This is a genomic window from Bradyrhizobium sp. CCBAU 21365, assembly GCF_015291305.1.
Taxonomy (GTDB): Bacteria; Pseudomonadota; Alphaproteobacteria; order Rhizobiales; family Xanthobacteraceae; genus Bradyrhizobium; species Bradyrhizobium elkanii.
The window spans coordinates 965,251-1,020,183 of record NZ_CP030036.1 but is presented as its reverse complement, the minus strand read 5'-3'; the positions used below and the strand labels follow the sequence as shown (position 1 = coordinate 1,020,183).

Here is a 54,933-nt window from a genome sequence, read left to right as displayed (position 1 = left end):
CGTCCACGTGACGTCGTCCGGCGGCTTCACCTTGCGCAAGGTGTTCTACACGGTGCCGTCGCGCTTGATCGGCCATCGGCTGCGGGTGCGCCTGTATGACGATCACCTCGACGTGTTTGTCGGCGGCACGCATCTCCTCACCTTGCCGCGCGGGCGGCCGCATCCCAATGGCAAGCACGATCAGGTCGTCGATTATCGGCACGTGATCCATTCCTTGCGGCGCAAGCCGATGGCGCTCCTCAACCTGGTCTACCGCGACCAGCTGTTCCCCCGGGAAGCTTACCGCCGAGCCTTCGACGTCTTGCGCAAACGCTTACCGGACAAGAAGGCCTGCCGGATCATGGTCGATCTCCTCGCACTCGCCCATGAGCGCGGTTGCGAGGCCGAACTCGCCAATCAGCTCACGGCTGACCTGAACGACGGCCGGCTGCCCGACCTCAACCGGCTACGTACTCACTTCGCCCCGGATCCCGCCCAGGTGCCGAACGTCGTGGTACGCCTCGCACCGCTCGCCACCTATGAATGCCTCATCGGTACCGCCGAGATCGGAGGCGCCGCATGAGCACAACCAACGTAGTCGACACCGCGCGCCTCAATCTGTTGCTCAACGAGCTGCGGCTGCCCGCCATCAAGGCGCTGTGGCCGCAATTTGCCGAGCAATCCGATAAAGAAGGCTGGCCGGCGGCGCGCTTCCTCGCCACCATTGCCGAGCACGAGATCGCTGAGCGCGGCCGCCGCCGCATCGAGCGCCATCTCGTCGAGGCGCGGCTGCCTACCGGAAAGACCTTTGACAGCTTCGACTTCGAGGCCGTGCCGATGATCTCCAAGGCGCAAATGACCGCACTCGCCGCCGGCGACGGCTGGCTCGGCAAGGGCGCCAATCTGCTGCTGTTTGGTCCGCCCGGTGGAGGCAAGAGCCACTTGGCGGCAGCAATCGGCTTGGCCCTCATCGAGAACGGATGGCGCGTCCTGTTCACCCGCACCACCGATCTCGTGCAGAAGCTCCAGGTGGCTCGCCGCGAGCTCAACCTCGAGGGCGCCATCAACCGCCTCGATCGCTTCGATCTCGTCATCTTGGACGATCTTGCCTATGTCACCAAGGACCAGGCCGAGACCAGTGTGCTGTTCGAGCTCATCAGCGCACGCTACGAGCGACGCTCTTTGCTGATCACCGCCAATCAGCCCTTTGGAGAATGGAACAAGGTCTTTCCGGACCCAGCTATGACCCTCGCGGCGATCGATCGCCTTGTTCACCACGCCACCATCGTCGAGATGAACGTCGAGAGCTATCGCAGGCGGACTGCCCTCGAGCGAAAGCGTGGTCCAGGGCGGCCACCGGAGCACGCGACACAAAAAACGCTCGCTTGATTGACGCTCCGCGACAATCAAAGCAAACAAAACTCTTGCGCGCGACAATCATCGCGGCGATCATCATCGCGCCGCGACACTGACTCGCCATCCTGATCGCCGCGCTCTTCCGACCCAGATCGTCGCGCTATAACGTAGCCAGCCTACCGGCTTGGCTGCTGTCTGATGAAAATGATTGGCACCAATCGTTTCTGAGGACGCTGGCGGACGCGGTGGATGAGATCGGTGTGAGGTAGCGCCACCTCTGGAATTGAACCGGCCGGTGCGCGGGAAGCGCAAGAGAGCTATCGCTGAAAGTTGGTGACGGCGGAATCGCAAAGGCGGCACCCCGTGGGGGGGCTTGACGCCTCCACTTCTCCACCGAAGGAGCGATATGCCGTGTCCAACGATAACGTCATCCAGCCGATTCAGCCAGGAATCGTTGACGATCAACTCACAGAAGTCTTGCGCAACGGGGCACGTGCCTTCTCGCCAAGGCGGTCGAGGCCAAAGTCGCAGACTTTCTCGGCCAGCATGCCGATTTGAAGACCGCGGACGGCCACCAGCGCATCGCGCGCCACGGTCACCTGCCGGAGCGCGAGGTGATGGCCGGCATCGGTCCGGTCGCCGTCCGCCGGCCGCGTGTACGCGCTCGCGAGGCGGCCGCTACCTGGGCGCCGGTTCTCTCCGTCGATGCTGCGGCCAACATGCGCCACTCCAAGTCGATCGAGACACTGCTGCCGATCCTTTACCTGAAAGGGATCTCGACCGGCGACTTCTCCGAGGCGCTGCCGGCGCTGCTCGGCAACGATGCTGGCGGGTTGTCGGCATCCGCGATCGGCCGGCTGCAGGACGTCGGATTGACGAGCACGCCGCGTGGCAGAAGCGCGATCTGTCGGCGAAGCGCTACATCTACATCTGGGCCGACGGCATCCATTCCAAGCACCGCCCGCACAGCGCTTCGTCAGACAGATTGTGCATATGTTTGAGGATGAACAGCCCGGCCACGAGCCTCGTTGGCAGCGGCGGCTGGCCCGGCCCGGTGCGACACACCGAGCTGAAGCGCTTCGCCAGAAAATCCCAATCAATCTCCGCCGCAAGCCGCACCAGCGGATGACGAAGGTTGATGATCGCATCCAGAGAAGCCCGAAATAGGTCGTCCTGGCGATCGTCGCGCGGCTGACTCACGGCCCGTTCTCCAACAGCGAATCTTGCCGTCAAAGGAATCACGATCCACCAAAATCCGGTATCCCAAAACGCAAGAAACCGACCCTCCCCCCGGCTTTCTTGCAAAATCGAATACTTGCTCAGGTTAAATCATCGCGACGTATCAATCGCTTCCGAATTCTTCACGGGCGGCTAGCGAAGAATTTGAGGAGCTGATCTCGTCGCAGCGTCTTGCGAAAGATGACGACTCCTGAAACATCCGAGCCATGCACCTTGCCAGTCTCCCGGCGCACCAACTGTAAAGCTAAGATAACGAGGCAGTCGGTACCGGTCGTTATCGCGGTCTGCATATGTCGCCGCATTTCCCGCCAGGTCCTTTCGCGCACGCAAGCCGTTTCCGCCCATCCCTCCGGAAGTGCCGGCACCAACAACCCGAGCGCACAGCTTCAGCGATCGTCTGCATCATCAGTTTCGAGTCCGGCAGGAAAACCGCCCTCCATTTGCCTGTGCAAACATCGCTATTGTTGCTCCGCCGAACCATACGATCGACAAAAAGTGACAGCTCTCAACACACTACCCAGCGGCATAATAAATCCGCTCGCGATTTGACGGTTGTTCGGCCTGGGAAATGCCAGTTCCGAAATACCGCGCGTGGGCGACGTCGAGGATACCGTTGACCAAACTCGAGAAGGTGTACCCGGCGGCTTTCGCGGCCAGGACATAAGACGCGCCGATACCGAGTGCGGCCATCGAGTTGATCTCCAGGACAAAGGGGTGCCCGGAGCGGTCGATCCGGATGTCGACGCGGGCGTAATCCCGGCAGCGGCAGGCGCGGAAGGTCGCAACCGAAATATCCCGCAGTATTGTCGCGAGATTGCTCCCGACCTGCGCCGGGCAAATCTTCTGGGGCTCCACGACCGCCATGTGCATCTTGTCTTCCCAAGTGATAAGACGCGTCTCGCGCTCGCCGAAGTCCTGCTCCACCAGAGGCAACGCCTCAAGCTCTCCGTTTCCCAGCAGGGCAACGCAGATCTCCCGCCCTTCGATGTATTCTTCTACGAGTGCATCCTGCGCATATTGCGTGACGATCACTTCTACGGCCTGTCTCAACTGGGCGGGCTCATATACGAGCTGCAATCCGAAGCTCGTGGATTCATGACGCGGCTTTACTACCAACGGGAAGCACAGATCGCCGGTACTCTCGGTGCCCCTACGCATCACACGAAAGTTCGGCGTCGGCACGCCGCAATCGCGGATGAGCTGTTTGGTAATGGCCTTGTCGAGCGCCAGTGCGTGCCCGAGCGGGCTGGAGCCGGTGTACGGAACGCCAGCCATCTCGAGCATGGCCGGAACGTGCGTGTAGCGGCACTCGCCCTGAATTCCGTACGCCATGTTGAAAACGATCCCTGAAGGGCGGGCTTGCGAATCGGGTGGCATGAACCGCTCAAGCGTCGCGAGCAGTCCTTTATCACCTTCGCACAGCAGCGTGTCGTGGTTACCCTCTTGCAGTGCCGCCACCACGCTTTCGACCGTCTTGCGGCCGTATTTCTCCGGGCAAGGTTGACCGAAGTGGTTGATCACGCCCCTATGATCATCGTTCCACACGACGGCTACCCGCATGAGCTGCTCCCTGTATGTTGCCGGCTTTCACGTTCATTCGCCTGGATTTGGCAGATCGAGAGGGACGGCTCGCCTGGAGTGCCCGCGCCCCAAGGCCAGGCGACGAGCGGGTTCACTCCTTCCAACAAGCGGAAATCGAGATACTTGTTGATTAGCAAAATGCACCCGGCCTGCACCAACAGCAGTTCCGGGAATCGCAGGAAGAGTTCCAACGTGCCTGGCAAACTCGATAGAGCCACGATGATGAGGGCGGCCAACACCGTCGTGAAGGCGCGCCAGATCGCTTCACGGACTCCATTTTGGTCGAGCACTTTTGCGAAGCTTTCGCAGGTCAAACACAAGGCGATAACCGGAAAGAACGCAATCTCACGAAGCCAGGCGATATGCCACCATTCCCCCGCGGTCAAAGGCGCAAACAGCAGCGCTGCCGCCAAGCTCAACAGCACAGCCACTCGCGCGTAACTGTGGTCTGTCTTGAGCAGCGGCCGCAAGGCGACAACGACGAGGAGTACGAACAGCAGGAAGGCAAGGCTGATCGGGATGCTGACGGTATCGAAAGCCATCGCCAACAAGATCGGCCGAAGAAGCCCCAGCACCCTGACGCCAAGAGTGAGGCGAAAGAGTACGACGAAGACAGCTCCCAAGGAGACGAACACCACGCTCTCGGCTGACTTGTGGAACTGGGCCGGTAACTCTGTGAGCGAAACAAAACTCGCACTGATGGACGAAGTCGATAGCATCGGCAGTTTGGCGAGCGCTACGCCGAGCGGCAGGACAAAGAGGCCCACGAGCAACCAATCGGTCTTTGGCGCGGCGTCCGCCGAGGCATTCTTATTTCTGCACGTTTCACTCAAGAGAGCACCTCCACCAGGCCATCACGCCGGGGATCGGCAGCGCCTTTCGCGCTTCCGTCAGTCATGAGTTGGAGCGCGTTGACCGAACCCATCGCAAAATTGAGTCGTGATTTGACGATTGGGATGCGGTTACGGGCGCGCAATCTTGCCAACAGGGCATTGCTGGCTGCCGGCCGCTCGATCCAGACTTTGCGACCGACCAGTCCATGTACGCGAGGCGCCGCCACAGCGTCCGTGATATCCAAGCCCAAGTCGATGACTCCACTTAGGACATGGAGAATTGCCGAAATGATCCGTCGACTGCCGGCGGCGCCCAGTGCCAGGAGCGGGCGGCCGGTGGCGCCCTGTAACACCAGCGTTGGGGCCATGTTCGAGCGCGGTCGACAACCTGGTCCGAGCTCATAGGGGTGAGAAAGGCGGGGACACGTGCACAGATAATTGTTGTAGAGGAAACCCAGATCCCGGTGTGCCACCTTGGCGCCGAACACCGATTGGATAGACTGTGTCAGCACTACAATGATGCCATCTCGATCGCAGACCGAAAGATGGGTCGTATCGCCCGGTTCTTCGGCACTGTCGGTCGCGAGCTCTTTGGTACTTTGCGGCGCCAGGATGCTATCTGCGACTTGCCGCGCGTAATCTTCGCTCAACCGCCCTTGACGCGATTGCGGAATGAGATCATCGGGCAGCAACGGGCGGAGCTCCCGCTCGCGAAAGACGGCGGATGACGCGAGCGCGATCGCTTCGTGCCAGCTATCGTCGGATGACTCCGAGTTTGTCGCTGATATCTGCGCGATGATGTTAAGTGCAAACAAGAGTTGCAGTCCGCCGCTAGGCGGCGGGATGCTGAGAATCCGATGGCCGCGATAGGACGTCGAAACCGGCTCCACCTGTGCGGGCGGACCGCAGCTTGCTAGATCTTCTTCGGTGATGAGACCGCCGGCCGCTCGCATATCGGCTGCGATCTGCCGGGCAATTCCGCCGTGATAGAAGTCCTCGGTGCCGAAATCGGCCAACCGGCGAAGCGTGCCCGCGAGCTCCGGTTGTCGAAACATGTGGCCGATTTCCGGTGGCAGACCGTCTTGGAGAAACAGCTCACCGGCCGGCGATGCTCGCAGATCATCGGCCACCCATCGGGCTTGTCGGTGCTGCAATGGCGTGATCGGATAGCCTTCTTCCGCAATGCGGATCGCTGGCGCCATCACAGTTTCGCGGCTGAGCACGCCGTATTTCCTGTGCGCCCAGTCCAGCGTCGCGGGAGTCGATGGAATCGTGCAGGAGCGATACCCGCGCCGCTGCTGGCCCGCTTTGATCGTGTCGAGCGAAGCGGCTGCGGGCGCACGGGAATGTCCGTCGATGATCCGAATTCGATCATCCGCAAAACGGACGAGCAACACGGTCTGCCCGCCCAGACCCGATGCACTGGGTTCGCACACGCAAAGCGCCCAGGCGGCGGCCACAGCGGCGTCGATCGCGTTTCCGCCGGCGCGCAGGATTTCCACCCCGGCTTCGGTAGCGTTCGGGAAAGCCGTCACCACAGCCTCGTGGCGCTGCCCTACGGAAGCGGCAGGGCCGTCGAGCTCCACGCGCTCCAAGTTGGGCATCAGCATCGCGCGCATTTCGATCTCAGCCTTCGGGCAAATCGTCCAACCAGCAGGCGCCCTCGACGTGCCGCCGGGAAAAGACCTTTCCGAGTTCTTCGGGAATCTTGTTTTGATGATATCGCATATACACGCGGCCATCGGCACCAAGGTCGAGAACCTCGATCTTCCCCGTGTAATGGGACATGATGTATTTGAACGTCTTCTGGATACCGCTGAGACGTCGGTTGATGCCGCGCGCGATCTCTATACCGCGCCGCAGCGAGACCTGAAAGTGCGATGCGCCTTTCACCGGCCTGCCTTGAAAAAGATAATAAGGGCGGACGCCCATTTGGTGACACTTTGCAAAGGTCGCCGCCAAGATTTCGGGATCGTCGTTGACTTTCGCCAGAAGCACGGACTGATTCAGAAACTGCACGCCCTGTGCGCGTAGCGCGCGAATGTTGCGCTCCGCATCGACCGAGATCTCGCCGATGTGGTCGAAATGCGCGACGATCACTGCGGTCTTTCCCGCTTCACTGATCCGCCGGAACAACGCCGGGAGTGCGGGATCCTCAAACCGCCTGGGTGCGAAGGCGACTATTTTTGTGCCGAATCGAATTGACTCCAAGTGCGGGATCGGTAGCAGATGATCAAGAATCTTGCCGAGCTTAGCGGTGCTGAGCACGAACGGGTCGCCTCCAGATAGCAGCACGTTCGTCATCTCAGGATGGCCGGCGATATACTGCGCGACCCGGGCGAAATCGGGCGCGATCTCATCGGAGTCCTTGCCGACGATGCGTTTGCGAAAGCAGTAACGGCAATAGGACGCGCAACGGTCCGTTACCAGCAGCAGACCGGTCTGCGCGTATTTGTGCTGAAGCCCGGGCACGACGGTATTGTCATGCTCGCCGCTGGTGTCAAGACTTCCGGGACTCTTGAACTCAGCAATTGTGGGCTCTACAATGTATTTAAGCTGGTCGTAGTAGCCACTGTTGGTGATCTGATCGCGATAAAAATTTGTGGCGTGATACTGCGTGATGTTGTTGGCTTGCAGCTCACTCTCGGTAATGGCGCGCGCGCCCTCGATGAAATTCATGACCGCGGTGTGCGGCCGCAGGCCGTGCGCGATAGGCCGTGATGAGGTGCGCAAACCCGCGCCTCCGGGGTTGTCAGCATGAACAACTCCTTGTTGATCTTGTGATGAGGACGGTATCTCGACCACCGGACGTCTTCCGGTGGCGACGCGAGCTTGCGCAGATCGGCCTAGCATCTTGTTCGTCATAGCTGATTCTCCCCAGCGCGTGGACCGGAACTGATCCCCGGGCAAAGTCTGGACTAGCAATTGATGTGCCACCAGAGACTCTGTGTAGTTAAGCTTCAATGACAATAGGATGATGCGTCTCTTCTGCGCAGCACGAGACGCAGAGTCGGGTTGCCGACATTGTGTCACCAGCCGGACGCGAGTGAATACTAGTACCCACTTTTCTTGGAACGTGAGTCGTGATTCAAGGTCGGGATGATACCCGAAGCAAGAGAAGTCCACCTTTCGAGGAAAGATCGCAAGGTGCTTGAGGCGTGCTGTCGCTCACCGGTGACGTTGCAGCGCGATTTGAAGCGGGCGCGGATAGTTCTGTTGGCGGCGGATGGGCGCAGCACCCGGTCGATCGCCAAGGAAGTTGGGGTCCAGCCGCGGATTGTCAGCCTTTGGCGGCATCGCTATGCCGACCATGGCCTTGAAGGGCTGCAAGACAAGCCGCGGCCTGGCAAGCAGCCGATCTATACGAAGACGACCGACAAGCGGATTCTGAAGCTGCTGGATAAGCCGCCACCGCAAGGGTTTGCGCGCTGGACCGGCCCCCTGCTGGCCGAGGCGCTGGGCGATGTCGATGTCCAATATGTCTGGCGGTTCCTGCGCAGCCACAAGATTGACCTGGTGGCTCGCAAGTCCTGGTGCGAGAGCAACGACCCGAACTTTACGGCCAAAGCCGCCGATGTTGTCGGCCTCTATGTCGCGCCGCCGGCGAAGGCCATTGTGCTGTGCGTGGACGAGAAGCCCTCGATCCAGGCTTTGGAGCGAGCGCAGGGTTATCTGAAGTTGCCCAATGGCCGCGCCTTGACCGGCCAAAGCCACGATTACAAGCGGCATGGCACCACAACATTGTTTGCGGCGCTCGAAGTCGCCACCGGAAAGATCATCGCGACCCATTCAAAACGCCGGCGCCGCGTCGAGTTTCTCGATTTCATGAACAGCGTCACCGCGGCTTTTCCGAACCGCAAGCTTCACGTCATCCTCGACAACCTCAACACCCATAAAAAGAACGAGGACTGGCTCAAGGCCCACCCCAACGTGCAATTTCATTTCACGCCGACAAGTGCGTCATGGCTCAATCAGGTCGAAGTATGGTTTTCCCTTGCAGGGGCAGTCGCTCAGCGGCACCTCCTTCACGAGCCTCAAGCAGCTTCAGGAACACATCGATGCCTACGTCAACGCATACAACGACAGAGCCGAGCCCTTCGTCTGGACCAAGAAAAAGGTCCGTCAACGCCGTTTCAAAGGCCGCCGTATCACTCAGCTCTGATTCCGGGTACTAGAAGGATTGCGCGGCGAGGAGAACATCTCCGAGCTTTGTCGCCGAGAAGGCATTGCCGCCTCGATCTATTACGGCTGGTCCAAGGAGTTTCTCGAGGCCGGCAAGCGCCGCCTGGCCGGCGACACGGCACGAGCTGCGACCTCCGGCGAGGTGAAGGACCTCCGCCGGGAGGCCGGCGCCTTGAAGGAGGCCGTCGCCGATCTGACGCTGGAGAACCGTCTGCTCAAAAAAAGTATGAACGGAGATGGGGAGGACGAGGCATGAGGTATCCCGCCTCAGAGAAGGCCGAGATTCATCCATTTGGTCGAGCAATCGCACCTCCGGCCAAGCGCACGCTGGACAAGCTCGGGATCCCGCGCGCCACATTCTATCGCTAGCATGATCGTTACCGCGAGGGCGGCATCGCCGCTCTGGCCGATCATCGGTCTCGACCAGACCGGGTCTGGAACCGCATCCCGGACGATGTGCGGGGCTAGATCATCGACCTGGCGCTGGAGTTACCTGAGCTGTCGCCACGCGAGCTGGCCGTGCGGTTCACCGACGAACGAAAGTACTTTGTATCCGAGGCGTCGGTCTATCGGCTGCTGAAGGCGCATGACCTCATCACCAGCCCGGTCTATGTGGTGATCAAGGCCGCGAACGAGATCAAGGACAAGACGACGGCGCCGTCGCGCACCGGCCAAGGCTTCTCAGCGACAATGGTTCGAGTTACGTGGCGGATGATCTGGCCGAGTGGCTCGACCAGAAGGGCATGCAGCACGTGCGCGGCGCTCCGTACCATCCTCAGACCCAGGGAAAGATCGAGCGCTGGCATCAGACGCTGAAGAACCGTAAGCGACGTTCGCGTCCCATTCGCAAAGGTTTGGCGTGGGGATTGCAGTCTGTTGATCAACGTGTTTGCAAATCGTTGGCGGGGGGTATGGAGGCGGCAACGACGGAGAATTACGAGGTGCGGCCGAACGACCAGCTCGTCGATCCGGGACTGCGGGTGACCGGTTGCGATCGCTTTGAGCGTCGCTTTCATCCAGACGTAGGGCTCCACGCTGTTGATTTTGCAGGTGGCGATGAGCGAAGCTATGCGCGCCCATGAACGACCACCTTCGTCGTGACCAGCAAATAAACTATTTTTACGCGTCAGAGTCAGCGGCCTGATTTGATTTTCGACGGGATTGGTGTCCAACTCAACGCAACCATCGTCGAGAGAGCTGGCCCCGCAAATTCGGACAGTAGCTTGAGTGGATTTTCTGCCTGACAGCGGCGAGGATTCTTGCTGCGAATCAGGAGCGAAGATGACGAAGAAGAGCCGCCGGACGCATTCTCCGGCATTCAAGGCGAAGGTTGCTTTGGCTGCGGTCAAAGGAGACAAGACACTGGCGGAGCTGGCGCAACTGTTTGATGTTCATCCGAACCAGATCACGATCTGGAAAAACCAGCTCCTGGAAGGCGCCGCCGGCGTGTTTGGGCATGACAAGACATCGGCCGAGACGCCGGTCGATTTGAAGGCGTTACATGCCAAGATCGGCGAGCTGGCGTTGGAAAACGATTTTTTGTCCGGCGCGCTCACCAAGGCGGGCCTGCTGAGCGCAAAGCGATGATCGACCGCGGTCATGATCTTTCTATCGTGCGCCAGGCGAAGGTCCTGAAGCTGGCTCGCAGCACGGTCTACTATGAACCTCGGCCAGTTTCGGCCGAGGACCTTGCCTTGATGCGTCGGCTCGATGAGCTGCATCTCGATTATCCCTTCGCGGGAGCGCGTATGCTGCGATCGTTGCTGCGGCGGGAGGGGGTATACGCCGGTCGCCGCCACATCGCGACGCTGATGAAGCGCATGGGGATCGAGGCGGTCTATCGTCGCCCGAACACGAGCAAGCCGGCTCCGGGTCACAAGATCTACCCGTACCTGTTGCGCGGATTGAAGATCGAGCGGCCCGACCATGCGTGGGCAATGGACATCACCTACATTCCGATGCGGCGTGGCTTCGTCTATCTCGCGGCGGTCGTCGATGTGTTCAGCCGACGGGTCCTGGCCCATCGCGTCTCGATCACAATGGAGGCGGCCTTCTGCGTCCAAGCGGTCCAGGAGGCGTTGGCGAAGCACGGCAGGCCCGAGATTTTCAACACGGATCAGGGCAGCCAGTTCACCAGCCTCGAGTTCACCGATGTGCTGCTGGACGCGAAGATCGCCATCAGCATGGACGGCAAGGGCGCCTGGCGCGACAACGTGTTTGTCGAGCGGCTCTGGCGCACGGTCAAATACGAAGAAGTTTATCTCCGCGCCTACGACAGCGTGTCCGAGGCGCGAGCGTCAATTGCCAAGTATCTGGCCTTCTACAATCAGGGACGCCCTCACTCGAGCCTTGACGGGCGCACGCCCGACGAGGCTTACTTCGGCACGCAAGCTATGGTGATGGCCGCATGACCGTCGCCGACGATTTTGTCGTCGCTCTGGTCGGGCTACGCCCTCCCGACGCAACGACAAAATCGTAAAGCCCCGCGTTCAGCATAACCCGGCAGGAATCCACTTAAATCCAGCGGGGCGCTGTCCAAACAACCGGGGCCAGCTCTCTCGTACTCCTTCACGAGCAGTTCGAGGCGTTCGACGCTCTCTTTGGACGCAGCCAGTTCACTCTCGACATGAAGGCGCGCCGAGCATTCATCGTCTGCGCGACGACGCTCGGCTTCAATCATCGCTTCCTGCGCGCGGAAGAGCGCGCGCAAATCGGCGGGCAGCGCTGCAAGACGGGCGGGATCAATGGGGGACGGCGGCACATCCGCAAGCTATCATCCCAAAGCCCCGCGCGAAACAGGTTGTCGGGTCTGAGTCAGTTCGCCGCAGCTGGCGTCGCGACAATCCGTTCGCCCACTCGCTTCCAGTTCAGCCCTTCAAACAGCGCTTCGAACTGCACGCGCGTCAGATGCATGACGCCGTCGCTGATCTGCGGCCACTCGAAACGACCATCGCGGCCAAGGCGCTTGTAGACCAAAACGAGGCCCGTGCCGTCCCATAGCAAAATCTTCAGCCGGTCGGCGCGCTTCGAACGAAAAACCACGATCAGGCCCGAATGCGGATCGAGCCCAAGCGTGTTTTGCACAAGACCGGCCAGCGCGTCGTGCCCGCACCGGAAGTCAACAGGACGCACAGCAAGCACAATCCGCAGTCCCTGCGCCGGAATGATCATGCGCCGCGCTCGATCGCAGTCACGATCTCCGCGATCCGCACCGCCGACACGTCCGCATCCAGGCGGACCGAAACCTTGCCAATCGTAATCTCGACGGGCCCCTCGCTCTTGCCTGACGCCACTGGATCGCTCAGCTCGATCGACACGAAATCCGCCGCGTCGTCCGTGACCAATGCGAGCCGGCCAGCACGCGCCAATCTGCGCCACGTCGTCAACTGCTGGGCCTTCACACCATAACGCCGTGCGACATCACATACCCGGGCGTCGGGCTTCATGCTCTCGAAAACAGCGCGCCCCTTGATCTCCGCAGACCATAACCGGCATCCAGAACGCGTCCGGCGCGTAAGCTTCCCCACAAAGCCATCAGCTTCGGCTTCCTCCCCCGATTGTTCCATCGCCTTCAGTCTCCTCTCGGCTCTCTGACAAGCCAAGGATCGCAGAGCGAAAGCCGAAGCGAAACCAGTCAATCAAATGGGAGAAAAGCTCCGCTTACAATTTTTGCTCGTTCAGACCGACACAAATTGCTCAAAGATTCGTGGAGAGAAAAGCAGATGAGCGATGAGCCCGACCTCGAGAGCAGAGTCGTTGCAGCGATACGACACTATCGTGCGGCGCTCGACGTGGCGGAAAACCTGGAACGAGAGGACGCGTGCGCGCATCGAGCGCTGACGAGCACCCTGCTCGATTTGGAGCGTGCCCTGCGAGGCGAAGCGGCCCCGCATCTCAACAACAACCTGTTTGAGACCGGCTCCACGGCGGTTGCACGGTCGGATAAAACATGGGCCGACCTGGTCGAGGCGACTGCGAGATTGGATTCGGCCCGTCGAACCTTAGCTGCTCTGGAACGGCAGTTGGGATATCTTCCAAAAGTCTCGAGGGGAGCGGATCACAAGTGAGGTTAGATAAGAGTCTCGCACGATCGGAAGGTTTCCCGACCATTTCAGAGCGGCGGCGGCAACGCTCTGACGGGCTCGTGTCCCAGCCAAAATCCCGCGCCCAAAACAGACCTCTCTGCGTCCTCGTGTTTGGGACCGCCGAGGTACAGCGCGCGAATCGGGACCTTGCTGGATCCCAACCTTCCAACTTTCCCGCCGCCTCGCCGCGTCCTCCTATGCAGGAATAGACCTCGACGCACTGGCTCGATCGTCCTGTCGAGCGTGCACAGTTTCTGATGACGCTGACCAGCGCGAGTCCTGGTTGAGTTTCTTCTGCTTGTGACTCGGCGTGGAAACGGCATTGCAGCCTCTTCGATCTTCGGCGCGGCTGCGATCATGTGATCAAGCTCTAAAAAGTGGTTCGACGACAGGCAGGCGCTTGAGGCCAGCGTCAACGTTGTCGGAAAAGTGGAAGCCGTGCCGGCTCACACCGTAATCAAAACAGACGTCAAGCGCCAATCCAAGGGCCAGAGCTGCGCTTACGATCAACGTCGAACCGATGCGTTCGAACCACCAATCTCATTGGTGGCGCCTGCTCCGGTGCGATCGATGACCCAGGCCACCATGTAGCCCTTGGCCTGCTCGGTCTGCACCTGCCGGAGGGCCTCAGAGTAGGTTAGTAAGGGCTCTTGCGCCGGGTAGACGGCGCGGTCGGTCGGGGTGACAAAGTGATGGCAGCACACGCGATAGTCTTTAGCCTCGAACATCGGAATCCTCCTCTCGCCTCAGGTTGCGCGGCCATACGCGCTTTCAGATACTGCCCTACCACAGAGAATGCGGCCTTTAAGAGGCCGCGCGCTTCTTCAACACCCCATAAGGTTGGTCGGGCTGCCAGACGCAGGTCGGCGATGTCCGACCACATCGCGCGCTTGATTCTCTGCAGCAGCACCGGCAAAGAAGTGCCCGGGTGTCATTCCATAATTCACCCGTGTCCGGACTTCGATTTCCCGTTCGTCCGCAATTGCTCCGTCGATCGCTCAACGGCTGCACCGATGTCACCTAGTCAGCTTTCAAACCTTGCTGAGGCTGCTGGATCGACAATGCTTGGACCTAGCTCCGGCGCGATTCAGTGAGCTTCTCGATCAGTTCAGACTGCGGTCTCGGTTTTGCCGCGAGACGGTGGGGTTCAAATCGGGCCGTGGAGCCTCCACATCATCGCCACAGTCCGAAGACACCCGCCTGGTGCAATTGATGTAGCGAGAGAATGAATCGTTTGGCCCTGATCGATTCATAGAAAGCATTGGACCTCGCTTCCACAGGAAGCGAGAATCCATGCATGCCGAACCTTAAGCTAGGGCCGCTTCACCTTCGCCGCATCGACACCACCCGCAACATGCGGCGGTTTTACTTGCTTTCGATCCAACCGACCTTGTTCGGCGGGGTCTCTATAGCGCGACGATCTGGGTCGGAAGAGCGCGGCGATCAGGATGGCGAGTCAGTGTCGCGGCGCGATGATGATCGCCGCGATGATTGTCGCGCGCAAGAGTTTTGTTTGCTTTGATTGTCGCGGAGCGTCAATCAAGCGAGCGTTTTTTGTGTCGCGTGCTCCGGTGGCCGCCCTGGACCACGCTTTCGCTCGAGGGCAGTCCGCCTGCGATAGCTCTCGACGTTCATCTCGACGATGGTGGCGTGGTGAACAAGGCGATCGATCGCCGCGAGGGTCATAGCTGGGTCCGGAAAGACCTTGTTCCATTCTCCAAAGGGCTGATTGGCGGTGATCAGCAAAGAGCGTCGCTCGTAGCGTGCGCTGATGAGCTCGAACAGCACACTGGTCTCGGCCTGGTCCTTGGTGACATAGGCAAGATCGTCCAAGATGACGAGATCGAAGCGATCGAGGCGGTTGATGGCGCCCTCGAGGTTGAGCTCGCGGCGAGCCACCTGGAGCTTCTGCACGAGATCGGTGGTGCGGGTGAACAGGACGCGCCATCCGTTCTCGATGAGGGCCAAGCCGATTGCTGCCGCCAAGTGGCTCTTGCCTCCACCGGGCGGACCAAACAGCAGCAGATTGGCGCCCTTGCCGAGCCAGCCGTCGCCGGCGGCGAGTGCGGTCATTTGCGCCTTGGAGATCATCGGCACGGCCTCGAAGTCGAAGCTGTCAAAGGTCTTTCCGGTAGGCAGCCGCGCCTCGACGAGATGGCGCTCGATGCGGCGGCGGCCGCGCTCAGCGATCTCGTGCTCGGCAATGGTGGCGAGGAAGCGCGCCGCCGGCCAGCCTTCTTTATCGGATTGCTCGGCAAATTGCGGCCACAGCGCCTTGATGGCGGGCAGCCGCAGCTCGTTGAGCAACAGATTGAGGCGCGCGGTGTCGACTACGTTGGTTGTGCTCATGCGGCGCCTCCGATCTCGGCGGTACCGATGAGGCATTCATAGGTGGCGAGCGGTGCGAGGCGTACCACGACGTTCGGCACCTGGGCGGGATCCGGGGCGAAGTGAGTACGTAGCCGGTTGAGGTCGGGCAGCCGGCCGTCGTTCAGGTCAGCCGTGAGCTGATTGGCGAGTTCGGCCTCGCAACCGCGCTCATGGGCGAGTGCGAGGAGATCGACCATGATCCGGCAGGCCTTCTTGTCCGGTAAGCGTTTGCGCAAGACGTCGAAGGCTCGGCGGTAAGCTTCCCGGGGGAACAGCTGGTCGCGGTAGACCAGGTTGAGGAGCGCCATCGGCTTGCGCCGCAAGGAATGGATCACGTGCCGATAATCGACGACCTGATCGTGCTTGCCATTGGGATGCGGCCGCCCGCGCGGCAAGGTGAGGAGATGCGTGCCGCCGACAAACACGTCGAGGTGATCGTCATACAGGCGCACCCGCAGCCGATGGCCGATCAAGCGCGACGGCACCGTGTAGAACACCTTGCGCAAGGTGAAGCCGCCGGACGACGTCACGTGGACGATCACCTCTTCATAGTCCGACGTGCGGCGGTCCGGCAGATCCTGAAGTGCGCTACGTTCACTGTCGATCCGCTTGGCGTTGCGGGCATTGCGGCGGCTGGCGATCTCATCGATGAAGCCACGATAGGCAGCTAGATCGTCGAAGTCGGCGGTGCCACGCAGCAACAGCGCGTCGCCGATCGCTCGCTTGAGATGACCATGCGAACTCTCGATCGCCCCGTTCTCGTGGGCGATGCCACGATTGTTGCGGGAAGGCCGCATGCCGTAATGGGCACAGAGGTCTTCGTATCGCCGCGTCAGATCGTCTTTGGCGTCGCGGTCGAGATTGCAAAAGGCGGCCGACAGGCTGTCGGTGCGATGCTCCCGTGGCGCCCCACCGAGTGACCACAAGGCATTCTGCAGGCCTTCGGCCAGAGCGACGAAGCTCTCACCGCCGAGCACGACATGGGCGTGCTCAAACCCGGAATAGGCCAGCCGGAAGTGATAGAGACGATGGTCGAGCGGTACGCCCGCGATCGTGACACCCAATTCGCCCATGTCGGTGAAGTCGGACAGGCCGCGCTGACCGGGTTCGTGGGTCTGGCGGAAGATGACCTCCTGCTCCTCGCCGTGGATCGCCCGCCAGGCCCGGATCCGGCGCTCCAGCGTGCGACGGATGCCGGCGCCGAGCTCGGGATGGCGTCGGAGCAACTCCTCGAAGATCGTGACCGGCCGCACACCGGGGGCGGCCTTCAGCATCGGCGCGATCTCTGTCTCAAATACGCGGGCCAAGGGATCTGGCCGGCGACGGCCGCGGGGAGCCTTCTTCTGCGACGGAAGGCGTCGATCCTTCTCGATCCGGTAAGCGGTCGAGGTGCTGAACGAAGCCTTGGCGGCGGCCACGGGTGGGCTATCGGTCTGACGGTACTTCATGTAGAGCCTCATTTGGTGATCGGTAATGTGTCGGCCTGGCACGCGAGTGATTCCTCTTGGCGGAAGAACCACTTGCATAACCAGCCGGCCGCGATCACCAGTCGGCGCGGTCCGCTGTGGATCGCGCCGACGCCGGGCTCGTAACTCCGGTCGGGCTACGCCCTCCCTGCGTCACGAGCCCGGCGTAGCCCTCTCATCATGGTCGACGCTCCACTTCCATCCTGTTCGCCGCGCGGCAGGGTCTCGCTGATCCGCGACTGGGGCCGGATCGGCACGACCGGCCAGACGATGGTGCAGACTTTCGATGCCAGCGCTGAAGCGGGCGAAGCATTCGGACGGCTGGAGCGCGCCAAGCGCAGGCGCGGATACACCTCTGCTGAGGAGAGAGTCTGAGGTTTCGTCAATTTCCCGGGGATTACGGATCCACTTACGATGCCTGGAACGTGAAGTGACAGAAACCGTTGAGCCTGACGGGACGATTTGAAACGCTTCATGATCCGCCGCGTTGCCGCGTCGGCTGATGAGAATTCTCAGCCCGATTGTTGAGAGCTCTGTGCTGGCGATGTTCGACGAAAAAGCCCATCTTCGCCCTCGCAGCGCCGTGCGAACGCTTGTCCGTGATCATCACGCGCGGCGGCGTGCCGGCGGATTTCAAGAGCTTCTTCATGAGCCGCTGGGAAACCGGAAATACAACCAAACGGCATAGCTGATCACTTCCGATGGGAAGCGATGGCGGCGATAAAGAGGGTCCCGGGCGGTCGGCATGCCGGTCGTCTACCCCTCGGCCGCTCCAATTCGTTAACTTGACGGTACCCGCTGCTCGTCGACAGCGATGGCACGATCATCGCGGGCGAAGGCCGATACCTGGCCGCGCGAAAGCTCGGTCTCCTCGAGGCGCCGGTCAGCTGACCGGTCTTTCCGAAGCGCAGCGTCGCGCGCTCGCCCTTGCCGACAACCGCATCGCGCTGTCGGTGGTCCGGCGGCTCGTCGGATACGGGCGCTTCGACGGGGGCGAGACGGCCCGCGTGATGGCACGTCTCTACGCCGCGGCGCGCCTGCTGGTGAACTTCTTCCAGCCGTCATTCAAGCTCAAAGAGAAGCGCCGCGAGGGTCCGCCCACGGCGACATCAACCCCTGAGTCGCGCTTGCAGTGCCTGCCGATTGGCAACGACGTTGCTGAGGTTCAGCTGGTCTGGCTCCCGTCCTTGCGCCAATTGCCTAACCAGCTCCCGCGTGCCGTCCACGACAAAGACGCCGCAATCACAAGTGTTCTGCTGCTGGGCCATGCCGGCGGGCTGCAGGGCGAGGTTCAGCCTTTCTGCGAGTTGTCTTGCATGCGTCTCGTTGTATCTCCCGTAGGAATCGTAGTGATAGGCGACAGGCCGTTGCCGGTTGCTGCGATCAACGAACAGCAGCGACCAATGCCTGCCGCGGTCCGTAGCACTGGCATCGTTCACTGGCAGCAACAGGAAGTCGGCTGTATCGTTATCACGCCGATCATGGACGATGCGATGGAATACGCGTAGCACGTCGCTCTCCGCGCCCAGGCGCAGCCGCAGCGCTTCGAGGGGATCTACGAACCGCGTCCGGGCGGCGAGATCCGAATCGCTCCTCTGCAAATCCAGCTCCTGAAGCTGGTAATCCCTGAGGATATGCTCGTCGCCCAGCCATTCCGTGTCCTCGAGCACCAGCCCGCGGTTATGGGACAAGGCTATCGGATTCAACGCCCCGATCTGAGCATCGGAGGAGGTGATCGGAAACCGCCGCACGATATCGTCGCGCAATGGGGACGGTGCGGGCGCGGTCAGATCAACCAATGGAAGACCGTCGTAGGTGTCTGAACGAGCCCTGGCAGAAGGCGCTGGCGCAAAGTGAGCACTGTCATCCAACTCGGCCGCATCCGGATCAAGCAGTGCCCCAAACCCACGATAGAGATCCTGAGCCCTGGCAGTTGATGGTGATGCCGGTTCTTGCATCTGCCGCGCAAGCTCCTCGCTCAACCACGCCAAAGCGTCATCGTCCGAGTGGGCGGACACCGGAGAAAGCCCCTGCGGCGAGCCGAGCTGTCGAGCGCCCTGGTGATGCCCCGGTACCGGCCCGGCAAACGGCGGCGGAAAGCCAGGCGCCCGGCTCCAAGCATTGTCGCGCAACTCAAATGATGTGGGCGAATTCGGATTAAACGATACCTCAAGACCGCCGTAGGTGTCTGAGCAAGCCCTGGCAGAAGGCGCTGGCGCAAAGTGAGCACTGTCATCCAACTCGGCCACATCCGGATCAAGGAGTGCCTCAAATCCACGATAGAGATCCTGAGCCCTGGCAGTTGATGGTGATGCCGGTTCTTGCATCTGCCGCGCAAGCTCCTCGCTCAACCACGCCAAAGCGTCATCGTCCGAGTGGGCGGACACCGGAGAAAGCCCCTGCGGCGAGCCGAGCTGTTGAGCGCCCTGGTGATGCCCCGGTACCGGCCCGGCAAACGGCGGCGGAAAGCCAGGCGCCGGGCTCCAAGCATTGTCACGCAACTCAAATGATGCGGGCGAATTCGGATTAAACGACACCTCAATACCGCCGTAGGTATTTGAGCGAGCCCTGGCAGAGTGCGTTGGCGCTGCTTCCACGGTCGGCCGGGCAGGTTCCTGCCCAGCTTGGACTATGTCCTGCGCCTGCTCAGGAGGAACCTCGGGCCACGATGGGCCGTCTTCCACCATTAAGCGCAGATCCTGATCGTAACCTTCCGGGAGGACCAATGGCCGACTGACAGCTCGCTGCCGCGCGCTGTGCTGCGCAGCGGCGCCCCCGACGTACATCGCGACCGCATGCGGCGCCGTGACATCTTCGTAGCCGCTCCGCAGCAGCATCGGCTGCGTCTCCCATGACGACGTACCCTGTTGATGGGTAGGCGCCGGTGTCGGCTGGCCGCCTGAATTGGCGATCTCGCTCAGCTGCCGCTCGCCGGCAACGCCTTGCGGATTGTTTAGGGTCCTCTGCCTCTTCGCTGGCCTCAACTCAGCTGTGTCATGCTCATCGTTGATGAGGACCTCCTCGCTTGGCAGGCGGTTGCTCCTGGCAAGCGCAGCCATCGGCTCGTCCGGGGACTGCTGGCGGTCGGGCTCTCCGGGATCCGGTGCCTGGTCATGGCGCGCGGCTGGCTCGAGAGATGACGACGAGCGGGGTTCGTCCATCAGCCCCAAAAGCAAATCCTGATCGCGGCCTTCCGCGGGAAGCTCCTCTGGCCGACGGCCAGTTTCCTGCGACGCGCTGTGCTGCGCAGCGGCGGCGTCGACGCGCCTCGGCTCCATCAGTACCGTGTCTTCGGGATTGATAAAGGCCACGTTCTGGGGGTGAGGATTCAGCTTAGCGCGTCGTGAGATCGGCACTTCGCCCGTCGACCGCAAGGTCCGGAGATAGTCGATTGCCTGAACGAGTCTCTTTGGATTACCCTCTCCGGTGAACTCGAGCACCTCACCGCCATCGGTCAGCGACTTATTGTCGAGCCGATCACGAATGCTCGGTTTTTCTTTTGCGAAAAGCCAACGGCTAAAGCTACGAAGGGAACCTCCGTGCTGCTCGGCAGCGGATTTGCTGAACCCGCCCTTGATGAGGGCCCTCTCAAGCCCCGAAATAAGGGGAGCATCCACGGAATAAAGAGGCTGCTTCCTCTTCCCTATCACAATCCAAGTTGACTGAGCCGACTGCGGCGCCGAGGACGACGGGCCGGGTTCATCCATCAGCCCCAAAAGCAAATCCTGATCATGGCCTTCCGCAGGAAGCAATTCCTCTGGCCAACTGCCACCCTTCTGCGACGCAATGTGCTGCGCAGCGGCGTCGCCGACCCGCCTCGACTCCCTCAGGGCCGCCTCTTCGGGATCAATATGGCGCTCGTGCTCCATCGCCTCAGCGCCGGCCTGCGATTTTCGGAGACGAGCCAGTGCGGCACCAATCCTGGAATCAGCACCGGCGACCTTCCTATAGCTCTCGACATCTCCATCAAACGACGTGCCGAGCCCAGCAGCAATGCCCGGCCTGTTGTTGTCACGCAGGTAGTCGCTGAAATTGCGAAGAGCAGTTGCATCCCTCTTGCCGGCATCTGTCGCTACTTCGTTTTTGTACTCTTTGATGAGTGCCGCGTCCTGGGGATAAGGATGCAACTCAGTGCGGCCTGCGATCGGCACGATTCCGCCCGTCGACCGCGAGGTCCTGAGATGGTCTATTGCCCTATGGAGTGTCGCGGGACGCTTTTCGAACAACTCGCGCGCATCAGCGGTCAGTGACTTTTCGTCGTCGAGCCGAGCAGCAATGGGATCTTTGTTATTTGCGTAGAGCCTCTGGCCAAAGCTGAGAAGAGTACGTACATGGTCCTTGGCGGTGCCTTCGGCGGCCCCGCCCTTGATGAGGGCCTTCTCAAGCCCCGAAATAAGGGCAGCATCCTCGGGATAAAGAGGCCGTCTCCTCCTCCCTCTCAAAATCCCAGTTGACTGAGTCGGCTGCGGCGCCGAGGACGACGCGCCGGGTTCGTCCATCGGCCCCAAAAGCAAATTCTGATCATGGCCTTCCGCAGGAAGCAATTCCTCTGGCCAACTGCCAGCTTTCTGCGACGAACTGTGCTGCGCAGCGGCGTCGCCGACCTGCCTCGACTCCTTCAGGGCCGCGTCTTCGGGATCAATATTGCGCTCGAGATCCATCGCCTTAGCGCCGGCCGACGATTTTCGGAGACGATCCAGCGCGACACCGATTTTCGAACGAAAAGCGGAGACTTTCTTATAGCTCTTAACATCTTCATTTAACAACTCGCCGCGAAGCCGACCAACAATACCCTTCTTGTTGTTGTCACGCAGGTAGTCGCTGAAATTGCGAAGAGCGGTTGCATCCCTCTTGCCCATCTCTGACGCTACTTCGTTTTGGTACTCTTTGATGAGTTCCGCGTCCTGCTGATAAGGATTTACCTCAACGTGGCGTGTGATCGGCACGACTTCGCCGGTCGACTGCGAATTTCGGAGATGACCTATTGCTGTAAGAAGTTTCCAGGGCTCACCCTCTCCGCTGAACTCGCGCGCATCTTGAGACAGCGATTTTTTGTCGTCGAGCCGAGCAGAGATGCCCTTTTTGTTATTTGCGGAGAGCCAATGGCCAAAGCCGCGAAGAACACGTAAATAGTTATTGGTGGTGCCTTTGGCGGCCCCGCCCTTCGTAAGGGCCTTCTCAAGCCCCGAGATAAGGCGAGCATCCTCGGAGTAAAGGATCTGATTGCACTGCCTCCCTATCAAAACCTCCGTTGATTGAGCCGGCTGCAGCGCAGCGGCGGCCGGCATTGCTCCACCACCCACACCTGAACTGCTGATCTCTCTCAATTGCCGCTCAAAGGTCGCCGCGGCTGCAGACGGAGCCGCGGGTGAGCTCTCTTGCGGACCCGTGCTGCCCGATTGTTCATGCACCGACTTGGTCAAGGGGAAATCCATCCGTCCTCTTCAAATATGAACCTGGGCTATCGATCTGACATGCCGGGCAATCAGCAACAAACCGCCCTTTACAGCGCCGGCAGGCACGCACCGTGAGCATCGGCAGCGGATGTTCTTCCAAGGGGATCAGCCCTGTATGTTTGTTAAACTTAAATGGGGAAGCTGTCGAGAACCTGATGACGACAATTGCCGCGCCAAGACAGCATGGCGCATGTGCCTGCGCGCTTCGCCGTCAACAGCCGATAGACCGAAGATTCAGAGACAAAATACTGCTCCTCATCGGTGAGGCGTACGGCCAGCTTTCGCGGCGAGGACTATCTCCAGCCAACATCTTTGTGAATCGACGCTGAACATTGACCCATCAAGCACTTGGGACGCCGATCGGCGTCCGGACCCCATATGGACCCCGCCCGATTGCAACGACCGACTTGATCAGGATCGACGGCCACAACTACTGACGTATATCCGGCTTCTTGATGCGGCTGGACAACGTCTTCGCCGCGAGCCTCGATGGTTTTCGCATGCTTCTGTGAATCGGCGCGGGGGTCCGACGCCGATCGGCGCCGGGGTCACTTTTCCGGCACTTGAAAAATCAAGACGTTAGCCCACGAGATAGACTGATTGAGGGGTCAAATTTCGATCCGCATTCACATACGATCGAGCCACTCCTGCTCGTAGGGCAATTCGTCGAGCAGCAGCAGGGCTTTCTTGCTCAGATCCCGCCAGTCTGCGGCGGGCGCCTCAAGGATCCTCTCCGCAATTCCGCATGCGGTGTGGGTCATCTCCTCAACGATCTCGCTGGGAAGCGGCCCACGGGCCAGGTCGGTCAATCGGCGATGGGTGTAGAGAAACTGCGAAAGGGTGGTGGGTCGTTCAGCGGACGGAAATGAGGCGGCTTGCAGCATTGGGCGGGTTCCTTTATTGTGCATCTATCACCTCTATGGTGACAAATGCACTATACAGGAATTAACCATGGTGACAAGTGCACAAATTAGGGCGGCGCGCGGTTTGTTGAACTGGACCGTTCGAGACCTTGCGGAGAAATCGGGTGTGCACAGAAACACCGTGACGAGGGTTGAGACCGACGCGACGGCACCGGGTCATTCGATAGCCGCCATCCGCGCCGCCCTCGAATCTGCCGGCGCCATCTTCCTGGCAGATGGTCAATCGATCGATGGCGGCCCTGGTGTGAGGCTGGCGAAACCGAAGGCCTAGCTGCCCACACCTATCGGGGCGCTTCGGCGCGTCCATAGGGATGTGGGTGCTGCCCTATTGTAAAGCCACACTCCCATTCCAGCGTGCGGCGGCAGCAACGATTCGGTGGCGCCCGTGTCGACCGTTGATCTCAACGCCCTCGCGACAGATCAGTATCTCAACGCCAAGCAAGTTCGCGAGCGCTACGGCAGCGTATCGAACACTTGGCTATTCCGGCGCATGCGCGATGCGGCCTTTCCGCAACCGTCGACGCGCCTCGGTGGCCGCACCAGGTTCTGGCTTCTATCCGAGTTATTGGAGTGGGAGCGGAGCAAGCTCCCTATTGACGCGGACAGCGTAGGCGAATGATGACCAAACGGTTCGCGATCCGCAGTGACGAACCAATCACGGTCGATACACTGGAGCGTTGCTTGGATTGTCTTGCGATCCTAATGGATCAGTCGCCACAAGGCGGTGAAGTCTATCTCCCGATCTTCGAGCGGCTTGAATCAGAGCTTGCCACTGCGAAAGCGAAGGAAGACATGATGGAGCGAGCGCGCGTTAGGGCCGCGCGGTTTATGCAAGAGCACTCGATTAAGAAGTAGCCGCTACGTCTTGGCTGACTTACGGAATTTTTCCGCATTCTCCGCAGCTACAGCTAAGGCCCGCGACAACTCAAGCGCCTGCTCCACTGTCACTTGGAAGTGAACGCCGACAATGCTTGCAATGACGAGCGTGATTTCGTCGTCCATCTGCTCAACACAGATCGCCGCCGATTCATTTAGTTCGATCTCAGCAATTAGTTCGATCTCAGCAATACGTCCGATGAGATCATCCGGTTCATTCGTCATGGCTACAATCCATCCGGCGATTGGGCTCGCGACTGGCGTAGGGTCCGCTCGACAGCAATTCGAGCCCAGAGAACACGAACTGGTCAACTACAAGAATTTGTAGTCGCACACCTACCGCAGTGACCGGCATGATTGCGGACCGTCGCAGCGGAGGCCGCAGACGCAATTTCGGAGGGGGATGTGCCTGCGGCCTAGGGGGAACTGATGAGCGAAAGCTTTAGGGTTGGTTTCGCGATAGCCATCACGGCAGCCGTAGTCGCAGGGGCGTTTTTTGCTATCCGTTTTTTGATTGGCTTTTACGGATAGGATCTCGCCGCCCTACTTCCACCCGAACCTGTCGCAAATCGATGCGATGATTTTGTCGATCGCTATCGCGATGTTCTCATCAGCATATTTTCTGGCCAGGGCGGCAAGTGCGACTATCTGAATCAGAAAAATGCAGATGACGGCCACAAATCCTAAGTGGGGAAATGTGGCCAAATCAATTAGCGTAATGCGCGCGCATATCCAGTAGAATCGTTCCTCGCGGCGCTCATCGGCCTTTTGAGCCCAACAGTCCTGGGGGGGGCGCGGGGGCGACTCGGCGTCGCGAAACATGCGAAACGACGCTGTCCCTGCCACACCCGCGCCGCGGTGAAGTTAGCGGCCACGTGACTCGGCGCCTCCATACCGAAGAAGCGCTGTCCCTATCGCGCGCGCCACTAACTTCCGTGGTCAGCCTTACCGCCTTGAGCTGCAAAACTGACCGCCCCGCCCCCGAGGGGGGGCATCAACCCGCGGGGGGCCCTCGCGTTGTATCGGCGAAAAGCCTCCCGGGCCCCTACCAGGATTGGTTGGGCTGCCTGGGCCGCCACTGAACGCTAAACTGGTCACCCAGCCTTTGCAGCACGAAGGAGAGAGCCCTGTGGTTAAACTCGCACGCGTTCGCTGCATCAATAAGACCGACAGGATGAATCCCCACGAGAGGATTGAAAGTGTCGGAGGTGAATATTCAAACGGAAGTCAATGGAAGCAGTCTGTCGTTCAGACGATCAGAGACATTGAAAGCGGCGAATGGGAGTTCTATGTCGAAGAAGACGGACTCATGGCTGGCGTGGTCGTGGCCGAACACAACGGGCACAAATACATCAAGACAACGGCGGACGGCGTTCAGCCAGACAATCTTCTTTCACTGGCTGAGTGCCCGTGATCCCCACTAGCGACGGCCTCCACGGCTAAGACCCCCCTTCCGCGAGCTAACGCTTTTTCCTTCCGGCCGCCCTGCGCATCCCGACACGGAGCTTCAGGGCCGCCAGCGCGGCGGCGCTCGTCAAACGATTTGCGCTCGTTCCAATCGGCTACGGCGCGGAGACTCGCCGCACCGGCACCAGTGGAGATGGCCTGCTGCAGATGCGAATTGTTTATTCCCTCGGCCCGTTTCGGCTTCGATAAAGTGCGAGAAATTCTCGCACTTTCTCCAACGGCCATTTCTGCCTGCACCTGCTCCCAAATCTCCTTACGTCGCTTGATGTAAAACCTCTCGCACCTAGCCAACCACCGGACATTTGCGGAGAGCGAAGCCGTCTCTTTCCGGTGGACAGCCTTTGGTTGCGATAGCAACTTGGTCGTTTTTCAGGACGTGAGATTTGCTTATGCGCGATTAGCAACTGCCGTTTTCTCGCGTTTGCTCGGATTGCACCTCAAAGCGCGAACGAAGATCCTACCGCCGATTACTGTCATGCAGTGCGATTTTGACCGGTGCGTGATGCTGCTCTACATTTACACGGTCATAATGATCGAGTCGTGGCTCGATTTCTGGCTCGCGTCAGCCCAACGTCTCGCCCCAGCATGCTGCCCGTGCTGGGGTCTCTCTTTCGGAGACTGACTTGGAGTCCTGGCAGCCTGTCGGTCGTGATTGAAGCAAGACAGTCCGTCACCCTTTCGTCAGCTATCGCGAGCGCACCCAGTGCCTTTTATGACTAACCCGCACACCGCAAGCAGCGCGGGCGCGCTGGCGAAAGTCTCACAGGCATGCCACCCGAACCGGTTGGCACACACGCGGCTCTCCTAGAAGAGCGCGTATGCGTGCAGCGATCTTCCGCGCCTCCTTCGGCCCGAGGTTGGGTTTCAAGCTGTCGAGCCTCCTCGGCATTAGACGTCGCGATTTGGCGATCTGCTTGGCTCAAAGACTGATCGGCCGCGCTGGCCTGATTGGCTGCAAACACCGCAAGCGCTTGGGACCGCAGGGACGTGATTTGCTGCTCGAATATGTGCATCCATTGGCCTGTAGCTACCCTGTGTGGTGACGTCGCAAGCGATGGTGGCCAGCCTTCGCCCCTTGGATTGGCAGGGCTGGCCACCTTTGCTCCCGAGGGGCCCAAAATTCCCCCCTGGTGCCACCAAGGAGTATCGCTGAGAAGGACTGGAAGCACCTACCAGTACCAGTGGGTTGTCGCGCCCCCGCGTGCATGCCATATCAAAGTGCTCGGCCTGCAAATGTTCGAGCTGGCTCCGCTCATAGGAGTAACCGCCGTGCCTAGGACCGAAGTGGTAGCGGCAATCCAAGCATTCACGGACTACGTCCGTAGGCCAAGCCATACACCGGCAGAAGACACGTACGCGCCACAGCGAACTGAAGAACAGCTGGCCGATTGGCGATCCCGGGTTGAAGTTATCTGCTCAAAAATGGACGCGGTGGCGGATTGCCCTCTTTCGACCTTATCCGAATTCGAGGCGCTCAGACGCGAGATGGGGACAGATTTTCCCGCAACACCACCCGCTTTACTAAACCGTGTAGCGGACGCATTTTTACGCTGCGGGTCGGCGGATGCCGGCCCCTTAATCAGGACGGAGCCGGATGATGCCTAGCACATTCTCGCTGCACAAGATCGACGAAGCTATACGCGACCTCGAAGAAAAAGTTGCTCACGGTGCAGAAATCAGCCGCGAGGAGCTCGCGAGCGGCATTCTGCGGATTACGAAGCGTCTTCGAGATGAACTCGAAGCCGCGCTCAAGGTAATCGATAGCCTCAAGGATCACACCGGGCTCACGGTGGCAGCCGCGCGACCTAAACAGCGGGAACGTTAGCGGCCACGTGACTCGGTGCTTTGGGGTGGACCGATAAAGCGCTGTCCCTATCGCGCGCGCCACTAACTTCGCCCGGTCAGCCTCAAGGGAGGGAGAAGCTGACCGGGCAACGTATCCTCCGGACGAATGCCCTAGAGCAACTACCAGGATTGTGGGCGGTGACTTGGCAATCAGTCTCGGATCGCAGGCAGCGCCGTGGCGAGTCGCCATCGGCAACTTACTACCAAGGAAGGTACAGCGCGACGAACAGTACCAAGAGGATTAGAGCGCACGCCCACGCGAACAATAGCGCCTTATCCATCGGCCGATTCCGATCGATCTCCTCGGCCGCCCGCAGCGGCGTACCACTGCGGCCTTTCTGTTGAGCAACACAATGGGTGGTGCATCACTCGATTCGTAGATTTTCCGCCGACTCCTTTCCGCGATTTTTCACGATGTCGAAGCTGACTTTTGCGCCCTCTGCGAGCGAAGTAAAACCAGCCTTCTCAACCGCGGAGATGTGGACAAAGACGTCATTGCCGCCGGAATCCGGTTGAATGAACCCATACCCCTTTGTTGGGTTGAACCACTTCACTGTCCCAATTGCCACCTTACTTCTCCATTTTTCAAAAATGAAAAGTAGTGCGCGACTCCGACAAAAGAATGGCTTGTCGCGACGCGCGTCCGCAGGCCATACGGGTGGCACCGATCTTACATCCTCGCCAGGACGCTAAGCGCGTTCTGACCTGCCACGTTGATGTTGTTGGCGTTGGTGCCATCGCCCTGTTCGTTGGCTGAGAACACGTGCAAACCCAATAGTGGCGGAGCCGCGTACGCGGCTGCTCCACCGACCTGAGTAGTATTCGTCCGCCTGCAAGAACCCCCTGACCAATGAAAACGTTGGTCGCATCCACGCCAATACCGGAAACCGCGGCTGCTGAGTTCGTGACCAGACCAATGCGTGATGCATACGAAATCTGCGTCGCATCTTCGGCCAGCCCGAATACAGCCGACACCTGATTGCCTGCGGACGCTCTCGCCTGCCTCACGGTCGCGCTGGAATAGGTGTATGCGAGGCCGCTATCGATCGCCGCTGCGGATGCCGTCACGCGGTTATAGGCATTCCACACGCCGAGGTACCCAGCCACACCGCCAGACCCCGAACCGCCAAGAATCCAATCAAGTTGCGACGATGCATTGCTGCGCGTGGTGCCTCCGCGCCACGCTGCCGGCCCATTGGTGATGGCTTGATTGTTGAGCCAGATACCATTGACCTGGCCCAACGCCGTTCCAGCCGAGCGCACCGTGTCGCTTGTCCAGTCGGGACCGTGAGGCAGCCGCAGCGTACCGCTGTCGTTCCAGACAAACCAGTCATTGACCTTGCTGGCGCCGATCGCCGCGGGGTTCTTGGTGATGTCGGTCGTCGCGATCGACAACTCGGCAAATGTCGTCATCGTGAGTTTGGTGCCGTCATAGATTGGCACCTGATTGCCGTTGTAGAGCGCATAGTACAGCGTCGTTTTGGCGCTCTGCGTCGTCGTCATCACGGGCGTTGCGCTCACCAGGGTCAGGCGACCTTGCGGCGGAGACAGAACCCCGAGATTGCCACGTGACGTTTGAGCACTCGCCACGTCCGACAGATTGTTGGCGCTCGACAGATCACCAGCCCCAGGCTGGCCCACCACGTTGAAGTTCCAGTCCGCGAGCGTGCCGCTGCCGCCGGTCTTGTCGGACGTCATGGTCAGCGTCGTGCCGCTGTAGGTGACGAGGCCTTCCATCCAATTCGCCGTGTTCGCCGCCGAGCTAGCCCGCACGCGAGCGCCATTCTGATAGGCGAGGCCGGCCTGCGTGGTGAACGCTTTGGATCCGGTGCCGATAGCGAGCGACGTGGTCGAAGTGCCGCCATACGTGGGGGCGTTGGCCCCCGCAGCACCGGTTGAGCCCGTGGCGCCAGCATCCCCCTTCGACGCCAGCAATTGCCAGTATGTCGCATTCGGAGGCGTGTGGTTGGTGTGGCCGAGATCGGAGGTCATTCGATCGATCGAGAACGGGACCAATACATTCTTTACGTTGGTCGGCGGTAAGCGCGCGGACGTTGGCGTCGTTAGCGGCCCGAACGGAAAATATGTTCGAACTCACGCTGACGGCTACTACAACGATAACCTACTAGCTCTGCCGGAGTGTCCGTGAGTTTTAGTCAAGTAAATCGTCCGCCTCCTCTGCCGGCGCCCAACTGATCTTGCTCGCATCGGCCGGTGTCGCGCCCATACTGCTTAGGCACAGCCTCAGTAGGCTGAGCGATTTTGTACCCATCTCCGCGCCGCTTTGCAGGCGAGCGCGCAAGACTGATGCGATGGAGACAAGACAACGGTGAGATGCATTGAGCCATGGCAACTCGCTGGCGAATTCACGCCATGCATTGGCCTGTTGCTCGTTTAGCCAAGTGGGTGGAGCGCCGATTTCGGCACCGGTTGGATCGTTGCGTTTATAGCGGCCAGCATTGATGATGTGCCGGCCTTCAACCAGCGCCTTGGCGGCCGGCTTTCTTGGTCGTGGCATTTTGCCCCTGGGGGTCCGAATTGCAGATGCGCGTGAAATGGGGGGCCGCCGGTAGCTAGTGGCGGCAGTGGGAGGGATCTGACCCACCCCTCCCCCTGCGCTTAAAGGATGCCGCGGGCCCGCATCTTCGCTTCAACGCGCCGTCGTGCTGCCTGGTTGTTGCTGGATGCTCGACTGATCTGAGCTGAGGTGTCCTTGCCGTAGGCTCCCCACAGGACCAAGCTGATCTCGAAAAGTTTGGCCTCGGTGATGAGGCGCTTCGGAATGTCGCCACCGTCGTCCCACTCCTCGACAACTGGAGTAAACGACACGCTCACCTCGTTGACAGTGCCAAGGCCTCCTGCCCTAAAGGCGCATCAGGATGCGGCTCTAACGAGTAGTAGAGTCCGACGTTATCCGAACGTAGTTTGAGGGTGCCGTTGCTGATGCGCCCCAGAGGCCTGCTGACATCATGACTGCAAAGCGCGGCGACGTCTGGATTTTGCGCGATGTGCTTGTCGAATGCGCCGCGCGCGAAGCGTTCCTCGAAGAGCCCCGCGATGATGGCCGGCCGATTCCAGGAAATCGCGAATCCTGAGATGGTTTCAGCCATTGCGTTGCGTCACCCGCAATCGTTTCTCGCGTTTCGCTTGCATCAACTTGCGCGCAATCACGGCTGGTGAGTCCGAGCACTCGGAGTGTCGGCTTTCGCCAGGCATCTTTACACGGCGCCGAACTGGCTTTCGGTCGGCCACATCGGAAGTGCGTTCGGATCCCTTAGACATTGTGGCCCGCCTCCTTCACTTCCTTCAAAAAGTAAAAAGCGCGGCCTTCGCGCCGATCGCCCAAGAAGTGCGCGCGCACTGGCCGCAGATAACCGAGGCGCACATCCTCGCGCTCCAGATCGTCCAGCAGCGCGTCGTGCTTTTCTCGGGCTTGGCTGCTTCCAACGCGCGAGCGGCCTCACATACCGCACCCAAACGGCGCTGGTACTCTGGCATCACGGTGAAGCACACGAGCTTGGAGGCTACGTTCCGCGCTTCGTCTGTGCGCCTATGCAGGACCTCCCGCGCTGACTCGATGTTTGCTATCTCCGTGGTGACTTCGCGGAGCTGCCGCGACAGATCGGCAATGCTGTCAGTAGGATCGTCACCAAGCAGCGCGGCCACGCCGGGCGAGATATGTTTCCCAAAAGCCGCCCTGCCCGCCTCGATCTTACCGCGCAGTTTCGAGCGCTCGCTGTTGAGCTTAGAGTCTCTCTGCTCCAATTCCACGCGTTTCGCGATCAGGTCGGCGTACGAGCTGTCGGCCTCCGCGAGGCTGGGGACGCGGAATTCGTCGGTGGTCTTCGTCTTCAACGGAGCCATTAGGCAACAACCTTTCCAAACAATGCATCAATGATACCGGCCACAGCGGCGACGTTGATGGTGACTGACTTGTGATGGCCATTGGATTGCCAGTGAGCGCAATGAGCGCCCGGCTGACTGAAGCGACTGACCGACCCATCAGGTTTGTGAATCGCGACGGCTCTACAATTGCAGGATACGGCAACCTGAGATTTTCGCGCCTCCGCGACGCCAGTGCGTGCGTCCTCGACCAAAATCGCAACAGCGATCGGCGCGTTGGGAATCGACTGCGGGGCCCCATCCAGGTTGACACTACCGGGTGTCATCGCGTGGTAGGCGCGGACCGCGTCAACAGCGGTGTGCAACTCGGTGTCAGAGGCGAGCGCAACAACGAGGTCGAGAACATTGTCCTCGTCTAGCTCAGGCGCAACGCCCGGTGCGCCGGAAGGCAAGATTCCGGCTTCCTGCAAACGCCTGGCGATTCCGGTGCTTCGCGAGCGCGGGAAATCAAGATGACGCTCGATCGCGTCGAGCACGTGATTCCAAGTGGCCATTGGGGCCGCTCTCCTTTCAGGATTGGAAATTGCGATTGGAGGGTTAAATAAAACGCCGCATGCAGCGGCTTCGCGGCTCAGGGCCGGGAAAAAGTGGCGACGCCGGGTGGTGGCCAGCGCGCCGAGTGCACGTCACGTCAGACCACAAATCGTGGTCTTCAAGGTGATACGTTCCCAACTATGGCGAAAACTGGATTTTAAGCCGCCAGCGCGATTTTCCTCCGGCGCGGCCTGTTCCTGCGAATGTCGGGCTCATTATCATTGGCCACCTGCGTCAGGAATCGCTTGGCGTCGATTGCCCGGATCATGGCGTCCTCAACGGCACCGAATTGCATGAGCCGAATGCCGCTTGTCGCCGGGGCGGTGCGGCCCGCAAGAAATTCAGCGCCCTCCGCAACTGCATGCGACCACCTGGAGTACGGTGCGCCCACGTCCTGCTGCCAATCCAGTAGCTCTGGCCTGGCGGGCTTGCCGGGCTTGTTGGGGGTGGCCGCCTGTTTGGTGCGGCGCTTGCCTTTGCTCTGGCGATATTGCTCGGCAGTTGAATGCCATCGCCCGTCCAAACCAAACCACTTGGACATATCCGCATTAAACGTCGCCCTCGCCGCCGCATCCAATTGCCAGCCATGGGCCGGCCCCATACCGGGGAAGCGGCGGTGTAGAATGCGGTTCAGCTCGCCAGGGCGCGGGCGGACCTCGGTAACATGGTCGGCTGCTATGGGTTGGTCGTTGTCGTTTGCGTGTTGCATTGGTTGTCTCTCGTGACGAGCGTACCTGACCGCTTCTGCGGTCTTGTGCGTCGGCATCTGCGTGCCGATCGAATAATCAAACAATCAAAAAAAGTTATACGTAACTCGGCCACTGGTTCGGGCGGCTCGCGGGATCCAAGGGATTTGCTATATCCCCGCCCCATGTTTTGGTTTTCATTTTGCACTCGGAGATGTTTTCCTGGGGGCGCGGGTCCCTATGTGAACGGCGGGAGAGATCAGCTAGACCCCGCCGCCGTGCGCGGTGTGCGCGATGTGCGTGATTTTCACGTATGACTCTCTACACGCGCGCGCGAAGCGCCTATAATGGAAAAATCGCGCACATGTCGCACACGTAGCACCGACCATTGAAATCATTTCGTTTTCCCGTGCGCGATCCGTGCTCAATCGCGCACGCTAGGTTCTTTCTCGGCCTGCCTAAGCAGTTGCAGTCCGATATAGAGTTGTCCGCCGCGTACCCTTTGCCCCTTCTTGAAGCCACTCTTGGTCAGCGACTGGACAAATCCCTTCTGGCTTCCGGGGCGCTCGCCAGATGCTTCAGCATAATCGGTCCACGATTTGAACAGATCCGCGACGAAGTCTGAGATGCTACGATTGTCCGGCTCAACTCGGCAAGCATCCTTCAGCCACTGGCCGAACGTGTCTTGCTCGGCAAAATACGTTTCGGTCGCCTCAACAATAGATGCAGGTCGCACCAAACCATTGCGCTGCCAGTCCCGGCACCCATCAACCATCCACCGCAGAATGGCGGGCGCCTCACCGCGAAGCTTTGCTTCAAGTTCACGATCCGGCTTCGTCGGCTTTCGCGTGAACGGCACGATGTTGAATCGCCGCCGGGCTGCGGCGTCGACGCTATGCAGTGCTGGCTGGTGGTTTCCAACCACAAACAGTTTGAATTGCGGCTGGAACGTAAAGAAGTCCTGCCTCATAAAGCGCGCTGAAATCGCATCGCCGCCCGTCATCTGTTTTATTCGCGACTCGGCCCAAGCCCTGCCCTCCTCTGTCTCGCTGGCGCTGACTAGACGCGCACCGCGCAACATCGCCAAGTCTGTCGGGTGTCTGTCACTGCGGCTGGCAACGAACGTGTCCATTGACGCCGTAGTCGCATAATCGTGCAGAATATAGCTAGTGGTGTTGAGAAAAACCGATTTCCCATTACCGCCGTCGCCATGCACAAAGACAAGTGCATGTTCGCGCGTGTCGCCCGTAAGGCAGTAGCCGCACCACTGCTGCAGAAAGCGGATCATTTCACCGTCGCCGCCAGTCGCGTCTTGAAGAAATCGCAACCAAAGTGGACAGTCTGCCTGGGCAGACGGCGCGGTGGACGTTAGTTTGGTAATGCCATCTGCAGGGTCGGCAGCGCGCATTTTCCCTGTACGCAGATCAACGGTGCCGTCTGGCGTTCCGAGCAGAAACGGGTCGCGGTCCCAAGCCTCGATCGTGACGGCGAAGGTTGGGTCATTGCGAGCGAACCCCTCGACTCCTGAAGCGAATGAACGCTTTCGTATAGTCGCGAGCGCCTTCGGAGACAGGCCCTGTGACATATCGCGGGCCATCACCCTAACATGGTGAGCCGCAAGGCCGACTTCGTTCCTGCGCCAGTACGAACCATCCCATTCAAACCACGCGCCAGTGGAGTGGCAGAAGCGCAGCGTGTCTCGATAGGTGCTCGCGAATATATACGCAACACTATCCTCGGTTACCGAAGTGCCGGGATTAGATGCGGGTTTGTTGTCGTTGGCTGCGACAGGCTCCTCATCGCGGGCTTCAACGGTTGAATTGGACGCGTCGGTTTTAATTGCATTTTGCATTCAGCAATCGCCCTTCAGGACAAAGTTGATGTTGATCGACGCGCTGCGGCACGCCTGGCGGGTTGAGTAAGAAGACGAGCAACGCTGACTGGCTTGGTGTCATCGCCGCCGCCAACTCGTTTACGCAGCCACTCGGCGGCCTCTGACGCGGACATGCTGAGGCTGACTGAAACCATGTTGATCGGCGAGTAGCCGGCGTTTCCAGCCGAATAATCGACAATACCACTGGGCTGGATATTCAGCGCGCGGCCTCGCTTCTTCACCTTCGAGTTGATCGAGGGGCGGAAGGATGCAACAGCGTGGAAGCCGCCCTGGTACTTGCGCAGATCTTCGAGTCCAAGCTCCGGCACCCATGCATCGAGGCTAGCCAACGCGCGGCGTTGATGTGTCAGCCCACGGGTGGTCACTATCGACTACCACCGGGCCGCGGTCACTGGCTTTGCTGGCTGGCTTAATCAGCGTCCCGCGCTCGGCGAAGTACGCCTCCGCCCGAGCCAACAATTCGTCGATCGCCTCTGGTGTGATTTCCGGAAGCTCGGCCAACGGTGTTTCGGCCGGCGAACCGTTGAACCATTCGTAAGGTCGGCCCGTATCGGGATGCGTTCCGAACGCCACGAATTGCGTGCGTTCACCAAACGCCTCGACCTGACACTTGGCGCCGTTGATCAGGTAGGCGCCTGTTGCGCGCTTCTCGCGAGGCTCGGTGGCGCGGAATGCGAACAGGGTCTTCGGTGCCTTGCCCATCCGATACGGCGCTCTGTCCGACCCCGGCAACTCCATCACCATCGCGCGGATAGCGTCGGCAGTCTCAGCGTCCGGCGTGTCGACATCAAGCCCCACAAGTTCGCCGCAGAGCAGACCCGTATTTGTGGCGTCCGGATAGTTGCGAGCGATGCCTTCCATTTGCGCAGCGGACCACCGCGAGCGCTGCCAGTTACCCATGACAGCGGCTTTGCCACTACACGCGACGGGACGGTATCCGTAAGCAATAAGGCTGCGACGAAGGTGGATAATGCGCTTAAGCGTGGCCCGCATGTTGGCAATCGCCCTCTAAAACGAGAGATGAAATTGATTCGACCATCGCGGGCGAAAGCGCAGCCCCGCGCGCGTAAGCTCGATGCGATCCATCGGCCGCACGCACAATGCGCACGCCGAACAACTTCACCCCTTCGCAGACTTCGACGTCCGCAAGGGCAACGTCAGCACCGAGCGGCGAATGAGTGGCGAGGATTTTCATATTCCGGGTCTCCCTCGATCAGAAGCTTAGTCAGTTGCCGGTCGACCTGAACCGGATCGTAATACAGGTTGAACGAGCCGGGGATCTTGACCGGCTCTCTGAAGTTGTGGTGGAAATTGAGTTGTGGCTGCACACAATTCCTCCGTTCGTAGTGTGTGATGAGTAGTGAGATTTTTCGGGCGTGACACTAAAGGTCGCGCTGCAGATATTTGGCGGGCGACGCGGGGCTGTTGTTCACGCAGCTACCTTGGACTTGCCGTTATCGTTTGCGCCGCGGGCAGCAAGCCGCCGCCGCGCGCGTGTCATCACGTCATCCTTCGACTGCATAGCGGCAAGCTCCCGCTCCAGGCGTTCGACGTAGGGCGCGAAGCCCGGCCGGTCGTGCAGCACCATCACCTCGGCGATGAGAGAGCTGGCCTCGCAAATTCGGACAGTAGCTTGAGTGGATTTTCTGCCTGACAGCGGCGAGGATTCTTGCTGCGAATCAGGAGCGAAGATGACGAAGAAGAGCCGCCGGACGCATTCTCCGGCATTCAAGGCGAAGGTTGCTTTGGCTGCGGTCAAAGGAGACAAGACACTGGCGGAGCTGGCGCAACTGTTTGATGTTCATCCGAACCAGATCACGATCTGGAAAAACCAGCTCCTGGAAGGCGCCGCCGGCGTGTTTGGGCATGACAAGACATCGGCCGAGACGCCGGTCGATTTGAAGGCGTTACATGCCAAGATCGGCGAGCTGGCGTTGGAAAACGATTTTTTGTCCGGCGCGCTCACCAAGGCGGGCCTGCTGAGCGCAAAGCGATGATCGACCGCGGTCATGATCTTTCTATCGTGCGCCAGGCGAAGGTCCTGAAGCTGGCTCGCAGCACGGTCTACTATGAACCTCGGCCAGTTTCGGCCGAGGACCTTGCCTTGATGCGTCGGCTCGATGAGCTGCATCTCGATTATCCCTTCGCGGGAGCGCGTATGCTGCGATCGTTGCTGCGGCGGGAGGGCGTATACGCCGGTCGCCGCCACATCGCGACGCTGATGAAGCGCATGGGGATCGAGGCGGTCTATCGTCGCCCGAACACGAGCAAGCCGGCTCCGGGTCACAAGATCTACCCGTACCTGTTGCGCGGATTGAAGATCGAGCGGCCCGACCATGCGTGGGCAATGGACATCACCTACATTCCGATGCGGCGTGGCTTCGTCTATCTCGCGGCGGTCGTCGATGTGTTCAGCCGACGGGTCCTGGCCCATCGCGTCTCGATCACAATGGAGGCGGCCTTCTGCGTCCAAGCGGTCCAGGAGGCGTTGGCGAAGCACGGCAGACCCGAGATTTTCAACACGGATCAGGGCAGCCAGTTCACCAGCCTCGAGTTCACCGATGTGCTGCTGGACGCGAAGATCGCCATCAGCATGGACGGCAAGGGCGCCTGGCGCGACAACGTGTTTGTCGAGCGGCTCTGGCGCACGGTCAAATACGAAGAAGTTTATCTCCGCGCCTACGACAGCGTGTCCGAGGCGCGAGCGTCAATTGCCAAGTATCTGGCCTTCTACAATCAGGGACGCCCTCACTCGAGCCTTGACGGGCGCACGCCCGACGAGGCTTACTTCGGCACGCAAGCTATGGTGATGGCCGCATGACCGTCGCCGACGATTTTGTCGTCGCTCTGGTCGGGCTACGCCCTCCCGACGCAACGACAAAATCGTAAAGCCCCGCGTTCAGCATAACCCGGCAGGAATCCACTTAAATCCAGCGCGGCGCTGTCCAAACAACCGGGGCCAGCTCTGAGGTCGAGGGCCGCGTCAAGGCGATCAGCGGTAACCGCAGACGCATTTAAAGTGGTCATGGGTGTGGGAATTTTCGGTTAGCGTTGCCGCTGAGCGGCTGCATTACCTCGGCTATGAGCCGATGACGGACAAGGTGTCCGTCAGGCAGTCACGGGCGCGCCCTCGAATCGCGCAACGTCGCCATGAGTGGTACATAGCAGAACGGGACCTCAACCGCAATACGAAAAGTCAAATCAAGTTTTGTTACAAGTTGTATAGTTATGGGTTTGCGCTCTACCGCCCCTCATCGACTCGTTAGTTTCGGTAGCCGAGTCGGCTACCGACCCAAAAAGTAGATACACCGCGTAGATACACGTCGAAACGGCAAGATTTTAACATATTGAAATATAATAGGAAATCTCATCATTACCTGTGGTTACATTCCGCTAGGGAGCGCCATTTAAAGAAAATAATACAATAAAATCAGCTAGATAGCCCCAGAGGGCCATTCATATTACACACCTGTTTGCACATCATTGGCATGATGACCGCAATGCTCTTTCTGTCGTCAGCGCCGCGAAGCGGCGGAATGCCGCCATTAAAAGCAGCCGATCTCCGAGTTGGGGCAGTCGCTCTCGAAATGGAGGATGGGGAGAAGCGGTAGTGGCACGTCAAGCTGCATTGCCGCCAACTCTGCCGCCGCGCCTAATCGATCGTGAGGCCTCCGCAGCATATGCCTCGGTTAGCCCGAACACGTTTGACCTTCTCGTGACGGCGGGAAGCATGCCCAAGCCGCGGGTCATTCCGGGTACGAGACGACTGGCTTGGGACGTTCGCGAACTCGAGCGCGATCGACGCTCTGCCTCACCACGGGGAAGAGCACGCGACCGGCGTTGACGCCGATGTTGGTTGGGAGAGGTAGGCCATGCCTCGCAAACTGCCACCAAACGTCGAGCGCAACGTCGTCAAGGGGCATGCGTATCTGTCGTTTCGGATCGGAAAGGCTTGGCATCTGCCACAGTACGGGGACGCCTCAACACCTGCCGGCGCGACGCGGTTCAACCGCAAGGTTCGGCAGCAACAGAGATATGCCAAACAGCGCGCCGAGCGCCTGGCCGCGATGACGCCCCGACAGCGAGCGACGCACGACGCCTGGCACCGAGCCCGTCGCCCGGGCCTATGGGAGGCTATTTGGTTTTTTCTGAGATGAAGTGTCGACTATGCCTGTTCGGCCGAATGGTGGGATTGTCCCAACGACAGCCGCCGAATTAGAAGCGATGTTGGTTGGGGATCCTATCCGATGACGCGAAGACGCTCTTCGACGTCATTGTGTTCGACGGGTCAAATCCTGCGGCCTCGGTTACGCGAAAGTCTCGTAAGAAGGCTCGCAAATGAACCGTGGCTCGCTTCGCAATCGTCAGGCCGTCGCGTGGGCAATACTTCTTGCCGGCCTCGGGCTGTTCGTCGCGCTCTATCCTCCTTGGTAAGGGCCTTTGGGGAGGCCCTGCAAACGCCCGTTGATGTGGCCGAGGAAGCTGTCACATTACTTTGACGTACAGGTGCCAATTTTGTAGGCGCTGGGATTTCGGAGCCCAGACCGGAATACGCGGCGAACGCTGCCAAGCGAATATATTCCGCTTGTGCAGCGTTCAGGATCCTCTCAATTTCGGGAGTTCGGCGTGTTTGATGCTGAAATGACTGCGCTGCTCAGGGCGGTGCTCGACGAAGTTTGCGAAAATATTCCTGTAAGCGAAACGGGCGCCAGAGCGTACGTTGCTTCGAAGCTGCTCGATGCTGCGGCACATGGACAGCTCTCAACCGACGCGTTGAAAGCGGCGGGTCGCAAGGCCTTGAACCCACCAACGATGTGGCGCTGATTATCCGCTCCACATCACTCGATCACATCGTATTCGAAGGCGACGCCCTCCGGGTCGTTCTCCTCGAACCATCGTTCCGCGGCGTCCACCGTCGCGAAGACTTGATGTGATCGACGTCGCCGACCTGCTTGGCGGTGTTCACATAGACGCCCACCGTTGTGTTCCTTTTCAAAACTCGAGCCGGCGCTGTCCGTATCTAACCCAGTGTCCGAACCTGATTTAAGGGCCTAACATGGTAGAAGGCAAGCCAGCGGGGAAAGGCGATCCCACGTCCCGCGCGGGCAACAGGAAGGCTGAGCCATTGATCAACATTGCTGAGTGCCGCGAGCAGGCTAACCACTACAAGAGACTTTCTGGCGTGAGCGGCATTTCCAAGGATCGCGCCGCCGCCCTGAAAAACATCGCCCGAAGTTTCGTGGGTTTGGCTGGCCAGCTGGATAGACTGGCTTCCCGTGCGAGGAACGAGCAGAGGTAAGCAGCCTCAGCTGATGGCCTTAGTTACCAAGGTCGGCGGTTCTTTTTTTTGACCTTGGGAAATTTACGGTGGGCGCCGGTTCACGCTGGTGGGCCTAGCACTCCCGGCGCTCAAATCCGCAATTGGATCGGCAACCGGGAGCATTGGGGCTGGAATTGCCATGCCCAGCCATGTCGGCCCTCCAAGTGACAATACGTAGAAAACCGAAGTCCGGTAGTTGTCCGGACTCCATTTTCGGAACGGGGTGTTCTACTGAAGGAACACCGGCGCGATTTGAGCACTAATTTTTTTGTTATTCCGGGAATGCCGCAGTGGGGCTGGAACCACGCTGCGGCTTTTCCCATTCGGGGCGTACTGGTCCCAGCTGCGTTCCGTCGGGCAAACACTAACCTTTGACCCCTGCGGTAGCCTGCATCATAACTGTCACATGAAGAAAGGCGACGTGACGTGCCCTGATTGTTCGGCGGGATCTCGCCGGATCGAACTTGAATCCCGCAAGGGCAACGCCGGGCACTACAAGTGCCTGATCTGTGAGCGCGTCCTAGAGGTCTTCGACGGCTCCCGGGAGATTGCTTATCGGCTCGCCGTACAGCCGTCCGACTTGCATCCTGTGAGAGAGTAAGGCCGCCTCAGTTGGCGGCGCCTTATTGGTCCCTCTTCAGCTTGCGCCGGCCCCAGTGAGGCTCTTTGCCCTTCGGGTTAAACTCCGGGACGTGGTGGCGGTTCAATGCCCGCATGACCCCGATGCTGGCAAACATACTCGGGCCTCCACCTTCATCGCGGCTTGCCATTCCGATGCGGCGTGCTCTTTCTTCGGCGACGCGGCGATGTACTCGCCGGCGTCGAGCTGCGTCACCAGTATGCGATCGCCGATCGTGATCGGATCCTCGAAACGCCGACCCCAGCCTCGTTCCGTCATTCCTTCCGCTTCAGCTCAGGTCTCGCGGCAGCAATGGCGCGTTCAACCTCGTCGGCCAGAACTGTCAGATGCTCGGCCAGCCTTGTGAACATCTCGCTTCTTGGGTTCAGTAGCAAGATCGCGGATCAAGGCGCACTCGGCAGCATCCGTGCGGAGCTTTTCTAACTGAGCCTGCATGTCCTTCATTGCGACCGGTTCCGTTCCCGATGAGGAACTATACCGCTTTGGGCACAAGTGGACAGAACTGATTGCCGGTTTTTCCTATGCTCGTCACCACCTGGCGACCCCATTACCGCCAAGGTCACCTCCAACGGCCCCGGCCTCCACACTTCAAAAGCCCCCATGGCCGGGGCCGTTTTTAAGGTGGCTACCGATAGCCCATGTCGCCGATCGGCCCTTTTGCGTTCCAGTTGAAATCCGGTCGTACGTCTGCGCCGCGCCCGGCGCAGGCGGTGCAGACGAAGCGCGGCTCGACATCTGACAGCCGAACATCGTCGGGCCAGCGATCGGTGCCGAGCGCAACGTGACGGCCGCAGGGGCAATACATGAGGACGCCGCGCAAGCCCATCTCGCGCATCTCGCCAAAGGTGATCTTGATTGGCCGACCCTCGGCGTGCGTGGGCGTGTGGCGGCGGGCAGGGTGAGGCATGCCGAGATCCAACCGCTGCGCGGGCGACAGTCAAATTATCGATTACTGGTGGCTCGGACCGCGCGCGAGCTACTGCGCGTCGTGGGTGTGGAAAAGCGCTCACTGCGATCGACAGCGGTTTTGCGCCCGCCGGCCGAGGCGGTGAACGACGAGAGCGCGGGGCTTCGGTCCCGCGCCCAGATCAGCGGAAAATGGTTGTTCCTATATTGAAGGGCTGACGGATCCGCAGGGCTCATGGGTTAGGAGCACGTGCCCGTGCCAACATTCACGGTGCGTTTGGGCGAAGCCAATCAAGGCCAGGATAATCAAAGCCACTGCGACGCATCCGGCTACAACGTTCTGCATCATGGCTGCCACTCCAGGTAAACTGTGACTGGCTTACTCGGCCAGGCTCCGCCTCGCTGCCGCGCACCGCGCTGGGCGCCCGGTCACCGAGTGATCACCGCGGACGGTGACCGGGCGGACAAGCTATCTGGCGGGCCTTCTCAAAGCGGCGTGAGAATCTGCCAGATGACCACCAGCACCACGACCACCATCATGACGTAGATAATCCTACGGCCGGTCTGGTTTATTTGGCTCATCGGATCACCCTGCACGGTTTGCCCTTCTTGCGCAGTGGCCCGCCATCTGGTGTCGGCCCTCCGAGGTGCAAGGCCCACATGATGCCACCCCCCAGCTTGCGCCCGTCTACCTCGATCGGATCATCCTCGAACGGGCGCCCCAGCCTTGATCGGTCATTGCCACGGGCTGACACCGCCTGCGCTATCTGGCGAAACCGGAGTCTAGAAGCTTCAGAGTCGAAATCGGCCACTTGCCGTCGTGGCCACCGATCGAGATCCGGAGCCCGTGCACCTCGTCAAGGAAGACGTGATCAACCGTCCCCGCCTTACCGTCGGTCAGGATAGCCCCCCTGCCGATTAGCTCCGTCTCGGCAGCATGAAGTTCTCGAAGGATGTTCGTCGCTCGTTTGGTCCAGTCATCGGACATGGTCATGCCCTACGCGGCTGGCGGATTAGTGAAGATCAGTCAGAGCGGCAGATGCATTGAGGCCATCGGCGCTTCGCGCGAATCAGTGCCGCCAACCGTCCTTGTCGAGCTCGACCCTGAAACCTTCCGGCAGCCGCGGCGTCTCGCCTTCGGTCACGACTTGCAGCGCGGCTTACTTCGGTGGGCGCAAATCGCCTTGAAGCCACCGGCCATTGGAATGCATGGAATCTTCATGCGCTGCGAATGTCGTAAGTGCGTGATTGCAGACAGCGCAGCGAAACCTGTGCAAGTCCACGCTTAGGCTTGCTGACTGCGAATGTCGAGTTCGGCCGCGTCGATCAACGCTTTGGCGGCGGCAAATTGCCCAATTAGCGTGTCGAGAACGGCGGCTTGGGCTTGGATGGTGGCGATGTTGGCAGCGATTGTTGCCATGATGGAGCATTTCGTTTTTTGCTAGGTGGGATCGTAGTCGGTCGCAGCGAAGCCGCCGAACGACGGCCACGGTGCTGCGGGTTCAGGCGCGGGCATGATCGGCTTGTAAGCCGGCTTCGGCAGCGGCGGTGGTGGTGACGGCGGCGCAGGTGGTGCGGCTGGCGCTGGCTGCTCTACACGCGAAGGGAGAGGAGCAGACGCGACCTTCACGATCGGCGGAGCCGGAAGCGCTGGAAGAGATGCTGCGCGAGCCTTGGCGCGATCGATGCGCTCTCCCAGTCCTTCCAACAGGCTAAACTCAACCCGCTCCTGGAACGCATTGACGCGAACATGCTTGCCGATCAGCTCCAGGCGGCGCAGTCGATCACTCAACCTGATCTTCTTGACGTGACCGACTTGCCTACGCTCCTCGCCCGCCCCTTCGTATAGCGCGTCGATCTCGACACCGGCAACGAGGCCTTGCCGCCAAATTTCCGGCCAAGCGTCTATGGGCTTGAGGTCGCCGCGCTCGTCGTACAGGTCAGCAAGGTCGGCTTCAGCTTCATCGGCTAGCGGCGACGATGACGAGCAGGGCCCGTGAGTGCCTCGGGCAAACGAACAGCTCTCAGCTAGCGATCGGGCTTTGCGCGCCCCTCAGAATGTCTTGCTTTCGGCAGAACAGGGCGCAACATCTGGCTTGCCATATTCACTGTCCGGACGGCGCCCGCTGGATTCATTGTACGTTACGTACAGAAGCGGCGCGTTACGAACCCAATTGACCCTTCAGGGCTGTCCCTAGAGAAAGGACATCAAATCACAGCGCTCCGCGGAGTCAGCTATGCTCCACCGCAGGCACGCGGTTAAGGAGGAGAGGATTTGATTTCGAATGAGATTCTGCCGATGATCAGCGAAACGCTCGCCGCCATGCGAACCCACCGTAACCGCATCCACCGCTATCGCCGTTTGCTTGAAACAGAGGTCGCGGGGCTTGACCGCCAGTATGTCGAAAGACGTCTGTCCGAGGAGCGATGTGCTCTCGACGCGCTAGTCTCGGCTATTTTTCCCTTGGTTTTCAAGTTCCCAAAGGCATCTACGCCTCCTAGGGAGATCGAAAGCAGTGGCGTACCAGAGCCCGGAGCCACTCAGGGTGAAGCCCGCTCTGCGTTAGAGGGTTCGCGGCGCGAGGCAAAATCAGGAGGCGCGTTCAAGAGAGCCTGCCGTGATCAAATTCAGCACAAAAATGGGAAAGTTCGCCGGATTTGTGCAGGCAGGACTGCGAAGATCAGCGGCTTCTTCCTATGACTAGTTAGATTTTCACTTTTGCATCGATCGCGCAGCTCGAATGCCGGCGAAGAAGCGCTGAATTCGAACGGGCAAACGCAGCGAGCGCTTATTCATCGCGCGCCCGAAAGGTCCGTAGCCTACGGACTCAGTCTGAAACTCTAGAAATTAGTGCGAAACATATCTCAAATGGGACTGTCCACTTTGACGCACGCAGCTATAAGTTGAGACATGGGACGATGGCGTTTTCAGCATTAGTTATGCGAACCATTTTTTGAACTGTTGCTATGCTTGAGGGTGACGAGAGAACGGGGGCAGGTCCGAAAGGAGCTTTGTTTTGCCCGAGTGAATTGCGCATCGCTCGTGGGGAACGGCCCAGTATGATTGGTACGCTTGATCTATTGGGCCGGCCTGCGATTTTGATCGATCAGAATGGCTTCGTGGCGGCTGTCAACGACAACGCGTCGAAGCTTTTCGATGACGATCTATCGGTGAAGGGACGGCGTCTGTTTGCAGCGGATGCTCAGTCACGACTGAGGCTGGACCGACTGATCACTCAGGTCCGCTTTTTGTCTGGCAAACCGGGCCGTAGCACCTTGCAAACAGTTGTCACCCGGAGTCAGCGCCGGCCGATTGTCATTGATGCCATCGTTCAGGACTGGGAAAGTGCAGGCGATCCCCTCCTCCCGGACATGGGCGCCCTTCTGATCCTGACTGATCTGAATGAAATACCTCGCGTCTCGCAGAGCTCTGTCATGGAGATCTTTGGATTGACTCCCGCGCAGGCTCGTCTCGCATCGCTGCTGGTGGAGGGAAAGTCGCTGGAAGAAATTGCATTTTATATGAACATTTCGTCGGGGACAGCGCGAAACCATCTGAAAGCTGTCTTTTTGCGAACCGGGACCAGGCGGCAAGCTGAGCTAGTCTCGCTATTGTCCCGGCTTCTATAACCCCGCCCATCCAAACTGGCCGGCCGGCTGCATTCTTCTCGCTGTGCAGGTCAACGTTTCCTGGTTTTCGATGACGGAAAGCTGACCAAGACTTAGCCAACAAGCCTACCTTGTCCATTGTGTGATGCCCGCGATACCTCGGCCTGGGCATTCGCTATGGCGGCGGTCAATTCCTCGCATTTCTGAGATTGTCTCAATGTTCCCCAAGCCGAAATCCGTCTTGTTGCCCAACACCTATGCCTTCGAATCCGAGCCGATGGTGAAGGCCACGGGTTTTCGCGAATACGACGCGCGCTGGTTGTTCCAGAAGGAAATCAACCTGATGGGGATCCAGGCGCTCGGCATGGGGCTGGGCGCGCTGATTGCGGAGCTCGGCGTCAAGCAGGAGATCGTCACCGGCCATGATTTCCGCGGCTATTCGGCCTCGATCAAATATGCGCTGATTTCCGGCCTGATGGCTGCGGGCTGCAAGGTGCACGACATCGGGCTCGCGGTGACGCCGATGGCCTATTTCGCGCAGTTCGACCTCGACGTGCCCTGCTGCGCCATGGTCACGGCCTCGCACAACGACAATGGCTGGACCGGCGTGAAGATGGGCGCCAACCGCCCGCTGACCTTCGTCCCCGACGAGATGACGCGGCTGAAGGAAATCGTGCTCAACGCCGAATTCAAGAACAAGGCCGGCGGCTCCTACCAGTTCCACGAGAACTATCCGGCGCGCTACATCGCCGACCTCACCAGCCGTCCGAAGCTGACCCGCAAGCTCAAGGTCGTCGCGGCCCGCGGCAATGGCACGGCCGGCGCGTTCGCGCCGCAGGTGCTGGAGGCGATCGGCTGCGAGGTGATCCCGCTCGACACCGAGCTCGACCACACCTTCCCGAAATACAATCCGAATCCGGAAGACATGGAGATGCTGCACGCGATCCGCGATGCGGTGCTGCATCACAAGGCCGATGTCGGTCTCGGCTTCGACGGTGACGGCGATCGCTGCGGCGTCGTCGACAACACCGGCGAGGAAATCTTCGCCGACAAGGTCGGCGTGATGCTCGCCCGCGACATGTCGGCGATCCACAAGGACGCGCAGTTCATCGTCGACGTGAAGTCGACCGGCCTGTTCGTCACCGATCCCGTGCTGCAGAAGCAGGGCGCCAAGGTCGCTTATTGGAAGACCGGCCATTCCTACATGAAGCGCCGCACCCACGAGACGGGTGCGCTCGCGGGCTTCGAGAAGTCCGGCCACTTCTTCTTCAACAAGCCGTATGGGCGCGGCTATGACGACAGCCTGGTGTCGGCGCTCGCGATCTGCGACATGCTCGACCGCGCGCCGGGCAAGTCGATGGCCGATTTGAAGAACGCGCTGCCGAAAACCTGGTCGTCGCCGACCATGTCGCCGCATTGCGCCGACGAGACCAAGTACGGCGTCATCGACCAGGTGGTGAAGCATTTTGAAGGCTTGCAGGCCAAGGGCGCCAGGATCGGCGGCCAGGCGATCCGCGATCTCGTCACCGTCAACGGCGGACGCGTCACGGTCGAGGACGGCAGCTGGGGCCTGGTGCGCGCGTCCTCGAACAAGCCCGAGCTCGTCGTCGTGGTCGAGAGCCCGGTCTCCGAGCAGCGCATGCACGACATGTTCGAGATGGTGAACAGCGTGCTGCGCACGCATGCCGCGGTTGGGGAATACAATCAGAGGATCCAAGGTGGCCTTGCTGGGCCGATCCGGCAGGCGAGGACCGATACCGAATTTGACTAATTAAGCTCGTCCAAGTTTCCGTAATCTATTTGGAGCAAGCCGTGACAACCAATCTTGTTTCTTCAGGCACGACCACGCTCAGTTCAAACTCCTCCAACAACTATCTCGTCTATGGTTCTGGCGCGCTTGTAATTGCTGCCAGCGTCATGCTTCCGGGACAATCCCTAGCGGGGATGACACCGCCCCAGTCGCTGTATCCAACCGTTCGCGCCAGAAGGGTGGAGCAGATGAGAGCGTTTCGGGCAAGATTCATCGAATAGCCGCGAAAAACGGCGTGCGTCCTTGGCATTAATCCCTCCTGGGCTCTTCGACCCGTAATCCGCGCGCCCCTCCTCTTCCAGGGGCCGTAGTACTGAAAGGCTAATCGCCATTTTTTGGTCTCAAGCGCCCTTTCACGCTGAAGTTGGGTAAGATTGAGTTACCCCGAAAATCGGTAGCAGAAAAGGAATTGCGGATTAGAAGAAAGGCAAGGCGGGCAGCTAGGCCTTAACTTGGATAGGTGGGAGGCTTTCATCCCGATGATTCAGTTATACTTCTAGTTCGCTCAGGCCGCCTGAACTGTCGTCAAAAACCTGTCGACTTCGATCCTCAGTTGCGCGCCGTTGGCGGACAGCATTTAGGCGGACAACCAAGCTGACCTGAAGCTCAGTCGGTTTCTGTTGCCCTGTCGCAAAATTACCTCGTGTAGGATCACACGCTCGGTCACAAAAACGGATTTTCCCCGTTCTACCCATTTCAATCGAAAAGACTGCTTCTCGGGTCGTTCGGGAGGCTTTTTCATGATCGGGTTGGGTTGGCGATTGGTTCACTGTCATTTGGAATCATAGCAGTTTACCCGAAACATGAAGTTAGAAGAGCTTGCGCTTCTCGTGCCTCCAGCGAGCCTAGGTACCGAGCAAATGGCGGCAGGGTCTTAACCGGCCCGGAGGGCGGATGTCTTTTGATGGCCCTTTCGAGGCCGAATTGGCGGGTTGAAGCAGCGCAAGCAAATGAAAGGCAAACTTGCCAAACTTTTTTGGCTCCAGCCTCGCCCATTTTTGCGCTTGCCAAATTGGAAGATCCAGAAGCAGCGCAAGCAAATGGCGTGCGCCATTCAAGACAAAAATTGGTCAATTGGTCACCGGCAACTTACCCTAGGGTTTCGACCGTGCCTGTGGAATTTCGAGACCTGCGCTGGGCGATCGTCGCGTCCAAGCACCGAAGCCTCCGCCAAGCGGCAGAGGCGCTCAGAATCAAGCAACCCACTCTTAGTCGCGGCCTGCGCAATCTCGAATACAGGTTGGGCGTCACTCTGTTTAAGCGTACCAATGGCGGCACACGACCTACCGTTGAAGGGCAGGAATTCCTCGAAGCTGCCCGGCGTTTCGTTGATGAGACGGAAGCAATCACGGTTCGTGGCAAGAACCGCTCGCGTGGTGAGAGCGGCCGATTGACCATCGGCATCCACACTTCCCTGTCAGCCGGCAATCTCCGGGCCACTCTCATCGAGCACCGGCACCGCTTCCCCGATGTCGACAGACAACTGGTTGACGGAGCGAGCGACCATCTGATTTCGGATCTCGCCAGCTCCGCGATTGACGTCGCCTTTGTGGCCGGCCTCAGTCCAAGGTGGAGCGACAGGTCATTGTTGCTCTGGAGCGAGCGTGTCGTTGCCGCCCTCCCCGCGAACCATCCGCTGACAGGTCGTGACGTAATTCACTGGGGCGAACTGAGGCACGAATCGCTTTTGATGTCGCAGCGAGGCCCGGGACCGGAATTCCTGAAGCTCCTTGACAGCAAATTGGGGTCTTCCGATCCTTGCCCGCTGGTTCGCCATGATGTGGTGCTCGACCGTCTTCTCTCCTTGGTCGGCGTGGACTGGGGCATTCTACTGGTATTGGAAAGTGCGACGGGCGCAGTCTATCCGGGTGTCACCTTCCGCGAGGTGCATGATGCCGAGGGGCCGACGCGGCTGAGCTTGCGCGCTTATTGGCGGCAGGACAACGCTAATCCATCGCTGCGTCCGTTGCTCGACCTGCTTCGGGAGCGCTATCCTGATATTTCCGCTGCCCCAGATGCGAGCTGAACAGCATTTCGTCGGGCCTTCGCAAAGGCGCGGTCGGTTGCGATAAAGCGCCCAACCATTGGCGATCAACTTGGCAGCCTTGGTCGGCGTCGTCGCGCCGCCGCTACGCGTCAGAATCGGCATAGCTTTGAGATCCCTGAAGACTGCAGCATCTGTTCGAGCATCGGCATCGGGGTGTCACGATCACCCCTGGGGGGCGGCATTTCCTGGACGAGGTGCGTCGCGGTGTCGAACATTCGCCGGTGCTTGCTGTGATCGCTCACAGTCCCGGCAGGCTGAACCTTGGCTGCCGCCGACTCGCGCCCCTAATCGCTGAACCTAGCGCTCGTCGACGGCCGAAGCACCCACGGGAAAGCGAACCAGACCCATGCGATGATCTGAAGGACAAGATTGAGGAAAAAGGCTATCTGGTACGCGATCTCCGGATAATGCCCCGCCTGAGGCGTCCAATGTTCAAGGACGACGCCAGTGGCATATTGCAGGACAAACGCTCCACCGATATGGAACACGTTCAGCGCAGCATTGGCCCGTCCGGCAAGCTCTTTCGGGAAATAACTAGCCAGGATCGCATAGCTAAGCACCGTAGCTGCGCCGACGGCGGCCACAGCGGCCCACAGGACGTATGATGACAACGGCCATCGCAGGATAATCGCGAATTGCACGGCAATGAACATAAGGCCGACGACCGCGAGGAGCGCCTCTGTTCCAATGCCATAGCGACGCAGCCGATCAGCCAGAACGCCTAGCAGGAGCGCACCCAGGCTGAGCGCGACGGTCATGACAAGCAAATGTTGCACCAAAGCAGCGCGATCAAGTCCCTCGACGTCAGTGAACCACTGCGCTGCCCAAAGTCCCTGCAGCGCCCAGGCGGTGCCGACGGAAGTCGCTGATAGCGGCGCCAGACGCCAGAAATGCGGATCGGTATAAATCTTCTTCAAGCTGGCCACGGCTGTTCCACGCAGGACCGGCGTTGCCGATGCACTCTCCGGCACCAAGAGATAGATCATCGAGATAGATCATCGCCGAACAGCCGGCCGTGAAGACAGCTAACAATGCGAAGAGCGTCCTCCACCCAACCCAAGCCAGCAACCACTGCGCCGGCGAGGTCGTGGTGACTGCTCCCAATGCACCGAGCATGACCATCAGGCCGTTGAGAAACGGAAGACGGTCCTTCGGAAACCAGAGAACGAGGGCTTTCAATCCGGCGGTCAGGCTCGCGGCGACGCCGAGACCGAGTAGCGCCCGGCCTAGAAGCAGCATGAGCAAATTGTCTGACGTAGCAAACAATGCGGCGCCGACCGCAGCAGCAACCAGCAGCACGCTCTGGATCAGCCGCGGACCATATCGATCCAGAAGGATGCCGACGGGTATCTGCGCTACCGCGAAGGTGAGAAAATAGACCGAAGTCAGCAAGCCAAGATCACCAGTGTCGAGCCCCAATTCCGATGTCAGGGGAGCGGCGATCAAAGCGTTGATTGTCCTGAAGAGGTACGAGAGGTAATAACCGACAGCAAAAGGTAGAAACACCCGCATGACAAGTGCGGAGACACCCATCACGTCTGCAACTGATCGTCGCGGCACGTAGGTGCGGCTTGGGCTAGGCGGCCGCGAATAAGGCGTGGTTTCAGCGCCGTTAGATCTCTCGCTGTAGCGGGATGTTGGTCCGGTCTGGAAAGGTTCGAATGCTGCCGCCCTCCCGCACGGCAGCATTCGGCTCTGACCCGCCATCAACCGTGTCGGACAGACGACGGTCTGGTTCTGAAGACCTGCAATTCGTGCGGCGATCCGCGCTTGCCGCAAGGTGGCTCGCCCAGCGGTTCTTATTCGTCACGAGGCGCCGGTTCATCGTCTCCCGGAGGAGGGATGTCCCCCGCTCAACACGACGTCCTACTTGCGCAGCGAACTCATCGAAGCGTTCTGAGCCCACCACAGTCGCCATATGCTGCTCTGCCGCCGATAACGAGGGCGTAACAGCCAAGTGAAAGCGCGCGTGAAGGGCGACGGCCTCATTCACCATCTTGAGATCGGCACCGAGACGCCCGATCTGATCGTTCAACTCAGTGAGGCGGCCTGCCACGATCGCGAAATGTTCAGCAGCGTTATCGGATTCGAGAAAGCTATCGAGCGCGGCTTCAATAAGTTCTGACTTTGTGACTCCCGTGCGTGTAGCCGCGGCGGTCAACCGCGTTGACATGGATTCGCTGAGATGAACGCCGGTCCGGGATTTCATGAGAGGACTCACTGTGAAGCGCCTGGAGTGTTGCAGTAACGGGCCACTGCCTTCGTGCGTGTATCGCACGTCATCTCAAGTTTCAGATCGGATTCAGCCTCAATTTCCGGATGCCCGCGGCGCCAGCTCCCACGCTCGACGGCGGCTAGAAAGCTGTCGAGCTGAGCATTGAATGCTGTCGGCTCTTCCAGATTGATGGTGTGGCCGGTGTTGGGACAGATCCAAAGACCGGCGTTGGGAAGCACTGCTTTCAGCATCAGGTTAGTCTCAAGGCAGGGCGCGTCTTCATCGCCCAGGGCCAGCAATACCGGTGTTCGCATCGTTGAGAACTGATCGGCCAGATCATGCAATGGCGGTCGCACCCCCTGACAGCGCGCCATCGTATTCGACATACCTAGCGGTGAGTGGTGACGCAGGCGTTCCTGGAACTCTTCCCAGCTCCGTGTGTCCTTGTATTTGAGTTGAATACGAGTCTGACCATGCGCCATTCTCCGGGCCATCGCGTCCATCCCGCGCTCGATGAAAGCCCGCGCGAGAATGGAGGTTTCTCTCGACCAGGCGTCCTGCTGGGAAGGAGCCGATCCGGATCCCACACCGGCCGCGACAATCGCGCTGGCTCTCTTCGGATAGCGTAATCCGAACTGCAAGGCGGCATATCCGCACATGCTCAATCCGACCAGGTGTGCGTGTTCGACAGCGAGGCCACGCATGACGGCGGCGATGTCGTTCACAGCGAGCTCCCAGCCATATAGCGTCGGATCGTCAGGAACGTCGCTGGGGGCATATCCGCGAGCGTTGAAAGTGATGCAGCGATAGGCACGAGAAAAGTAGCGAACCTGGGTTTTCCATCCGCGGCTATCTGAGCCGAACTCGTGCAGGAAAATGATCGGATGACCTTCCCCGGCTTCCTCAAAATAAAGCTTCACACCCGTGGCATCGATATATGGCATCTGACTTCCTGTTCACCTGAACGCGTCTACGTGAGCAAAATGCTGGTCTATGACCGGATTTGACTTGATGGGCTTTCGTCCCGGCCGTTTCTGCAAGGCAACGCTGAACGATCGTCCCCTTATCAATTTGTTGCCGCGCGTTTCACCTTTGAAAACCCCTTGTCTGTTGCCATGAATCTTTGGATCATCGGAGCGATGAGCTTGGCGGGATCGGGTGCCGGCTGTCCGCTCTCGCGCGCGATCGCCTCGGCATAGGCGAGGAGATTGCGATGGACGGCAGCCGGCAACTCGACGGCGATCTTCACCGGCTTATCGTCGAGGATGGTTCCGAGCTTCAGCTTGCTCATCGGCTTGCCTCCTGGCGGTAGGGAGCCAACACCAAATCCCGCGTAACGATGACCCGCACCGGGAAACCTGGCCGGATGGTCAGCGTCGGCTGGATGTTGAGCTGGCGCTGCACGATCTGCTGGCCGGTCTGGCTGATGCTGTTGGACGCGCCGCTACGGATCGCTTGAACGAGGTTGTTCTCATTCTGGCTCGTGCCCGCCTCGCCTCCGACGCTGAGCATGGTCGAGAGGACGGCAGCCTTGAACAGCATGCCCCAGTGGTTGTCGACCTCATCCTCGAGACCGGCATAACCACCGGTGTCGGCGCCGGGCTGGCGCTCTAGCACGATCGAGTTGCCATCCGGCATGATGATGCGGGTCCAGACCAGGAGGATGCGGGACTGGCCGAACGCGACGGAGCTATCGTACTGACCTATCAGTTTGGCACCCTGCGGGATCAGAAGATATTTGCCAGACGGACTGTCCCAGACCGCCTCGGTCACCTGTGCGGTGACTTGGCCGGGCAGATCGGAACGAATGCCCGTGATGAGCGCAGCCGGAATCACGGTGCCCGCCTGCACGACGTAAGGTGAGGCCTTGGCTTCGAGCCGTTCCGGACTGACCGTGCGCTTGTCTGTCGGAGCAGTGAGGAAGGCCGTCTTGCGGTCCTGCATGTTCTGGGCAGATCCGGCATCGACGGGCGGTGTCGCGGCCGGAGTGGCCGTGGCGCCAGCGGAGGCATTCGGGATGAGTTGGCCGACGCTCTGCGGTTGCTGAGCAGTTTGGGCAAAGAGGCGGCTGACCCGCGCCGCCTCGATTTCCTGGCCCCTGCGCTGCGTCTCGGGATCTGACGTCGCCGCCATCGTGTTCGGTGCAGCGCCGGTGTTGAGGATCGGCTTGCCGAGATCGCCGGGCAGCGGCGGCCCGAGCGGCGGTGCTTGACGCGGCAGGCCGGTATAGTCTTTCGGCAACCCGGCCAGACCCTCGGCCGAAGGCCGGTTCTGGGTGCTGAGCAGTTCTTGGCCGCTCTGCGCCTTGTTGCCGGTCTGGAGCGCGTAGCCGAGCGCGCCCGCGACCGCGAGGGCAGACAGCGCGCCGAGGCCGACAAGGACCTTGCGCGAGAGCCGTGTGACACGGGGCCGCTCGCCTCGGAGCCGCAGGTCCGGCGGCGCGACGGGCGGAATGTCGCCCTGACGTTCGTCTTCGCTGTCTATCGCCATGCGCGCGGCCTTCCGTCGGTGCGGACGATGCGCACGCGCCGCTCACTATCCTTGTCGCCAAGACGCAATTCGGCGGCGGCGAACAAGCGGTCGACGATGTAGTAGTTACGGTTTGCTCGGTAGTTCACCAGTTCGGAGCCGCCGGCTGGACCTATCACGAACAGCGGCGGCATTTCACCCTGGGCGATACCGCTTGGGAACTCGATGTAGACCTTGTTGCCGTCATCAAAGGCGCGCAGCGGACGCCAGGCCGGGTCGTCGCCCTCAATAGAGTAGCGGAAGTTGATCGAGGCGAGATCGACGCCAGCCGCAATTGGCGCCGCAGTTTCAGCGGCCGCATTCTGCCGCCGAAGCGCAATCAGCTGGTCCTCGGGATACTGCCAGGAGACCGAGGCCATATAGGTCTTTTCCGTCGAGCACAGCTCGAGGAGATAGGTCCGCCGATCGGTGTTGATCACGAGATTGGTGACCAAATCCGGCCGCGTCGGCTTGACGAGGATATGAATCTTCTTGGTCGCGCCCGCGCCGCTCTCGGTATCGCCGATGATCCAGCGCACAGTGTCACCGGCGGCAACCGGACCGGAGCCGACGAGTTGCTCACCCTCCTGGAGGGCGACATCTGTGATCTGGCCGGGCGCCGTGTAGACCTGGTAGAGGGCTCCGCCGGAGAACGGATAGACCTGTACTGCGTTGATGAAACCATTGCGGACCGGCTGCACCCGTGCCGCGGCGTTGGCCTGTTTGACGCGAACCTTTGGATCGGCGGCTTCCGGGACGCGTTTGCCGGCGGCGAGCGGCTTCAACTGCCCGGGCAGTGGCAGCGGCTGGGGCAACTCCACGATTTTGACGGGCGGCGCCGGGTCGACGGTGAGCGTCGCAGGCTCCGCAGTGTCGTAGCTGATGTCGGGTGGGATGAAATTGTGCGCGCAGCCGCCAAGGGCTGAGACGGATATCAGCAAAGCCGTCAAAGCGGATTTACGGAAAGACGTATCGCCGTCCTTCCGGTTTTGATGAACGATGGAAAAACGCGAAGCCGGACCGCCGGCTTTTGCGAAAATCGGCGGGGTCATTGTCCCAGCTCCTTTGACCAGTTGATGGCGTTGACGTAGATGCCGAGTGGATTCTTGCGCAGCCGATCGGCGTCGGTGGGCGGCTGAATCGCGATGGTGAGGATCGCGGTCCAACGCGTGGTGCCGGCGAGCGCCCCGTCCTGAAAGCGGT

The 54,933-nt window shown here is 60.0% G+C and carries 57 protein-coding genes and 9 pseudogenes (2 of these 66 cut by a window edge); 23 read left to right on the top strand and 43 right to left on the bottom strand.

The annotated features are described in order from the left end of the window. From istA (XI02_RS04735) to XI02_RS04725, 3 genes and pseudogenes are all read left to right on the top strand, one after another. Window positions 1–562 carry the 3' portion of an IS21-like element ISBj11 family transposase gene (gene istA, locus XI02_RS04735; RefSeq protein WP_011084518.1) on the top strand. The gene continues 989 nt to the left of window position 1, outside the view, so only the last 562 of its 1,551 coding nucleotides appear in the window; the start codon falls outside the window, past its left edge; the stop codon is at window positions 560–562. Continuing rightward, window positions 559–1,368 carry an IS21-like element ISBj11 family helper ATPase IstB gene (istB, locus tag XI02_RS04730; RefSeq protein WP_018270204.1) on the top strand — a complete coding sequence of 270 codons (810 nt, stop codon included), beginning with the start codon at window positions 559–561 and terminating at the stop codon, window positions 1,366–1,368. The genes istA (XI02_RS04735) and istB (XI02_RS04730) overlap by 4 nt, the downstream gene beginning before the upstream one ends. A gap of 330 nt (window positions 1,369–1,698) precedes the next feature. After that, window positions 1,699–2,296 (top strand): annotated as a pseudogene (locus XI02_RS04725) (transposase); the annotation flags it as partial. Here XI02_RS04725 and XI02_RS04720 read toward each other — a convergent pair. The 5 genes and pseudogenes from XI02_RS04720 to XI02_RS04700 all read right to left on the bottom strand — a co-directional run. Then, window positions 2,284–2,535 (bottom strand): annotated as a pseudogene (locus tag XI02_RS04720) (IS5/IS1182 family transposase); the annotation flags it as partial. The pseudogenes XI02_RS04725 and XI02_RS04720 overlap by 13 nt on opposite strands. 552 nt (window positions 2,536–3,087) lie before the next feature. Next, entirely contained in the window at window positions 3,088–4,134 is a 1,047-nt protein-coding gene (locus tag XI02_RS04715; RefSeq protein ID WP_011090946.1) for an ATP-grasp domain-containing protein, read from the bottom strand. Continuing rightward, a complete protein-coding gene (locus XI02_RS04710; RefSeq protein WP_014498636.1) occupies window positions 4,125–4,988 on the bottom strand; it encodes a 7TM domain-containing protein in 864 nt (287 codons plus the stop codon). Before XI02_RS04710 ends, XI02_RS04715 begins: the two co-directional genes overlap by 10 nt. Then, window positions 4,985–6,607, bottom strand: coding sequence for a gamma-glutamyltransferase family protein (locus XI02_RS04705; protein WP_014498635.1), 1,623 nt, complete (start codon window positions 6,605–6,607; stop codon window positions 4,985–4,987). The genes XI02_RS04710 and XI02_RS04705 overlap by 4 nt, the downstream gene beginning before the upstream one ends. Before the next feature lie 7 nt (window positions 6,608–6,614). Further along, window positions 6,615–7,667, bottom strand: coding sequence for a KamA family radical SAM protein (locus XI02_RS04700; protein ID WP_016848546.1), 1,053 nt, complete (start codon window positions 7,665–7,667; stop codon window positions 6,615–6,617). Between the two features lie 420 nt (window positions 7,668–8,087). Between XI02_RS04700 and XI02_RS04695 the strand changes: the two are divergent. Next, window positions 8,088–9,150: pseudogene (locus tag XI02_RS04695) on the top strand (IS630-like element ISRj1 family transposase). A 6-nt stretch (window positions 9,151–9,156) separates the two neighbouring features. Next, window positions 9,157–9,994: pseudogene (locus tag XI02_RS04690) on the top strand (helix-turn-helix domain-containing protein); the annotation flags it as partial. A 129-nt stretch (window positions 9,995–10,123) separates the two neighbouring features. Here XI02_RS04690 and XI02_RS04685 read toward each other — a convergent pair. Further along, window positions 10,124–10,363, bottom strand: a pseudogene (locus tag XI02_RS04685) (transposase domain-containing protein); the annotation flags it as partial. A gap of 88 nt (window positions 10,364–10,451) precedes the next feature. Here XI02_RS04685 and XI02_RS04680 point away from each other — a divergent pair. Then, a protein-coding gene (locus XI02_RS04680) for an IS3-like element ISRj2 family transposase (RefSeq protein ID WP_085967575.1) occupies window positions 10,452–11,581 on the top strand; the annotation gives its coding sequence in 2 pieces (ribosomal slippage) (window positions 10,452–10,704 and window positions 10,704–11,581; 1,131 coding nt in all). A 403-nt stretch (window positions 11,582–11,984) separates the two neighbouring features. On the opposite strand, the gene tnpB is transcribed toward XI02_RS04680, so the two are convergent. Next, window positions 11,985–12,341 carry an IS66 family insertion sequence element accessory protein TnpB gene (gene tnpB, locus XI02_RS04675; RefSeq protein ID WP_011090953.1) on the bottom strand — a complete coding sequence of 119 codons (357 nt, stop codon included), beginning with the start codon at window positions 12,339–12,341 and terminating at the stop codon, window positions 11,985–11,987. Further along, the gene (locus tag XI02_RS04670; RefSeq protein ID WP_011090954.1) at window positions 12,338–12,736 is read right to left on the bottom strand and encodes a transposase; all 399 of its coding nucleotides are present in this window, start codon (window positions 12,734–12,736) and stop codon (window positions 12,338–12,340) included. Before XI02_RS04670 ends, tnpB begins: the two co-directional genes overlap by 4 nt. A 156-nt stretch (window positions 12,737–12,892) precedes the next feature. On the opposite strand from XI02_RS04670, the gene XI02_RS04665 reads away from it, so the two are divergent. Then, entirely contained in the window at window positions 12,893–13,237 is a 345-nt protein-coding gene (locus XI02_RS04665; RefSeq protein ID WP_011084509.1) for a hypothetical protein, read from the top strand. A gap of 524 nt (window positions 13,238–13,761) precedes the next feature. On the opposite strand, the gene XI02_RS04660 is transcribed toward XI02_RS04665, so the two are convergent. After that, window positions 13,762–13,983, bottom strand: a complete 222-nt coding sequence (locus XI02_RS04660; RefSeq protein ID WP_014497999.1) for a hypothetical protein — start codon at window positions 13,981–13,983, stop codon at window positions 13,762–13,764. Between the two features lie 569 nt (window positions 13,984–14,552). Between XI02_RS04660 and XI02_RS46225 the strand changes: the two genes are divergently transcribed. Further along, window positions 14,553–14,777 carry a WGR domain-containing protein gene (locus XI02_RS46225; RefSeq protein WP_370143974.1) on the top strand — a complete coding sequence of 75 codons (225 nt, stop codon included), beginning with the start codon at window positions 14,553–14,555 and terminating at the stop codon, window positions 14,775–14,777. A gap of 17 nt (window positions 14,778–14,794) precedes the next feature. Here the strand turns inward: XI02_RS46225 and istB (XI02_RS04655) are convergent, their stop codons facing one another. Both istB (XI02_RS04655) and istA (XI02_RS04650) read right to left on the bottom strand, forming a co-directional pair. Beyond that, window positions 14,795–15,604 (bottom strand): IS21-like element ISBj11 family helper ATPase IstB, encoded by an 810-nt coding sequence (gene istB, locus XI02_RS04655; protein WP_018270204.1) that lies wholly within the window; start codon window positions 15,602–15,604, stop codon window positions 14,795–14,797. Continuing rightward, complete coding sequence (gene istA / locus XI02_RS04650) at window positions 15,601–17,151, bottom strand: IS21-like element ISBj11 family transposase (protein ID WP_011084518.1); 1,551 nt, start codon at window positions 17,149–17,151, stop codon at window positions 15,601–15,603. The genes istB (XI02_RS04655) and istA (XI02_RS04650) overlap by 4 nt, the downstream gene beginning before the upstream one ends. 120 nt (window positions 17,152–17,271) lie before the next feature. Here istA (XI02_RS04650) and XI02_RS04645 point away from each other — a divergent pair, with 120 nt between their 5' ends. Further along, window positions 17,272–17,466, top strand: a complete 195-nt coding sequence (locus tag XI02_RS04645) for a WGR domain-containing protein (RefSeq protein ID WP_281489704.1) — start codon at window positions 17,272–17,274, stop codon at window positions 17,464–17,466. Between the two features lie 50 nt (window positions 17,467–17,516). Here the strand turns inward: XI02_RS04645 and XI02_RS04640 are convergent. The 3 genes and pseudogenes from XI02_RS04640 to XI02_RS04630 all read right to left on the bottom strand — a co-directional run. Beyond that, window positions 17,517–17,838: pseudogene (locus XI02_RS04640) on the bottom strand (DDE-type integrase/transposase/recombinase); the annotation flags it as partial. A gap of 362 nt (window positions 17,839–18,200) precedes the next feature. Then, window positions 18,201–22,526, bottom strand: a complete 4,326-nt coding sequence (locus tag XI02_RS04635) for a Ulp1 family isopeptidase (protein WP_011090955.1) — start codon at window positions 22,524–22,526, stop codon at window positions 18,201–18,203. A 647-nt stretch (window positions 22,527–23,173) separates the two neighbouring features. After that, complete coding sequence (locus tag XI02_RS04630) at window positions 23,174–23,431, bottom strand: hypothetical protein (protein WP_014498629.1); 258 nt, start codon at window positions 23,429–23,431, stop codon at window positions 23,174–23,176. Window positions 23,432–23,498: 67 nt separating this feature from the next. On the opposite strand from XI02_RS04630, the gene XI02_RS04625 reads away from it, so the two are divergent. The 3 genes from XI02_RS04625 (at window position 23,499) to XI02_RS04615 (ending at window position 24,325) form a co-directional block, all read left to right on the top strand. Continuing rightward, a complete protein-coding gene (locus XI02_RS04625; protein WP_011090956.1) occupies window positions 23,499–23,741 on the top strand; it encodes a helix-turn-helix domain-containing protein in 243 nt (80 codons plus the stop codon). Between the two features lie 114 nt (window positions 23,742–23,855). Beyond that, window positions 23,856–24,089 carry an AlpA family transcriptional regulator gene (locus XI02_RS04620; protein ID WP_223153795.1) on the top strand — a complete coding sequence of 78 codons (234 nt, stop codon included), beginning with the start codon at window positions 23,856–23,858 and terminating at the stop codon, window positions 24,087–24,089. Then, window positions 24,089–24,325: a hypothetical protein gene (locus tag XI02_RS04615; RefSeq protein WP_014498628.1), complete on the top strand. Its 237-nt coding sequence runs from the start codon at window positions 24,089–24,091 to the stop codon at window positions 24,323–24,325. The genes XI02_RS04620 and XI02_RS04615 overlap by 1 nt, the downstream gene beginning before the upstream one ends. Window positions 24,326–24,328: 3 nt before the next feature. On the opposite strand, the gene XI02_RS04610 is transcribed toward XI02_RS04615, so the two are convergent. Together XI02_RS04610 and XI02_RS04605 are read right to left on the bottom strand one after the other, a co-directional pair. Beyond that, window positions 24,329–24,571, bottom strand: coding sequence for a hypothetical protein (locus XI02_RS04610; RefSeq protein WP_014498627.1), 243 nt, complete (start codon window positions 24,569–24,571; stop codon window positions 24,329–24,331). Window positions 24,572–24,889: 318 nt separating this feature from the next. After that, window positions 24,890–25,168: a hypothetical protein gene (locus tag XI02_RS04605; RefSeq protein ID WP_014498626.1), complete on the bottom strand. Its 279-nt coding sequence runs from the start codon at window positions 25,166–25,168 to the stop codon at window positions 24,890–24,892. Between the two features lie 307 nt (window positions 25,169–25,475). Between XI02_RS04605 and XI02_RS04600 the strand changes: the two genes are divergently transcribed. From XI02_RS04600 to XI02_RS04590, 3 genes are all read left to right on the top strand, one after another. Next, window positions 25,476–25,760 (top strand): DUF3892 domain-containing protein, encoded by a 285-nt coding sequence (locus XI02_RS04600; RefSeq protein WP_011090958.1) that lies wholly within the window; start codon window positions 25,476–25,478, stop codon window positions 25,758–25,760. An 871-nt stretch (window positions 25,761–26,631) separates the two neighbouring features. After that, on the top strand, window positions 26,632–26,856 hold the full coding sequence (locus tag XI02_RS04595) for a hypothetical protein (protein WP_154694125.1): 225 nt from the start codon (window positions 26,632–26,634) through the stop codon (window positions 26,854–26,856). Between the two features lie 554 nt (window positions 26,857–27,410). Then, window positions 27,411–27,638: a hypothetical protein gene (locus tag XI02_RS04590; RefSeq protein WP_223153796.1), complete on the top strand. Its 228-nt coding sequence runs from the start codon at window positions 27,411–27,413 to the stop codon at window positions 27,636–27,638. Window positions 27,639–28,023: 385 nt separating this feature from the next. Here the strand turns inward: XI02_RS04590 and XI02_RS04585 are convergent, their stop codons facing one another. Next, the gene (locus XI02_RS04585) at window positions 28,024–28,227 is read right to left on the bottom strand and encodes a cold-shock protein (protein WP_011090960.1); all 204 of its coding nucleotides are present in this window, start codon (window positions 28,225–28,227) and stop codon (window positions 28,024–28,026) included. 16 nt (window positions 28,228–28,243) lie between these two features. Next, window positions 28,244–29,650 (bottom strand): hypothetical protein, encoded by a 1,407-nt coding sequence (locus XI02_RS04580; RefSeq protein WP_011090961.1) that lies wholly within the window; start codon window positions 29,648–29,650, stop codon window positions 28,244–28,246. Between XI02_RS04580 and XI02_RS04575 the strand changes: the two genes are divergently transcribed. Beyond that, window positions 29,562–29,807, top strand: coding sequence for a DUF3892 domain-containing protein (locus tag XI02_RS04575; protein ID WP_309248086.1), 246 nt, complete (start codon window positions 29,562–29,564; stop codon window positions 29,805–29,807). The two genes, XI02_RS04580 and XI02_RS04575, sit on opposite strands and share 89 nt — an antisense overlap. Before the next feature lie 3 nt (window positions 29,808–29,810). On the opposite strand, the gene XI02_RS04570 is transcribed toward XI02_RS04575, so the two are convergent. From XI02_RS04570 to XI02_RS04520, 10 genes and pseudogenes are all read right to left on the bottom strand, one after another. Further along, on the bottom strand, window positions 29,811–30,176 hold the full coding sequence (locus tag XI02_RS04570) for a hypothetical protein (RefSeq protein WP_014498622.1): 366 nt from the start codon (window positions 30,174–30,176) through the stop codon (window positions 29,811–29,813). A gap of 101 nt (window positions 30,177–30,277) precedes the next feature. Continuing rightward, a pseudogene (locus XI02_RS45075) lies at window positions 30,278–30,768 on the bottom strand (HK97 family phage prohead protease). 196 nt (window positions 30,769–30,964) lie between these two features. Then, on the bottom strand, window positions 30,965–31,513 hold the full coding sequence (locus XI02_RS04555; protein ID WP_223153797.1) for a hypothetical protein: 549 nt from the start codon (window positions 31,511–31,513) through the stop codon (window positions 30,965–30,967). Between the two features lie 8 nt (window positions 31,514–31,521). After that, a complete protein-coding gene (locus XI02_RS04550; RefSeq protein ID WP_011090966.1) occupies window positions 31,522–32,055 on the bottom strand; it encodes a hypothetical protein in 534 nt (177 codons plus the stop codon). A gap of 197 nt (window positions 32,056–32,252) precedes the next feature. Next, a complete protein-coding gene (locus tag XI02_RS04545) occupies window positions 32,253–32,804 on the bottom strand; it encodes a hypothetical protein (RefSeq protein ID WP_014498619.1) in 552 nt (183 codons plus the stop codon). 401 nt (window positions 32,805–33,205) lie between these two features. Next, window positions 33,206–34,633, bottom strand: coding sequence for a phage/plasmid primase, P4 family (locus tag XI02_RS04540; RefSeq protein WP_011090968.1), 1,428 nt, complete (start codon window positions 34,631–34,633; stop codon window positions 33,206–33,208). Between the two features lie 14 nt (window positions 34,634–34,647). Beyond that, window positions 34,648–34,983, bottom strand: a complete 336-nt coding sequence (locus XI02_RS04535) for a hypothetical protein (protein ID WP_161536874.1) — start codon at window positions 34,981–34,983, stop codon at window positions 34,648–34,650. 13 nt (window positions 34,984–34,996) lie between these two features. Beyond that, window positions 34,997–35,575 (bottom strand): bifunctional DNA primase/polymerase, encoded by a 579-nt coding sequence (locus XI02_RS04530; protein WP_231088587.1) that lies wholly within the window; start codon window positions 35,573–35,575, stop codon window positions 34,997–34,999. 76 nt (window positions 35,576–35,651) lie between these two features. Further along, a complete protein-coding gene (locus tag XI02_RS04525; protein ID WP_129964954.1) occupies window positions 35,652–35,870 on the bottom strand; it encodes a hypothetical protein in 219 nt (72 codons plus the stop codon). Window positions 35,871–36,104: 234 nt separating this feature from the next. Beyond that, complete coding sequence (locus XI02_RS04520; protein ID WP_016846393.1) at window positions 36,105–36,263, bottom strand: hypothetical protein; 159 nt, start codon at window positions 36,261–36,263, stop codon at window positions 36,105–36,107. A gap of 103 nt (window positions 36,264–36,366) precedes the next feature. Here XI02_RS04520 and XI02_RS04515 point away from each other — a divergent pair. Together XI02_RS04515 and XI02_RS04510 are read left to right on the top strand one after the other, a co-directional pair. Next, window positions 36,367–37,496, top strand: a protein-coding gene (locus XI02_RS04515) for an IS3-like element ISRj2 family transposase (protein ID WP_085967575.1) whose coding sequence is annotated in 2 segments (ribosomal slippage) — window positions 36,367–36,619 and window positions 36,619–37,496 — 1,131 coding nt in all. Because the reading frame shifts where the segments join, the coding sequence is not laid out codon by codon here. 1,766 nt (window positions 37,497–39,262) lie between these two features. Then, the gene (locus XI02_RS04510) at window positions 39,263–39,499 is read left to right on the top strand and encodes a hypothetical protein (RefSeq protein ID WP_011090972.1); all 237 of its coding nucleotides are present in this window, start codon (window positions 39,263–39,265) and stop codon (window positions 39,497–39,499) included. A 1,199-nt stretch (window positions 39,500–40,698) separates the two neighbouring features. Here the strand turns inward: XI02_RS04510 and XI02_RS04505 are convergent. From XI02_RS04505 to XI02_RS04495, 6 genes and pseudogenes are all read right to left on the bottom strand, one after another. Further along, window positions 40,699–40,893, bottom strand: coding sequence for a hypothetical protein (locus XI02_RS04505; RefSeq protein ID WP_011090973.1), 195 nt, complete (start codon window positions 40,891–40,893; stop codon window positions 40,699–40,701). After that, window positions 40,890–41,079, bottom strand: a pseudogene (locus XI02_RS45070) (hypothetical protein). The gene XI02_RS04505 and the pseudogene XI02_RS45070 overlap by 4 nt, the downstream one beginning before the upstream one ends. Window positions 41,080–41,260: 181 nt before the next feature. Continuing rightward, window positions 41,261–41,542 carry a hypothetical protein gene (locus XI02_RS04500; RefSeq protein WP_011090974.1) on the bottom strand — a complete coding sequence of 94 codons (282 nt, stop codon included), beginning with the start codon at window positions 41,540–41,542 and terminating at the stop codon, window positions 41,261–41,263. A 762-nt stretch (window positions 41,543–42,304) separates the two neighbouring features. Continuing rightward, window positions 42,305–42,535: a hypothetical protein gene (locus XI02_RS44820; RefSeq protein WP_016847165.1), complete on the bottom strand. Its 231-nt coding sequence runs from the start codon at window positions 42,533–42,535 to the stop codon at window positions 42,305–42,307. 291 nt (window positions 42,536–42,826) lie between these two features. Then, on the bottom strand, window positions 42,827–42,961 hold the full coding sequence (locus tag XI02_RS45945; RefSeq protein ID WP_016847164.1) for a hypothetical protein: 135 nt from the start codon (window positions 42,959–42,961) through the stop codon (window positions 42,827–42,829). 21 nt (window positions 42,962–42,982) lie between these two features. Then, window positions 42,983–43,333 carry a hypothetical protein gene (locus XI02_RS04495; protein WP_161170744.1) on the bottom strand — a complete coding sequence of 117 codons (351 nt, stop codon included), beginning with the start codon at window positions 43,331–43,333 and terminating at the stop codon, window positions 42,983–42,985. A 483-nt stretch (window positions 43,334–43,816) separates the two neighbouring features. On the opposite strand from XI02_RS04495, the gene XI02_RS04490 reads away from it, so the two are divergent. The 5 genes from XI02_RS04490 (at window position 43,817) to XI02_RS04470 (ending at window position 48,986) form a co-directional block, all read left to right on the top strand. Further along, window positions 43,817–44,242, top strand: a complete 426-nt coding sequence (locus XI02_RS04490) for a hypothetical protein (RefSeq protein WP_223153798.1) — start codon at window positions 43,817–43,819, stop codon at window positions 44,240–44,242. Window positions 44,243–44,601: 359 nt separating this feature from the next. Continuing rightward, window positions 44,602–45,171, top strand: a complete 570-nt coding sequence (locus tag XI02_RS04485; protein WP_016848068.1) for a helix-turn-helix transcriptional regulator — start codon at window positions 44,602–44,604, stop codon at window positions 45,169–45,171. A 196-nt stretch (window positions 45,172–45,367) separates the two neighbouring features. Continuing rightward, on the top strand, window positions 45,368–46,921 hold the full coding sequence (locus XI02_RS04480) for a phosphomannomutase/phosphoglucomutase (protein WP_168859024.1): 1,554 nt from the start codon (window positions 45,368–45,370) through the stop codon (window positions 46,919–46,921). A gap of 41 nt (window positions 46,922–46,962) precedes the next feature. Continuing rightward, on the top strand, window positions 46,963–47,181 hold the full coding sequence (locus XI02_RS04475; protein ID WP_125459388.1) for a hypothetical protein: 219 nt from the start codon (window positions 46,963–46,965) through the stop codon (window positions 47,179–47,181). Between the two features lie 683 nt (window positions 47,182–47,864). Continuing rightward, window positions 47,865–48,986, top strand: a complete 1,122-nt coding sequence (locus XI02_RS04470) for a LysR substrate-binding domain-containing protein (protein WP_011090981.1) — start codon at window positions 47,865–47,867, stop codon at window positions 48,984–48,986. Here XI02_RS04470 and XI02_RS46140 read toward each other — a convergent pair. From XI02_RS46140 to trbF, 9 genes and pseudogenes are all read right to left on the bottom strand, one after another. Next, complete coding sequence (locus XI02_RS46140) at window positions 48,950–49,045, bottom strand: hypothetical protein (protein WP_301309069.1); 96 nt, start codon at window positions 49,043–49,045, stop codon at window positions 48,950–48,952. The genes XI02_RS04470 and XI02_RS46140 overlap by 37 nt on opposite strands. Before the next feature lie 246 nt (window positions 49,046–49,291). Continuing rightward, window positions 49,292–49,993 (bottom strand): MFS transporter, encoded by a 702-nt coding sequence (locus tag XI02_RS45065; protein WP_011090982.1) that lies wholly within the window; start codon window positions 49,991–49,993, stop codon window positions 49,292–49,294. A 61-nt stretch (window positions 49,994–50,054) separates the two neighbouring features. After that, window positions 50,055–50,519 (bottom strand): annotated as a pseudogene (locus XI02_RS46220) (MFS transporter); the annotation flags it as partial. 100 nt (window positions 50,520–50,619) lie between these two features. Next, the gene (locus XI02_RS04455) at window positions 50,620–51,216 is read right to left on the bottom strand and encodes a ribbon-helix-helix domain-containing protein (protein WP_161170741.1); all 597 of its coding nucleotides are present in this window, start codon (window positions 51,214–51,216) and stop codon (window positions 50,620–50,622) included. 8 nt (window positions 51,217–51,224) lie between these two features. Continuing rightward, entirely contained in the window at window positions 51,225–52,166 is a 942-nt protein-coding gene (locus XI02_RS04450; RefSeq protein ID WP_011090985.1) for an alpha/beta fold hydrolase, read from the bottom strand. 122 nt (window positions 52,167–52,288) lie between these two features. Then, window positions 52,289–52,513 (bottom strand): DUF2274 domain-containing protein, encoded by a 225-nt coding sequence (locus XI02_RS04445; protein WP_011090986.1) that lies wholly within the window; start codon window positions 52,511–52,513, stop codon window positions 52,289–52,291. Further along, window positions 52,510–53,712, bottom strand: a complete 1,203-nt coding sequence (locus XI02_RS04440; protein ID WP_011090987.1) for a TrbI/VirB10 family protein — start codon at window positions 53,710–53,712, stop codon at window positions 52,510–52,512. Before XI02_RS04440 ends, XI02_RS04445 begins: the two co-directional genes overlap by 4 nt. Further along, complete coding sequence (gene trbG, locus XI02_RS04435) at window positions 53,703–54,782, bottom strand: P-type conjugative transfer protein TrbG (protein ID WP_011090988.1); 1,080 nt, start codon at window positions 54,780–54,782, stop codon at window positions 53,703–53,705. Before trbG ends, XI02_RS04440 begins: the two co-directional genes overlap by 10 nt. Then, window positions 54,779–54,933, bottom strand: partial view of a conjugal transfer protein TrbF gene (gene trbF / locus XI02_RS04430; RefSeq protein WP_011090989.1) — the end only. It continues 535 nt past the right edge of the window; the window shows 155 of its 690 coding nt (coding positions 536–690); its start codon lies beyond the right edge, outside the window; it ends in the stop codon at window positions 54,779–54,781. The genes trbG and trbF overlap by 4 nt, the downstream gene beginning before the upstream one ends.

Coding starts and splice junctions, on each gene's coding strand:
- XI02_RS04525 (WP_129964954.1), bottom strand. CDS start 35,870: ATGAAAATCCTCGCCACTCATTCGCCGCTCGGTGCTGACGTTGCCCTT.
- XI02_RS04705 (WP_014498635.1), bottom strand. CDS start 6,607: ATGCGCGCGATGCTGATGCCCAACTTGGAGCGCGTGGAGCTCGACGGC.
- XI02_RS04540 (WP_011090968.1), bottom strand. CDS start 34,633: ATGCAAAATGCAATTAAAACCGACGCGTCCAATTCAACCGTTGAAGCC.
- XI02_RS04480 (WP_168859024.1), top strand. CDS start 45,368: ATGTTCCCCAAGCCGAAATCCGTCTTGTTGCCCAACACCTATGCCTTC.
- XI02_RS04470 (WP_011090981.1), top strand. CDS start 47,865: ATGGCCCTTTCGAGGCCGAATTGGCGGGTTGAAGCAGCGCAAGCAAAT.
- XI02_RS46140 (WP_301309069.1), bottom strand. CDS start 49,045: ATGGTTGGGCGCTTTATCGCAACCGACCGCGCCTTTGCGAAGGCCCGA.
- XI02_RS04625 (WP_011090956.1), top strand. CDS start 23,499: ATGGTGACAAGTGCACAAATTAGGGCGGCGCGCGGTTTGTTGAACTGG.
- XI02_RS04520 (WP_016846393.1), bottom strand. CDS start 36,263: ATGGTGCTGCACGACCGGCCGGGCTTCGCGCCCTACGTCGAACGCCTG.
- XI02_RS04645 (WP_281489704.1), top strand. CDS start 17,272: ATGGTCGACGCTCCACTTCCATCCTGTTCGCCGCGCGGCAGGGTCTCG.
- XI02_RS04615 (WP_014498628.1), top strand. CDS start 24,089: ATGACCAAACGGTTCGCGATCCGCAGTGACGAACCAATCACGGTCGAT.
- XI02_RS04505 (WP_011090973.1), bottom strand. CDS start 40,893: ATGACGGAACGAGGCTGGGGTCGGCGTTTCGAGGATCCGATCACGATC.
- istA (WP_011084518.1), bottom strand. CDS start 17,151: ATGCAAGTGGTTCTTCCGCCAAGAGGAATCACTCGCGTGCCAGGCCGA.
- XI02_RS04580 (WP_011090961.1), bottom strand. CDS start 29,650: ATGACCTCCGATCTCGGCCACACCAACCACACGCCTCCGAATGCGACA.
- XI02_RS04660 (WP_014497999.1), bottom strand. CDS start 13,983: ATGTTCGAGGCTAAAGACTATCGCGTGTGCTGCCATCACTTTGTCACC.
- XI02_RS04700 (WP_016848546.1), bottom strand. CDS start 7,667: ATGAATTTCATCGAGGGCGCGCGCGCCATTACCGAGAGTGAGCTGCAA.
- XI02_RS04670 (WP_011090954.1), bottom strand. CDS start 12,736: ATGGAACAATCGGGGGAGGAAGCCGAAGCTGATGGCTTTGTGGGGAAG.
- XI02_RS04485 (WP_016848068.1), top strand. CDS start 44,602: ATGATTGGTACGCTTGATCTATTGGGCCGGCCTGCGATTTTGATCGAT.
- XI02_RS04590 (WP_223153796.1), top strand. CDS start 27,411: ATGCCTAGCACATTCTCGCTGCACAAGATCGACGAAGCTATACGCGAC.
- trbG (WP_011090988.1), bottom strand. CDS start 54,782: ATGACCCCGCCGATTTTCGCAAAAGCCGGCGGTCCGGCTTCGCGTTTT.
- XI02_RS04715 (WP_011090946.1), bottom strand. CDS start 4,134: ATGCGGGTAGCCGTCGTGTGGAACGATGATCATAGGGGCGTGATCAAC.
- XI02_RS04570 (WP_014498622.1), bottom strand. CDS start 30,176: ATGCCACGACCAAGAAAGCCGGCCGCCAAGGCGCTGGTTGAAGGCCGG.
- istB (WP_018270204.1), bottom strand. CDS start 15,604: ATGAGCACAACCAACGTAGTCGACACCGCGCGCCTCAATCTGTTGCTC.
- XI02_RS04550 (WP_011090966.1), bottom strand. CDS start 32,055: ATGGCCACTTGGAATCACGTGCTCGACGCGATCGAGCGTCATCTTGAT.
- XI02_RS45945 (WP_016847164.1), bottom strand. CDS start 42,961: ATGGCAACAATCGCTGCCAACATCGCCACCATCCAAGCCCAAGCCGCC.
- XI02_RS04545 (WP_014498619.1), bottom strand. CDS start 32,804: ATGCAACACGCAAACGACAACGACCAACCCATAGCAGCCGACCATGTT.
- XI02_RS04595 (WP_154694125.1), top strand. CDS start 26,632: ATGCGTGCAGCGATCTTCCGCGCCTCCTTCGGCCCGAGGTTGGGTTTC.
- XI02_RS04445 (WP_011090986.1), bottom strand. CDS start 52,513: ATGAGCAAGCTGAAGCTCGGAACCATCCTCGACGATAAGCCGGTGAAG.
- XI02_RS04610 (WP_014498627.1), bottom strand. CDS start 24,571: ATGACGAATGAACCGGATGATCTCATCGGACGTATTGCTGAGATCGAA.
- XI02_RS04530 (WP_231088587.1), bottom strand. CDS start 35,575: ATGGGTAACTGGCAGCGCTCGCGGTGGTCCGCTGCGCAAATGGAAGGC.
- XI02_RS04605 (WP_014498626.1), bottom strand. CDS start 25,168: ATGTTTCGCGACGCCGAGTCGCCCCCGCGCCCCCCCCAGGACTGTTGG.
- tnpB (WP_011090953.1), bottom strand. CDS start 12,341: ATGATCATTCCGGCGCAGGGACTGCGGATTGTGCTTGCTGTGCGTCCT.
- XI02_RS04630 (WP_014498629.1), bottom strand. CDS start 23,431: ATGCTGCAAGCCGCCTCATTTCCGTCCGCTGAACGACCCACCACCCTT.
- XI02_RS04440 (WP_011090987.1), bottom strand. CDS start 53,712: ATGGCGATAGACAGCGAAGACGAACGTCAGGGCGACATTCCGCCCGTC.
- XI02_RS04500 (WP_011090974.1), bottom strand. CDS start 41,542: ATGCCTCACCCTGCCCGCCGCCACACGCCCACGCACGCCGAGGGTCGG.
- XI02_RS46225 (WP_370143974.1), top strand. CDS start 14,553: ATGCCGAACCTTAAGCTAGGGCCGCTTCACCTTCGCCGCATCGACACC.
- XI02_RS04455 (WP_161170741.1), bottom strand. CDS start 51,216: ATGAAATCCCGGACCGGCGTTCATCTCAGCGAATCCATGTCAACGCGG.
- XI02_RS04635 (WP_011090955.1), bottom strand. CDS start 22,526: ATGGATTTCCCCTTGACCAAGTCGGTGCATGAACAATCGGGCAGCACG.
- XI02_RS45065 (WP_011090982.1), bottom strand. CDS start 49,993: ATGATCTATCTCTTGGTGCCGGAGAGTGCATCGGCAACGCCGGTCCTG.
- XI02_RS44820 (WP_016847165.1), bottom strand. CDS start 42,535: ATGACCATGTCCGATGACTGGACCAAACGAGCGACGAACATCCTTCGA.
- XI02_RS04665 (WP_011084509.1), top strand. CDS start 12,893: ATGAGCGATGAGCCCGACCTCGAGAGCAGAGTCGTTGCAGCGATACGA.
- istB (WP_018270204.1), top strand. CDS start 559: ATGAGCACAACCAACGTAGTCGACACCGCGCGCCTCAATCTGTTGCTC.
- XI02_RS04450 (WP_011090985.1), bottom strand. CDS start 52,166: ATGCCATATATCGATGCCACGGGTGTGAAGCTTTATTTTGAGGAAGCC.